The following is a 56,593-nucleotide window of genomic DNA, read 5'->3' as shown; positions in this document are numbered from 1 at the left end:
CCGATCCATCCGGTGAGCTATGAAGCCGCCCCGTCTTTGTATAAAGAAGTGTCCAAGGGCCATTTCGTGCTGATCACGGATAGCGGTTACTGACACAAGACCGAAGGACGAACATGACAATCAGACTTTCTCCTCTCCAGTTGATGGAAAAGCTGGTCAGCTTTCCCACGGTCAGCCGTGACAGCAACCTGCCCTTGGTGGATTGGGTCGAGGATTACTTGAACGGCCACGGCATCGCCGCGCATCGCCATTACAACGATGACAACGACAAGGCATCTCTGTTTGCCCATGTCGGGCCAGAGGTTGCGGGCGGGCTGGTTCTGTCGGGCCATACCGATGTGGTGCCCGTCGATGGGCAGCCCTGGGCCGCCGACCCCTACACCGTGGTCGAACGGGACGGCAAATATTTCGGGCGCGGCACCTGTGACATGAAGGGCTTTGATGCGCTGGCGATCTGGGCCTTGGTCGAGGCACATCATCGCGGCGTCAAACGCCCGCTGCAACTTGCCCTCAGTTATGACGAGGAAGTGGGCTGCGTCGGTGCGCCACCGATGATTGAGCGGATGCTTGACGTGCTGCCGAAAGCATCAGCCGTGATCGTGGGCGAGCCGTCGATGATGAAGGCCGTCACGGGGCACAAAGGCGGGCAGGGGTTCTGGACCCATGTGATCGGCTTCGAGGTGCATAGTTCGATCATGCATACGGGCGTCAACGCGATCATGTATGGCGCCAAGCTGATCGAATGGGCCAATGCAGTGAATGCCGAAAACAAGGCCCGCACGCCCGGACCGCTGGCCGCCATGTTCGACCCGCCCTGGACAACGGCGCATGTCGGCACCATTCAGGGCGGCACGGCGCATAACATCACCGCCAAGGATTGCCGCTTCGGGATGGATTTCCGCGCTGTTCCCGGCGAAACTCTGACGGATTGGCGCGACCGGTATCTGGAACGTGTCCGCGCGGTCGAGGCCGAGATGCAGGCAGTTCACCCCTCGGCCCGTATCGAAATTACCGAAAAGTTCGAGGTGCCTGCCCTCAAACCCGAAGCAGAAGGCGAGGCCGAGACTCTGGTGCGTGCTATCACGGGCGACAATGGCGGCCATGTCGTCAGCTATGCCACCGAGGCCGGACAGTTTCAGGAGCGCGGCTATTCGGCTGTGGTCTGCGGCCCCGGCGATATTGCGCAGGCGCACCAGCCGGATGAATATATTACCAAGGCACAATTCGAGGCGGGCCATGATTTCATGCGCCGGTTGCTTGAACGGCTTTGACAATGCCCCCGCTTTTGGCGGGCTGACATGCAGAAATGAAAAGGAAGCCCGATGCCAATCAAGAATCGCTTTGCAGAAATGCAGGATGAAGTCACCGCGTGGCGGCGTGACTTGCACGAAAACCCCGAGATCCTGTTCGACACGCATCGCACCTCGGCTCTGGTGGCCGACAAGCTCAAGGTCTTTGGCTGCGACGAGATCGTGACCGGCATCGGACGCACCGGCGTTGTGGCTGTGATCAAGGGCAAGACAGATACATCCGGCAAGGTCATCGGGTTGCGCGCCGACATGGACGCGCTGCCGATCCTTGAGGCGACAGGGCTGTCCTATGCCTCGAAAACCCCCGGCGCGATGCATGCCTGTGGGCATGACGGGCATACTGCGATGCTGTTGGGGGCTGCCAAATATCTGGCCGAAACCCGCAATTTCGACGGCACTGTGGTGGTGATTTTCCAGCCCGCCGAAGAAGGCGGCGGCGGTGGCCGCGAGATGTGCGAGGACGGCATGATGGACCGCTGGAACATTCAGGAAGTCTACGGCATGCACAATATGCCCAACCTGCCGATCGGCCATTTCGCCATCCGTTCCGGCCCGTTCTTTGCGGCGACCGACCAGTTCGACATCTATCTGGAAGGCAAGGGCGGCCATGCTGCGCGCCCGCATGAAACCGTGGACACGACCGTGATGGCGGCGCAACTGGTGCTGTCCATGCAGACCATCGCCAGCCGCAATGCCGATCCGGTCAGCCAGATTGTAGTATCAGTGACATCTTTCCAGACGTCATCGACCGCGTTCAACGTGATCCCGCAGAAGGTGCATATCAAAGGAACGGTGCGGACCCAAAGCGCTGAGAACCGCGATATGGCCGAGCGCCGGATCAAGGAGATTGGGGCCGCGACCGCGGCCATGTTCGGCGGCGCGATCGAGGTGGATTACCATCGCGGCTATCCAGTGATGGTGAACTCGGAAGAACAGACCGAATTTGCCCGCGCCGTGGCGCATGGCGTCGGCGGCCATGTAAGCGAGGCCCCGCTGGTGATGGGCGGCGAGGATTTTGCCTTCATGCTGGAGGAACGACCCGGTGCCTATATCCTTGTAGGCAATGGCCCCAGCGCGCAGGTGCATCACCCCGAATACAACTTCAACGACGAAGCAATTCCCGTCGGTTGCAGCTGGTGGGCGGGGATTGTCGAACAGCGCATGCCCGCTGCCTGAGAACCGCTAACGCAGCATAGGCACAAGGCGCGCGAGCAAGGTGTGGCGCGCCTCATCTGTCGCGTTTGACAGGTTGCATGCGGCCTTGCCCATCTCTTCCAGTTGCGCGCTGCCGATCAGCGATGCCACGCGCGCTCCGAGATCATCAGCATCCCGCACTTGTTGCGCGGCACCCGCTTGCGTCAGCTTGGCATAGGCCAGCTTGAAGTTTGCAATCCGCGGTCCGTGCAGGACAGCCGCCCCCAGCGTTGCAGGCTCGTAAGGGTTATGCCCGCCCTCATCCCCGAAAGAACCCGCCAGAAAAACCAGCGGACCAAGGCTGTAGAAGAGGCCTGTCTCGCCCAAGGTGTCGGCGAGATAGACCTGATCCTGCGTGGCAGGTAGCCCGCCCTGGCTGCGGCGGGCGCTTTGCAGGCCGGCACTGTGGATCATATCCGCGATTTCAGCTCCTCGCGCCGGATGGCGGGGGATCAGGATCAGCAGCAGATCGGGATGGGCCCGCAAGGTGGCCTGATGCGCTGCCAGAACCGCGGTTTCGTCGCCAGGATGGGTCGATGCGGCCACCCAGACAGGCCGTTTGCGTGTGGCATTCTGCATGGCGTGCAGCGCATCCTGATCAACAGGCAGGGGGCTGGCGGCGGCTTTCAGATCACCGGTGTCGATGATGCGGGCTGGATCAAGGCCAAGATTCAGGATCTGGCGCGCGGTCACCGCATCCTGTGTGCTGATCAGCGCAGCACGCGACAACAGCGCCCGCATTGCGCGGGGCGCGCGGGTGCGGGTCTTGGACGCGCGGGCATTGATCACTGCCATGGGGATCTGGCGCTTGCCGGTTTCCACCATCAGGCGCGGCCAGAGATCGTTTTCCATGAAACAAGCGAGATCGGGTTTCCAGTGATCCAGAAAGGCGCGCACCGCTGTGGGCGTATCGACCGGCTGGAACTGGTGGATCGCTTGGCGCAGACGGCGGGCCAGAGTCTCGGCCCCCGTGGCGGTTGTGGTGGTAAACAGCAGCCGCGCGCCTGTAGCCGCCTCGAGATCGCGCGCCAGATCGAGCGAGGATGCCACCTCGCCGACCGAGGCGGCGTTGATCCAGATCAGCCGCCCTGCAGGGCGCGGCACTGTGGCATGGCCAAAGCGCTCGGCCAGCCGCGTCGCATCGGCTCCCTGTGCCAAATGTCCCTTGCGGGCCATGTTTCCCAAAAGCGACGGGGCCAAAGCGGTTGCCCACATATACAGGCGCAACACCGCTGTCAGCCCCTGTGGTGGGGCAGGGGTCGTACCGCCCGTCATACCGGATCAGCCGCCGGTATGGCTCATGTGGCGGGACATCTTGCCATCCACCACCTGCCGCGAATAGTCGAAATCATGCCCCTTGGGTTTGAGCCGGATCGCAGCGCGGATCGCCTCTTCCAGCGCCGCCGTATCACCGGGGTTGGCGCGCAGTGGGGCGCGCAGATCCGCCATATCCTCTTGCCCAAGGCACATATACAGCTCTCCGGTGCAGGTCAGGCGCACGCGGTTACAGCTTTCGCAGAAATTATGTGTCAGCGGCGTGATGAAGCCGATTTTCTGACCTGTCTCCTCAAGGCGGACATAGCGTGCAGGCCCGCCGCTCCGTTCGGCCAGATCGGTCAGGGTGAACCGCTCGGCCAGCCGCGCGCGCAGATCGCGCAGGGGCCAATACTGGTCCAGCCGGTCTTCGTTACCGATATCGCCCATCGGCATGACCTCGATAAAGGTCAGGTCCATGTCGCGGGTGGCGCACCATTGGGTCAAAGAAAACAACTCGTCCTCGTTGAAACCCTTGAGGGCGACAACGTTGATCTTGACCCGCAGCCCCGCCTTCTGCGCGGCGTCTATCCCGCGTATGACTTGGGGCAGACGCCCCCAGCGCGTGATCTGCGCGAATTTCGTATCATCCAGCGTATCCAGCGAGACATTGATCCGCCGCACGCCCGCTGCGGCCAGATCGGGGGCGAATTTCTCAAGCTGGCTGCCATTGGTGGTCAGCGTCAATTCGCGCAGCGCCCCGCTGTCCAAGTGACGGGTCATCGCATCGAAAAAGGTCATGATCCCCTTGCGGACCAAAGGCTCGCCCCCCGTGATCCGCAGTTTTTCGACACCCATGCCGATAAAGGTCGAACACATCGTATCCAGCTCTTCCAGCGTCAGAAGCTGCGCCTTAGGCAGGAAGGTCATATTTTCCGACATGCAATAGACACAGCGGAAATCGCATCGGTCCGTGACCGAGACACGCAGATAGGAAATCGCCCGCTGGAACGGGTCGATGAGCGGGGCTGAACCCGCGCGCGGGGCTGAAACTTTTTGATCCATGATCTAAAGGTAGGGATCGGCGGAAGTCTGAGCAAGAGGGATTGTGTGATTGCACGCCCCGCCTTGGCGGCATAGATTGGCAGGATGAAAAAGATTGTCCTGACCCTGTCTGCAAGCGCCCTGTTTCTGGCAGGCTGCGCCGAATTGTCGCAGACCCCGCAAAGCGCATCCCAGGCGGCTGGGCCGCAAACCAGCACGCGCCCGCCTTTGACCGGCGTGCCACGCACGGCGACCGATTTCGACAGGGTTACCGAAGAAGAACGGCAGGCTGCGGTGGCACCACCTGTCGCGGCGGCAGGGTCGATCGGCACCACTGTCGCCTCGCTGGGTGATCCGGCGCGCCCCGGCTTCTGGATGGAGACACCTCTGGTCAGTACGCCCACACGCGGCTCCGTGCTCTACCGCGCCACGGGGCGGCGGCTGAACCTTGACCTGATCCCGATAGACGGCCCGCCCTCCGGCGGCAGCAGGCTGTCGCTTTCGGCGATGCGGATGCTGGATGCGCCGCTGACTGGTCTGCCATCGGTGGACGTGTTCACAAACTAGGGCGGTTACGCCTGCTCCGCGCCGCTGTCAGGCTCTGTCCGTTTGACGGGCACGGCTGTTGCGTCTTTGGGTAGCAGCTTGGATGCTTCGCGGCGCGCAAAGGGCTTCATATGCCGGGCATGGTTGGTCAGGAAATAGCTGACGCGGTCGGGGTCATGCTTGGACAGCTCGCGCAGCCACCATGCCACGGATTTCTGGATAAACCATTCGGGATCATGCACGTAGGCTGCGGCCCATTCCAGCACGCGCTGGCGCACGGCCAAGTCTTCGGGCTTGGGGTGGTTCTGCTTGGTCCATGGCAGGGTAAAGACCATCGCCGCGCGGCGCGTCCAGTGATGGGGGGACTTGGTCCATTCCGCTACCGTGTCGATCCGCGACGGATCGGCCACTAGCCGCTTTTGCCCCGCAATGGCGGCGGCATCGGCAATCGCCCAACTGTCGAATGTGGGCACCCAGGACGCAATCAGCGCCCAGACCGCGGCATCCTGTTTGATCCGCGCCTGTGTCAGCAGCTTGGCCGCCGCGATCTTGGCCTCGAAGATATCGGACTGCCACAGCGCATCGGCCAATGCGACGCGGGCAGGCACATCCATCCCCTCGCGCCAGCTTTGCGCCAGATCGGTGATCTGCGGTGTGGTCAGGCCCAGATATTCGCGGGGCGCTTTGTGATAATCGGCCATGCCTGCCGCGCGGTCCGGATCAGAGAGGGCGCGCAGTTGCGCCAGTGCATCATCAGGGGTCATTCCACGGTCACCGATTTGGCAAGGTTGCGGGGTTGGTCCACATCGGTGCCCTTGGCGACGGCGGTATGATAGGCCAACAATTGCGCGGGGATAGCATAGAGGATCGGCGTCAGAACCGCATCAATGCGCGGCATGACGATCACCTCCCATGTCTGGTCCGAGGCTTCAGCCGCCCCTTCGGCATCGGTGATCAGCATGACTTTACCGCCGCGCGCCATGACTTCCTGCATATTGGATACTGTCTTGTCGAACAGCGCGTCACGCGGGGCCATGACGACCACCGGCATCGTTTTGTCGATCAAGGCGATGGGCCCGTGCTTCAGCTCTCCTGAAGCATAAGCTTCGGCATGTATATAGCTGATTTCTTTCAGTTTAAGTGCGCCTTCAAGTGCCATCGGATACATCAGCCCGCGCCCGAGGAACAGCACGTCAGACGCTTCCGCCAGTTTGCGTGCGGCTTTGCGGATGCTGCCGCTCAGATCCAGCGCCGCGTTCAGCGCGACCGGCAGCGCGCGTAGCGCGCTCAGGTGATCGGACAGGTCTTCGTCGGTGATCCGGCCCCGCTGATGGGCGGCCTGTAGCGCCAGCAGAAGCAAGACGGTCAACTGGCAGGTGAAAGCCTTGGTCGAGGCGACACCGATTTCGGCCCCGGCCATGATCGGCAGCGCCAGATCGCTTTCGCGCGCGATCGAGCTTTCGGCGACATTGACCACCGACACGATCCGCGCGGCCTTGCCCTCGCAATAGCGCAGGGCGGCCAGCGTATCGGCAGTCTCGCCCGACTGGCTGACGAACAGCGCGACAGTGCGCGCGGGAATCGGCGGTTCGCGGTAGCGGAATTCCGAGGCGATATCGACATCGACAGGCAGGCCGGCGATCTGCTCGAACCAGTATTTCGCAGTCAGACAGGCGTAGAATGCGGTGCCGCAGGCGACCATCGACAAGCGGTCCACCTGCGTGAAATCCAAACCGTTCTCCGGCAGATTGATCGTATTGCCCTCGCCCGAGAGGTAAAAACGCAGCGCCTCGCCGATCACGCGGGGCTGTTCGGCGATTTCCTTGGCCATGAAATGCTTGTGTCCGGCCTTGTCGACCTGAGCGGCCTCGATCTGGATCGTCTTGACCGCGCGGTTGGCCAATTCGCCGTGGGCGTCGCGGATTTCCAAAGAGGTGCGGGTCAGCACGGCGATGTCGCCTTCCTCCAGATAGGTGATCCTGTCGGTCATGGGGGCCAGCGCAATCGCGTCGGAACCCACGAACATCTCGCCATCGCCATGGCCGATAGCCAAGGGGCTACCCTTGCGGGCGGCGATCAGCAGATCCTCCTCACCCTCGAACAGGAAGACCAGTGCGAAGGCGCCGTGCAGTTTCGCGATGGTCTGGCGCGCCGCCTCGACCGGACTGGCTCCCTGCGCCATGTGATGCTGCGTCAACAGGGCCACAGTTTCGGTATCGGTTTGCGTCACGAATTCCAGACCATAGCCGCGCAATTCAGCGCGCAATTCGCGGAAATTTTCGATAATCCCGTTATGCACGACGGCCACCGGGCCGGCCTGATGTGGATGGGCATTGGTGACCGAAGGCGCGCCATGTGTCGCCCATCGGGTGTGCCCGATGCCAGCCTTGCCCGCCAGCGGGTCATGGACCAGCAGGTCGGACAGGTTGACCAGCTTGCCCACGGCACGGCGGCGATCCAGCCTGCCGTTCTGGACAGTGGCAATGCCCGCGCTGTCATAGCCGCGATACTCAAGACGCTTGAGCGCCTCGACCAGAAGTGGGGCCGCCTCGTGATTGCCCAAGACACCGACAATGCCGCACATCAGTTGTTTTCCTTGTTCTTTTTGGCTTTGCGGGCGCGCAACAGGTCCATCAGTTTCACCGCCATGCCCGGTTTGACCACTTGTGGCGCGCGGCCCAGTGCCAGCGCACCATCGGGCACATCTGTGGTGATGACAGAACCGCTGCCTGTCATCGCATCATTGCCCACGCGGACGGGTGCGACCAACATTGTATTCGACCCGATGAAAGCACCGCGCCCGATTTCGGTGTGATGTTTCATCACCCCGTCATAATTGCAGGTGATCGTGCCAGCGCCGATATTGCTGCCTGCACCGATCGTCGCATCTCCGATATAGCTCAGGTGGTTCGCTTTTGCGCCTTCATGCAGCAAGGCATTCTTGATCTCGACGAAATTGCCGACATGCACATCCTCGGACAATTCGGCGCCGGGGCGCAGGCGGGCATAGGGGCCCACGGTGGCGCGCTGGCTGACATGGCAGCCTTCGAGATGCGAGAAAGCCCGGATGCGCGCACCGGATTCAACCGTCACGCCGGGGCCGAAAACCACGTTCTGTTCGATCACCGCGTCACGCCCGATCACCGTGTCATGGGCGAAATAGACAGTGTCAGGGGCCAGCAGCGTGACACCGTCCTCCAGCGCTTGCGCGCGGGCGCGGGTTTGAAAGGCAGCCTCGGCCTGCGCCAGTTCAGTGCGGGTGTTGATGCCCAGCGTTTCGGCCTCGTCGCAGGTGACAGCGGTGGCGGACAAGCCGCGTGCGCGGGCAATCGCGATGATGTCGGTCAGGTAATATTCGCTGGCCGCATTGTCATTGCCGACAGCGGCGACCAGATCGAACAGGGTTTTGGCATCGGCTGCAATAACGCCGCTGTTGCAGAGGGTTATAGTGCGTTCCTGATCTGTTGCATCTTTGAATTCCACGATCCGTTCCAGCGTGTCGCCGGCCATCACGAGCCGTCCGTAGCGGCCTGGGTCGGCGGCATGAAAGCCCAGAACCACGATGTCATCGGCCTTGCGCGCCTCTTGCATCGCTTCCAGAGTCTCGGCGCGGATCAGGGGCGTGTCGCCGTAGAGCACGATTACGTCACCGTCGAACCCCGCCAGTGCTGGTGCGGCCTGCGCCACGGCATGCGCCGTGCCAAGCTGCGGCTCCTGCACGACACAGGTCGCATCCTCGTTCCAGTCGCGCGCGGCGGCGGCGACTGCCTCTGCCCCGTGGCCCGTGACGATCACGCAGGCCCGCGCATCCAGTGCGAAGCCTGCCTTCATCGCATGGATCAGCAGAGGCGCGCCTGCCAGCGGATGCAGCACCTTGGGCAATTCGGAATTCATCCGTGTGCCCATACCGGCCGCCAGAATGACAAGTGCTGTATTCATGCTGTTTCTCTTTGCCCTTTTGTTGCGCCCGTTTTATCCGGTTGTCCCAAGGGCGCAAGGCCGCATCGGATCACGTCTGATTGCGGGATATGACAGGCATCGGCGGCAGACCGCCGGAAAGGGCAGCGTGATGAGAACCGTTATTTTCGATCTGGACGGCACATTGGCCGATACAAGCGGTGATCTGATCGCGGCGGCCAATGCCTGTTTCGCGCTGATGGGCGCAGGTATGGTGCTGGACCCTGCGCGCGATGCAGGCACGGCGTTGCGCGGCGGCAAGGCCATGCTACGGTTGGGGTTGGGACGGATCGGGGATCAGGATACCGAGGCGCAGATCGAAAAGTTCTATCCGGTGCTGTTGGAGGCCTATGGTGCCGCCATCGACGTGCATACGGTGATTTATCCCGGCGCGATGGAGGCGGTGGCGCAACTGTCGCGCGATGGCTATGCGGTGGGGATCTGCACCAACAAGCCTGCAGGGCTTGCTGAAACGCTGATGACACGGTTGGGGGTGCGGGACGCCTTCGCCTCGCTAGTGGGCGCTGACACGCTGGCTGTTCGCAAGCCCGATGCCGCGCCGCTGATCGAAGCGGTGCGACGCGCGGGCGGTGATCCGCGCCGTGCCTTGCTGGTGGGGGATACGCTGACAGACCGTGAAACCGCCCGCGCTGCCGCCGTGCCTTCGGTGCTGGTCACCTTCGGTCCGGGGGGCGAGGATGTGGCGGCGCTCGCGCCCGAAGCCCTGATCGGACATTTCGACGAATTGCCCGCCGTGGTGCAGCGGTTGATCGGCTGATCATGTAAACTTGTGCCACTGTCGCATTGACGAAGGTCCCTCATCGCCCCACAACAATCCCATGAGCACTCAGACACCCGAGATATTCACCGGCAGCTTCACCCAGCAGGAGCCGATCCCCGAAGAAGGGATCGCCGCCGCCGTCGCCGTCATGCAAAGCGGGCGCTTGCACCGCTACAACGTCAAGGATGGTGAGGTGGGTGAGGTCGCCTTGCTGGAGCAAGAATTCGCGGCTGCCATGGGCGTGAAATACTGCCTTGCCGTGGCCTCGGGCGGCTATGCCATGACAACGGCCCTGCGCGCGCTGGGTGTCAGGCCGGGCGACCGTGTCCTGAGCAATGCGTTCACGCTGGCCCCTGTGCCGGGGGCTATTGCGGCTGTGGGGGCAGTGCCGGTTTTCGTGGGCGTGACCGAGGCGCTGACCATTGATCTGGATGATCTGGAGGCCAAGGCCGATCAGGCGTCGGTTCTGTTGCTGAGCCACATGAGGGGGCATATCTGCGATATGAACCGCCTGCTGGCGATCTGTGCGCGGCATGATCTGCGGGTGGTCGAGGATTGCGCCCATACGATGGGGGCCCGCTGGAAGGGGCGCTTGTCAGGGACGGACGGGATCATCGGCTGCTATTCGACGCAGACCTATAAACACATGAATTCGGGCGAGGGCGGTTTTCTGGTCACCGATGATGACGAGGTGATGGCCCGCGCGGTGATGCTGTCGGGCTCGTACATGCTTTATCCGCGCCATCTGGCTGCACCCGCGCCGGATGTGTTCGAGGCGGTCAAATATGACACGCCCAATATATCGGGCCGGATGGACCATCTGCGCGCTGCGATCCTGCGCCCGCAACTGCGCAGGCTGGATGCCCAATGCGCGGCATGGACCGCGCGGTATCGCGTGGTCGAGGACGGATTGCAGGGCTGCCCTGGCCTGCACGTGATCCCGCGCCCGCCCGAGGAGGAATTTGTCGGCTCGTCTTTCCAGTTCCTGCTGCTGGATTGGGCCGCGCCCAAGGTTCGGGACGTGCTGGGCCGCTGTGCCGCGCGGGGGGTCGAGTTGAAATGGTTCGGGGCCGCAGAGCCGCAGGGATTTACCAGCCGCTATGACAGCTGGCGCTATGCACCAAGCCAGCCGATGCCCTCCAGCGACCGTATCCTTGCCGGCATTCTGGATATGCGCCTGCCGCTGACCTTCAGTCTTGAGGATTGCGCGCTGCTGGCCCGTATCATCCGCGCCGAGGTGAGTGCCGTCTATCAGGCGGCGTGACGCGGCGCGGGCAGTTTCTTCAAGTATTTAGGCCAAGATAAAGTGCTGTGTCAGCCTATGCGCTGTGCGACGCGTTCGAACACCGCCAGAAATGCGGCTTGATCCGCATTTTCCAATGCGCCTGCATCGACCTCGGCCTTGGTCCAGAGCCAGCTTTGCGCCGGATCGTCGCGCATTGCCCATTGCCCGAACAAGCGGCTGTCTGTTTCACGTTCCATGCGGTGGGTCACTTCAAGGTGGCGGTCATCCTCCTCGATCGACGCATATAGCCGGTTGATCGCCTCGGCAGGGCCTTCCAGCAATTGCAGGTAAAGGTCCGCGCGACAGATCAGGCATCCGGTGACATGGGCATTGGCGTTGTTGCGCCGCGCGGTCAACAGGATCTGGCTGAGGATCGTGTCGTCGAAACCAAAGGGTTTCGAGGAATAGATCAGTTGCGTCAGCGGCATGGAACATTCCTTTTTGCACAGGTCTTGGTGCTATCTGCTTGTCCTTGTGATGTCCATGAATGTTGACAGGGGCAGGGCAGGCGGCCAGCCTTGTCCATGATAACGCGGGGGATGCGACGGCTTGGCAGTTGACGCGACTCGGATGTCATGTCTATTAATGAACAAGTGTTCAATAAATGCCGGTGTAAGCGATCTTTGGGAGGAGCCAAAATGTTCACAGCAACGATGAAATTCGATCTCGGCGAGGATGTGAACGCCCTGCGCGAGATGGTGCATCGCTGGGCGCAGGAACGGGTCCGCCCGATGGCGGGCACGATCGACAGCAGCAATGAATTTCCCGCCGATCTGTGGCGCGAGATGGGCGAGCTGGGTCTTTTGGGCATCACGGTGGACGAAGAATTCGGCGGCGCGGGCATGGGCTATCTGGCGCATGTGATCGCGGTCGAGGAGATTGCGCGCGCCAGTGCCTCGGTCTCGTTGTCCTATGGCGCGCATTCAAACCTTTGCGTCAACCAGATCAGCCTGAACGGAACTGTGGAGCAAAAGCGCAAATACCTGCCCGGTCTGGTCAGCGGCGAACATGTGGGCGCACTGGCCATGTCCGAACCCGGCGCGGGCAGCGACGTGGTGTCGATGAAGCTGCGCGCGGAAAGGCGCAATGACCATTACCGCCTGAGCGGGAATAAATACTGGATTACCAATGGTCCTGACGCCGATACATTGGTGGTCTATGCCAAGACCGATCCCGATGCGGGATCGAAGGGTATCACAGCCTTTCTGATCGAGAAGAGCATGAAGGGTTTTTCCACCAGCAAGCATTTCGACAAGCTGGGGATGCGCGGGTCGAACACGGCAGAGTTGATCTTCGATGATGTTGAGGTGCCCTTCGAAAATGTGCTGGGCGAGGAAGGGCGCGGCGTGCGCGTTCTCATGTCCGGTCTGGATTACGAGCGCGTGGTGCTGTCGGGCATCGGTACCGGCATCATGGCCGCCTGTCTGGACGAGATCATGCCTTATATGGCCGAGCGCAAACAGTTCGGCCAGTCGATCGGGAATTTCCAGCTGATGCAGGGCAAAATCGCCGATATGTATACGGCGATGAATTCGGCCCGCGCCTATGTCTATGAGGTTGCGAAATCCTGTGATCGGGGCGAAGTGACGCGCGCCGATGCTGCCGCCTGCGTGCTCTATGCCAGCGAGGAGGCAATGAAGGTTTCGCATCAGGCGGTGCAGGCCATGGGCGGGGCGGGCTTTCTGTCGGATGCGCCGGTCGCGCGCATCTTCCGCGATGCCAAGCTGATGGAGATCGGCGCGGGCACCTCGGAAATCCGTCGCATGCTGGTGGGCCGCGAGATGATGGCGGCCATGGCATGAGGCGGATGGGATGAGGATACCACCTGCCGTCCTGCTGGTGATTGTCGTGCTGACAGCAACTGCGGGCACGCTGGGCTATCTTGCGGGATCGCGACAGGTGGCGTTGACCGAAACCGATGTGATCATGGCCTATGCCAACCGCTATGTTGCGGCGCAGGGGCTGGAGACCGAAGCGATCCGGCGCTGCCATGCCGTGCCGGGACGGGCTGATCCGGTCTGGCTGGTTGTCGTCTGCGCCGAGGGCAGTCTGGCGGAACGCGCGTATTTCGTGGGGCGAAACGGTGCTTTGCTGCATGAGGGGCGGGCGGAGGACTGGCCGTTCTTCAGCCCTCCCGCACCGGAGGCGTGATGCTGGAACTGGGGCGCAGCTATGGTGAACTGGTCGCGGGATTCCGGTGGAACTTGCCGGCGCAGTTGAACATGGCGCAGCAGGTTTGCGATGCCTGGGCTGCGCGGGAACCGGCGCGGCTGGCCATTCTGGACCTGTCGGGCGGTGATGCAACGCGCGTCAGCTATGGCGATTTGCGGTGCATGGCCGATGCTCTCGCGCATGGTCTGGCCGCGCGCGGTGTGCAGCGGGGCGACCGTGTGGGCGTGTTGCGCTCGCAATCGGCATGGACGGCGGCAGCGCATATCGCGGTGTGGAAGCTTGGCGCGGTGTCGATCCCGCTATTCAAGCTGTTCGGACCGGATGCCCTGCGTGCGCGGTTGGACGATGCGGGCGCAAGGCTGGTGATCAGCGATGCCGAAGGCGTCGGATTGCTGGACGGGTTCGGACCTGATGTTCTGGTGCCCGAGGAAACCGACCTGCCGGATGCGCCCTTTGATGCCGCGCTGACAGGGCCCGAAGATCCGGCGGTGCTGATCTATACGTCGGGCACAACAGGGGCGGCCAAGGGCGCGCTGCACGGGCACCGCATCCTGACCGGCCATCTGCCCGGGGTTGTGATCAGCCATGATATGCTGGGGCAGGCGGGCGATTGTCTCTGGACGCCCGCGGATTGGGCGTGGATCGGCGGGTTGTTCGATGTGGCTATGCCGGGTTTGGCGCTGGGCGTGCCGGTTGTGGCGGCGCGGATGGCGAAATTCTCGGTCCGCGATTGTCTGGACGTGATCGCGCAGGGCGGGGTGCGTAATGTGTTCTTCCCGCCCACCGCGCTGCGGATGCTGAAGGCCGGAGATGCGCGCGTGCAAGGGTTGCGCTCGGTTGCCAGCGGTGGCGAGCCTCTGGGTGCCGAGATGCTGGACTGGGGACGGCGAGCCTTTGGTCTGGCGATCAACGAGTTTTACGGGCAGACCGAATGCAACATGGTGGCCTCAAGCTGTAGTGCCCTTTTCAGCCCGGAACCGGGCTTCATCGGGCGCGCCGTGCCCGGTTTCGACGTGGCCGTGATCGACGATGCAGGTCAACCTTCCACAGGCGAGGGCGATATCGCCATCCGGCGGGGGGCGGCGTCGATGATGCTGGGCTACTGGAACAAACCAGATGCGACGACCGCAAAATTCCGCGGTGACTGGATGTTGACGGGCGACCGAGGCGTGATCGAGGATGGATTTATTCGCTTTTTGGGCCGCGAGGATGACGTGATCACCTCATCCGGCTACCGGATCGGACCCGCCGAGATCGAGGATTGCCTGCTGACTCATCCGGCTGTGGCGACGGTGGGGGTGGTCGGCAAGCCCGACCCTCTCAGGACCGAGATCGTCAAGGCCTATGTTGTGCTGAAAGCGGGGCTCGGTCCTTCGGAAACGCTGGCCGATGAACTGGCCTGCCACGTCAAGGCGCGGGTGGCGCAGCATGCCTATCCGCGCGAGATCGGATTTCTGGACGCCTTGCCGATGACGGTGACAGGCAAGGTGATCCGCAAGGAATTGAAGGCCCGCGCCACGCGGGAAAGGGAGATTACTACATGAAACTGACATCCCAAGCCATCCCCTCGTCCGAGGCGTTCCAGACCAACCGTGCAGGTCATCTGGCCGCACTTGAGGTCGTGCAGGCCGCAGCCGAGGCCGCAGCCGCAGGCGGCGGCGACAAGGCCCGCGCGCGGCATCTGGAACGGGGCAAGATGTTGCCGCGCGACCGTGTGGCGAACCTGCTTGACCCCGGTGCGCCCTTTCTGGAAATCGGGGCGACCGCGGCGCATGGTCTCTATGACGGAGCGGCCCCCGGCGCAGGCGTGATCGCGGGTGTGGGCCGCGTGCACGGGCTGGAAGTGATGGTCGTGTGCAACGACGCCACCGTGAAGGGCGGCACCTATTACCCAATGACGGTCAAAAAACACCTGCGCGCGCAGGAGATCGCCGAGGAAAACCATCTGCCCTGCATTTACCTCGTGGATTCAGGCGGCGCGAACCTGCCCAATCAGGACGAAGTGTTCCCCGACCGCGACCATTTCGGGCGCATCTTCTACAATCAGGCGCGGATGAGTTCGAAAGGCATCCCTCAGATTGCGGTCGTCATGGGCTCCTGCACGGCGGGCGGCGCCTATGTGCCCGCCATGTCGGATGTGACGATCATCGTGCGCGATCAGGGCACGATCTTTCTGGCCGGTCCGCCCTTGGTCAAGGCCGCGACGGGCGAGGTGGTAACCGCCGAGGATCTGGGCGGCGGCGATGTGCATACGCGCCTGTCCGGTGTGGCCGATTATCTGGCCGAGGATGATGCCCATGCGCTGGCACTGGCGCGGCGTGCGGTCAGCCATTTGAACCGCGCCAAACCCGCCACCGTGCAATGGCAGTCGGCAGAAGAACCCGCCTATGATCCCGACGAAATCTTCGGTGTCGTACCCGCCGATTTGCGAACACCTTATGATATCCGCGAGGTGATCGCGCGGATCGTGGACGGATCACGTTTCGACGAGTTCAAGCCGCGCTTCGGCGAGACCTTGGTGACAGGTTTCGCCCATGTGCAGGGCTGTCCTGTGGGGATCGTCGCCAATAATGGCGTGCTTTTCTCCGAGGCAGCCCAGAAAGGCGCGCATTTCGTGGAACTGTGCAGCCAGCGCAAGATCCCGCTGGTCTTCTTGCAAAATATCACCGGCTTCATGGTGGGCCGCAAATATGAAAACGAGGGCATCGCGCGCCACGGGGCCAAGATGGTGACGGCTGTAGCCAGCACCAATGTGCCCAAGATCACGATGGTTGTGGGTGGCTCTTTCGGGGCGGGCAATTACGGCATGGCGGGGCGCGCCTACCAGCCGCGCTTCATGTGGTCTTGGCCCAATTCCCGCATCTCGGTCATGGGTGGCGAGCAGGCGGCAGGCGTTCTTGCCACCGTGCGCCGCGACGGGATCGAGCGGTCGGGCGGAAGCTGGAGCGCCGAGGAAGAGGCCGAATTCAAGCGCCCCACGATTGACATGTTCGAGCGTCAGTCTCACCCGCTCTATGCCTCGGCGCGACTCTGGGATGACGGGATCATCGACCCGCGCCGCGCCCGCGACGTATTGGCGCTGTCGCTCTCGGCCTCGCTCTGCGCGCCCATCGAGGAGACACGCTTCGGCGTGTTCCGGATGTAACCGTGGCCCCCATTTTCATCTTGCCGCAAATACTCCGGGGAGCGCGAGGGGCTGGCCCCTCGCTTGCGCCACGTCCACCCGCATCCCGCCTGAAAAGGAGTTTCCATGTTTGACAAGATCCTGATAGCCAATCGCGGCGAGATTGCCATTCGCGTGGCCAAGACAGCCCGCGCCATGGGGGTGCGGACGGTTGCTGTCTATTCCGACGCCGATGCAGGGGCCGCCCATGTCGCCGCCTGTGACGAGGCCGTGCATATCGGCGGATCGGCCCCTGCCGAAAGCTATTTGCGCGGCGAGCGGATCATTCAGGCGGCTTTGGACACAGGCGCACAAGCCATCCATCCGGGCTACGGCTTTTTGTCCGAGAACCCCGGTTTCGTGGATGCGGTTGTGGCGGCGGGTCTGGTCTTTATTGGGCCGTCCGCCGATGCCATCCGCGCCATGGGCCTCAAGGATGCGGCGAAGGTGCTGATGGAAAAGGCAGGCGTGCCGGTGGTGCCGGGCTATCACGGCTCCAATCAGGACGCCGAACATCTGGCGGGCGCTGCCGATGCCATCGGATACCCTGTGCTGATCAAGGCTGTGGCAGGTGGCGGCGGCAAGGGGATGCGTCTGGTCGAGGCACCTGCGCGCTTTGCCGAGGCACTGGAAAGCGCGCGCTCCGAGGCGCAGAACGCCTTTGGCAATGCCGATGTGCTGGTCGAGAAATACATCGAGAAACCCCGCCATATCGAGGTGCAGGTTTTCGGCGATGGCACCCACGCCGTGCATCTGTTCGAGCGTGACTGCTCGCTCCAGCGCCGCCACCAGAAGGTGATCGAGGAAGCGCCAGCGCCCGGCATGACCGCCGAGGTCCGCGAAGCCATGGGCCGCGCCGCCGTGCGCGCCGCCGAGGCGATCGGCTATCGCGGGGCAGGGACGATCGAGTTCATCGTCGATGGTAGTCGCGGCCTGCGCACGGACGGCTTCTGGTTCATGGAGATGAACACGCGGCTTCAGGTGGAACACCCTGTGACCGAGGCAATCACCGGCGTCGATCTGGTGGAATGGCAGTTGCGGGTGGCGGCAGGCGAGTCCCTTCCGCTGCGCCAGCAGGATCTGACAATCACAGGCCATGCCTTTGAGTCGCGGCTTTATGCCGAGGATGTTCCTGCGGGCTTTCTGCCTGCCACAGGCACGCTGGCCTATCTGGCCTTTCCAATTGAATGCCGCGCCGATAGCGGTGTGCGCACGGGCGATGCGATCAGCCCCTTCTACGACCCGATGATCGCCAAGATCATCACTCATGGTCCCACCCGCGATGTGGCGTTGACACGGATGCGGGCAGCGCTTGCAGGCACGCAAGTCGCGGGAACGGTCACAAACCTGGGCTTTCTGTCGGCGCTTTGCGCGCATCAGGGGTTCACGGCGGGCGATGTCGATACCGGCCTGATCGGGCGCGATCTGGAACAGTTGACGGCAACACTTGCTGCGGGGGCCGCCGATGTGGCGCTGGCCGCTCTGGCGGTGCTGGGTCTGCTGGACAGACGCGACTGGGCGACAGGCTTTGCGTTGTGGTCGCCGCTGGAGCGGTCGGTTCTGCTTGAGCATGCGGGCGAGGAGAGCGTGGTGCGTGTGATCTGCGATGGCCCCGACCGGCGGTGTGTGCTGGTGGCGGATGGCTCCGTAGAGGCGCTCTATCAGGGCGGGCGCTGGCTGCTGGACGGGCAGGTGGCACCTGCGGTGCGGGTGACAGGCGATCTGGTGACGGTGTTTGCCGGCGCGGGTCTCGCCTTTCACGTGATCGACCCGTTGGCGCGCGCGGCGGGGGCGACCGGCGACGGCAACCTGATCGAGGCGCCGATGCCCGGCATGGTCAAGGCGGTCTTTGCCGTGGCGGGGCAGACCGTGCAGGCGGGCGACCGTTTGGCCGTGCTTGAAGCCATGAAGATGGAACATGCGCTGCTGGCGGCCCGCGATGGTGTGGTGGCGGAAGTGCTGGTCACCGCGGGGACGCAGGTCGAGGCGGGCGCAGCGTTGGTGCGCCTGGAGGCAACAGAGGAGGCGGCAGGATGATCACGCTGCATCACTGCCCGCAAAGCCGCTCGATGCGAGTTTTGTGGCTGCTGGAAGAGTTGGGCGTGCCCTATCGCACGCGGGTTCACGCCTTTGACAAAAGCCTGCGCGATCCGGAATTTCTGAGCCTGTCCCCCGCTGGCCGTGTGCCCGCACTGGAAATCGACGGCGAGCGGATGTTCGAGAGCGCCGCAATCATGGAATATCTGTGCGAGCGGTTTCCCGATGCCGGAATGGGCCGTTTGCCGGGCGACATGGACCGGATGGCCTGGCTGGTCTGGCTGCATTTCGCCGAGACCGTCAGCCAGCATGTCGCGGCCCTGACGCAGCAGCATATCCTGTTTTATAATGATACGATGCGAAGCCCCGTCGTGATGAAGCTAGAGGCGGCGCGCCTGCAGAAATGCTTTGCCGCAATCGAGGCGAGGCTGAGCACTCCGGTCGAGAACCGCGACCATCTGCTGACCAGCGGTTTTTCGGCCTGTGACGTGGCTGTCGGTCATGCGGTCTATCTGGCGCGGTATTTTGTGCGCACAGAGGGTTTTCCCGAATTGGAAAAATGGATGGCCCGCAATGCCGAACGCCCTGCTTTTCAGGCCTCGTTGCCCAAGGATGGCGAGGCGCTGATCTACCGGCAGGACTTCTATCCTGTGTGGGACCAAAATGCAGGGGCGGCACCATGAGTATTTCTGGCAAGATGAAACGGGGGGTGGCATGAGCGCAGAACGGGTCGAGATTTTCGAGGTTGGGCCGCGCGACGGCTTGCAGAACGAAAAGCGCGCCATTCCCGTGGCGGACAAGATCGCTCTTGTAGACTGCCTGAGCGGTGCAGGTTTCCGGCGCATCGAGGTGGCGAGTTTCGTCAGTCCCAAATGGGTGCCGCAAATGGCCGATAGCGGCGCTGTGCTGGCTGGGATCACCCGCGCATCCGGCGTGCGCTATGCGGCGCTGACACCCAATATGAAGGGGCTGGAAGGCGCGCTGGCGGCCAAGGCCGACGAGGTGGCGATTTTCGGTTCGGCCTCGGAGGGGTTCAGCCGCGCCAATATCAATGCGACGATTGCGGAAAGTCTGGAGCGTTTCGCGCCGGTCGCCGCGGCCGCGCGCGCGGCGGGTCTGCCGGTGCGGGGGTATGTGTCCTGCGTCACTGATTGCCCCTATGACGGGGTGGTTGCGCCCCATCAGGTCGCACGGGTGGCGGCGGCCCTGTTCGAGATGGGCTGCTACGAGATCAGCCTTGGCGACACGATCGGGCAGGGGCGACCCGAAACGATTGACGCGATGCTGCGCGCGGTGGTGCAGGAAGTGCCTGCAGCGCAGTTGGCAGGCCATTACCACGACACGGCTGGCCGCGCCCTCGCGAATATCGAGACCTCGCTGGCTTTGGGTTTGCGAGTCTTTGATGCTGCGGTCGGCGGCTTGGGCGGTTGCCCCTATGCGCCGGGGGCGGCGGGCAATGTGGCGACCGAAGCGGTGCATGCGCGTCTTCTGGCGCTGGGCTATGACACCGGACTGGACGCGGATGTGCTGGCGCGTGCGGCGGATATGGCGCGGGCCATGCGGGGTCAGGAATGAGCTATCAGACGATCGAGATCGAACGGGATGCGCGCGGGGTGGCCACACTCTGGCTGGCGCGGGCAGACAAGCATAACGCGCTGAATGCCGCGATGATGGCTGACCTCACAGACGCGGCGCGGATTCCGCGCTGATGGGGCTGACGGAAACGCGGCTGGGGCTGATCCCGGCCACAATCGGCCCCTGTGTCTGTGCCCGCATGGGCGAAGCGCGGGCACGGCGGGTCTTCATGTCGGGGCGACGCTTTGGTGCGGCCGAGGCGGTCGATCTTGGCCTGCTGGCGCGCGCCGTGCCTGCCGCCGATCTGGATGCAGCGGTCGAGGCCGAGATTGTGCCCTATCTGGATTGCGCGCCGCAAGCCGTGGCGCAGGCCAAGGCGCTGTTGCGCCATCTGGGGCCGGTGATCGACGAGGCGACCATCGCCCATACGATCCGCGAGTTGACCACCTGCTGGGAAGGGGATGAAGCGGTCGAGGGGATCGGCGCGTTCTTTGCCAAGCGCAAACCCGCGTGGCAGGGGTAGCGCAGCCCACCCCGCGGGCCAGAATCGTGCAAGGCGATGCCGCAACGCGGCGTGACCGCGTCAAACTGTTGAAAATCCTGCCTATCTTATGGTCACTCGGGTTGACCATTTGACGCATCATATCGGGTATTGGACTGTATCCTGTTGTATGCATTGATTTTTTGTAACACTTTCCAAAGACTGAATGTGATAGAGCCTCGGTTGACCCTGCGCGGGGGCAGGAGTAAACCTGCGCGCAAACCTGTAGCCAGCAGATTGCGCCGCTGGGCGCGAAAGGAGCCACTCTTGGAAGGGATGCTGAGGGAATACCTGCCGATCCTCGTGTTTCTGGCCATCGCCATCGGACTTGGCCTTGTCCTGATCCTGTCTGCCGTGATCATTGCCGTGCGTAACCCCGACCCCGAAAAGGTCAGCGCCTATGAATGCGGTTTCAACGCATTTGACGACGCGCGGATGAAATTCGATGTCCGGTTCTATCTGGTGTCGATCCTGTTCATCATCTTCGATCTTGAGATCGCGTTCCTGTTCCCTTGGGCTGTGGCCTTCAAGGATATCAGCATGGTCGGCTTCTGGTCGATGATGGTCTTTCTGGGCGTGCTGACCGTGGGCTTTGCCTATGAGTGGAAGAAAGGAGCGCTGGAATGGCAGTAATGACAGGCCTGAACACCGCGGGTGGCGACCGCGAGCATGCGACGCAGGCGCTGAATGCCGAACTGGCCGACAAGGGTTTCCTGCTGACCTCGACCGAGGATATCATCAACTGGGCGCGCACTGGCAGCTTGCACTGGATGACCTTCGGTTTGGCCTGCTGTGCTGTCGAGATGATGCATACCTCGATGCCGCGCTATGACGCCGAGCGTTTCGGGATTGCCCCGCGCGCCAGTCCGCGCCAGTCGGATCTGATGATCGTGGCCGGCACGCTGACCAACAAGATGGCGCCTGCGCTGCGTAAAGTCTATGACCAGATGCCGGAACCGCGCTACGTGATCTCGATGGGGTCCTGTGCCAATGGTGGCGGTTATTACCACTACAGCTATTCGGTGGTGCGCGGTTGTGACCGCATCGTGCCGGTGGATGTCTATGTGCCGGGCTGCCCGCCCACGGCCGAGGCGCTGCTTTATGGCTTGATGCAGTTGCAGCGCAAGATCCGCCGCACCGGAACAATCGTACGGTGACGCGCGCCGCAACTATCCTGCGCTGACCCGCGTGGTCCCGCTTGGGGCCGCCGATCCGCACCTAGAAGGAATGACGAGATGAGTGATGCGCTGAACGAACTGGGACAGCATATCGCAGAGCGCAGGCCGGAATGCGTGCTGGCCTGGGATGTGAGCCATGGCGAGTTGAACATGGATATCACCCCTGCAAATATCGAGGATTTCGTCGAATTCCTCAAGTCGGACCGCAATTGCCGGTTCTCGACCCTCGTGGATATAACCGCCGTGGACTATCCGGGGCGGTCCAAGCGCTTTGATGTGGTCTATCACTTCCTCAGCATGTACCGGAACCAGCGTATCCGCCTGCGGGTCGGCATCCGAGAGGACGAGATGGTGCATTCAATCACATCGGTGCACCCGTCTGCCAACTGGTTCGAGCGCGAAGTGTTCGACATGTTCGGCATCCTGTTTACCGGCCATCCCGACCTGCGCCGTATCCTGACCGATTACGGGTTTCGCGGGCATCCGCTGCGCAAAGATTTCCCGACCACAGGCTATACCGAGGTGCGGTATGACGAAGCGCAAAAGCGCGTCGTCTATGAGCCTGTGCAACTGGTACAGGAATACCGCCAGTTTGATTTCATGAGTCCCTGGGAAGGGGCCGAGTACATTCTTCCGGGTGACGAGAAGAAAGAGGGGGCGAAGTGATGGACGGCTCCAAGGGATTCAACGACGCTCAGACGGGCGAACAGAAGATCCGCAACTTCAATATCAACTTCGGCCCGCAACACCCTGCAGCGCATGGTGTGCTGCGTCTGGTGCTGGAACTGGACGGCGAGATCGTGGAGCGCTGCGATCCGCATATCGGCCTGCTGCATCGTGGCACCGAAAAACTGATGGAAAGCCGGACTTATCTTCAGAATCTGCCCTATTTTGACCGGCTGGACTATGTGGCCCCGATGAATCAGGAGCATGCTTGGTGTCTGGCGATCGAGAAATTGACCGGGGTCGAGGTGCCGCGCCGCGCCAGCCTGATCCGTGTGCTTTACTCGGAAATTGGGCGTATCCTCAGCCATCTGCTGAACGTGACCACGCAGGCGATGGATGTCGGCGCGCTGACGCCGCCACTCTGGGGTTTCGAAGAGCGCGAGAAGTTGATGATCTTCTACGAGCGCGCCTGCGGTGCGCGTCTGCACGCGGCCTATTTCCGACCCGGCGGTGTGCATCAGGATCTGCCTGATGACCTGATCGAGGATATCGACGCATGGACGGGTGATTTCCTCAAGGTTTTGGACGATATCGACGGTCTGCTGACCGAGAACCGTGTGTTCAAGCAGCGCAACTGCGACATCGGTGTCGTGACCGAGGAAGACATTCAGAATTACGGCTTTTCCGGCGTGATGGTACGCGGCTCTGGTCTGGCATGGGATCTGCGGCGCTCGCAGCCCTATGAATGCTATGACGAGTTCGAGTTCCAGATCCCCGTTGGCAAAAACGGCGACTGCTATGACCGCTACCTTGTGCGCATGGAAGAGATGCGCCAGTCGGTCAGCATCATGCGGCAGGCGCTTGCCAAGCTGCGGGTGGAAAAGGGCGATGTGATGTCGCGCGGAAAGATCACACCGCCCAAGCGCGGCGAGATGAAGACCTCGATGGAAGCGCTGATCCATCACTTCAAGCTTTATACCGAAGGGTTTCACGTGCCCGAGGGTGAAGTTTATGCTTGCGTCGAGGCCCCCAAAGGCGAATTCGGCGTCTATCTCGTGGCCGATGGCACGAACCGGCCCTACCGCGCCAAGCTGCGCGCGCCTGGTTTCCTGCATCTGCAGGCGATGGATTACGTGGCCCGTGGTCACCAACTGGCCGATGTGGCCGCGATCATTGGCACGATGGATGTCGTCTTTGGGGAGATTGACCGTTGAGCAGGCGTTTTGATGCAGTGACCCGCATGTCGGGTCTTCCCTTTGCCGCGCTGTTGCTGGTCACAGCCTGTGCCGTGCCACCCTCTGGCACGACCCCGCAGGATATCGCCAATTACGAGGCCGCAGTCGCCAGTATTGGCTGCTCTTTGGTGACGGAACCCGATTATCTGGCCGTTGGGCTGCAAACGGGGCTGACCCGCGAACAACTGGTGGAAATGACCCAGTACCAGCTTGCCGCCAAACGTGCCGAGACCCTGCCTGCGGGCGGGATCAAACTTACCACCGGAGTCTGTGCCTGATGCTTCGCCGTCTTTACCACGACCAGCCTGCCAGCTTTGCTTTCACGCCCGCTAACCGCGAATGGGCCGAGTTGCAGATGACCAAATATCCCGAAGGCCGGCAAGCCTCGGCGATCATTCCGCTGCTGTGGCGCGCACAGGAGCAGGAAGGCTGGCTGACCCGTCCGGCGATCGAGCATGTCGCGGATATGCTGGGGATGGCCTATATGCGAGCGCTGGAAGTGGCCTCGTTCTATTTCATGTTCCAGTTGCAACCTGTTGGTTCCGTGGCGCATTTCCAGATTTGCGGGACAACGACCTGCATGATCTGCGGGGCCGAGGACTTGGTCGCCGTGTGCCGCGAGAAGATCGCGGACAAAGCCCATACCCTGAGCGCCGATGGCAAGTTTAGCTGGGAAGAGGTCGAATGCCTTGGCGCTTGCGCCAATGCACCGATGGCCCAGATCGGCAAGGATTACTACGAGGATCTGACTGCCGCACGGCTGGCAGAGATCATCGACGAACTGGCCGCTGGCACGGTGCCGGTCGCCGGTCCGCAGAACGGGCGCTATGCGTCCGAGCCTTTGAGCGGCCTGTCCAGCCTCAAGGAAATGGATAGCGGCAGCACGCAGTACAATGCCAGCGTGCAGGCCGCCGTTGATATCGGCGACACTGTCAAACGGATCGACGGTACCGAAGTGCCGTTGACGGCCCCTTGGGTCGGCAAGTACGCCGCAGGTAAACCTTCGAAACCGGTGCCGCGTGGGGCTGCAAAGAAATCGCCGCGGCCCGACGAGGACGAAATGATCGGCAGACCGCCGGTCAAAGCTGCGGCAACGCCAGAGCCAACCTCTAACGCGGGCAAGAAGCCCAAAACAATGAAGGCCCCGCGCAAGGCCGGCGCCGACGATCTGACACTTATCAAGGGCGTCGGGCCGAAGCTGGAAGCCCTGCTGCATAGCATGGGATTTTTCCATTTCGACCAGATCGCCGCATGGACCTCGCAGGAGGTGGCGTGGGTCGATCAGAACCTTGAGGGTTTCAAGGGTCGCGTGACCCGTGATGACTGGGTCGCACAGGCCACAATCCTTGCCGAAGGGGGCGAGACTGAATTCTCCAGCCGTGCTAAGAAAGGCGAGGTCTGAGCAAGGACCGGCCAATAAGCATAAAAGGAGTTTGAACGATGGGTGAGCCGATGAAGAAGACCAGTTGCCAGATTGCCTGTTGGGCAATGGGCGCTGGCGCGGGTGTCGTGGCCTTTGTCATGCTGATGGCACTGGGCGGATGGAGCTTTATTCAGGCCGTATTTGGCGCGGCTGTTGTCTTTGCGGTTCTGGGTGCCCTGCTGTCATGGATCCTTTGCAAGCCCCTGCCTGCCCTGGGCGAGGTGAAGGCCGGTATGGACGAGATGGATGACCTCGCAGTTTCCGCGGCGACCAAGCCATCTGCTTCTGCGGCCCCTGTGGTGACGGCAAGCGCCGCAACGGCAACGCCTTCCGAGGCACCCAAGTCTGCGGCGGCATCGGCACCCGCGGCAGAGATCAAATCGGACACCCTGCTTGCAGGCGAAAAGGAACTGGCCACCCGCAAGGGTGAATGGGCCTACAAAGCGCCAGAAGAGGTTGCAACTGCGGCCAAAACAAAGGCAAAATCCAAGGCTGCCGCGAAATCCAAGGCCGGGGTGAAACCGAAGGCTACCGCAAAGCCTAAAGCCAAAGCGAAAACCGCTGAATCCGTCCAGTCCGCCGTGGCCGGCGACGGGCAGGGCGAAAAGCCCGCGACATTAAGCGCCGCACGCGGTGGAAAAGCCGATGATCTGAAGCAGATCAAGGGGATCGGACCAAAGCTGGAAACCATGTTGCATGGCATGGGCTTTTTCCATTTCGATCAGGTCGCCGCATGGAGTGCGGCAGAACTGGCATGGGTCGATGACAACCTGACCGGCTTCAAAGGCCGCGCCAGCCGTGACAATTGGGTCGATCAGGCCCGTATCCTTGCCAGTGGAGGAGAGACCGAATTCTCCAAGCGGGTCGAGGGTGGCGACGTCTACTAAGACGTCTGCCGATACAATGGAACAGGATTTACGGAACAGGACATGACGGTAGAGAAGGACAAGGAACTGGCACGCAGGGGACGGATGGCCGCAATTGTCATCGCGGGCACCGGCGTGTTCTGGATTCTTGCCACGATCATCGGCGGGCAACTGGGTCTGACCCAGCGCACACGTGCCCTGTTCGACCTGATGGCCCTGGCGGGTTTCGCCTGGGCTGTCTGGATGATTTACCAAGTCTGGCAACTGCGCCAGAGTGACAAGGGATAACCCGTGATGCTGAAAGATCAGGACCGCATTTTTACCAACCTCTACGGCATGCATGATCGTACGCTCAAAGGTGCGATGGCGCGTGGTCATTGGGATGGCACGGCGGGTATCCTCAAGAACGGGCGCGACTGGATCATCGACAAGATGAAGGCCAGCGGTCTGCGCGGACGTGGTGGCGCGGGTTTCCCGACCGGCCTGAAATGGTCGTTCATGCCCAAGGAAAGCGATGGGCGGCCCGCCTATCTGGTGGTCAATGCGGATGAATCCGAGCCCGGTACCTGCAAGGACCGCGAGATCATGCGCCATGATCCGCATACCTTGATCGAGGGTTGCCTGATCGCGTCTTTCGCGATGAACGCGCATGCCTGTTACATCTACATTCGCGGGGAATACATCCGCGAGAAGGAGGCTTTGCAGGCCGCCATCGACGAGGCTTACGAGGCCGGTCTGGTCGGCAAGAACGCCTGCAAATCAGGCTGGGATTTCGATATCTACCTGCATCACGGTGCGGGCGCCTATATCTGCGGCGAGGAAACGGCGTTGCTGGAAAGCCTTGAGGGTAAGAAGGGGATGCCGCGCATGAAGCCGCCATTCCCTGCCGGTGCAGGGCTTTACGGCTGCCCCACCACGGTGAACAATGTGGAATCCATCGCGGTGGTGCCTACCATCCTGCGGCGTGGACCGGAATGGTTTGCAAGCTTTGGCCGCCCCAACAATGCGGGCACCAAGCTGTTCGCGATTTCGGGCCATGTGAACAACCCCTGCGTGGTCGAGGAGGCCATGTCGATCGGTTTCGAGGAGTTGATCGAAAAACATTGCGGCGGCATTCGCGGCGGCTGGGACAACCTCAAGGCAGTGATCCCGGGCGGATCGTCGGTGCCGATGATCCCCGGTGCCGCGATGCGCGATGCGATCATGGACTTCGATTATCTGCGGGAACAACGCTCGGGCCTTGGCACGGCGGCTGTGATCGTGATGGACAATTCAACCGATGTGATCAAGGCGATCTGGCGTCTGTCGAAGTTCTACAAGCACGAAAGCTGCGGCCAGTGCACGCCCTGCCGCGAGGGCACAGGCTGGATGATGCGCGTCATGGACCGTCTGGTGAAGGGCGAGGCCGAGGTGGAAGAGATCGACATGCTGCTTGACGTGACCAAGCAGGTCGAAGGCCACACGATCTGCGCGCTTGGCGACGCGGCGGCATGGCCCATTCAGGGTCTGATCCGGCATTTCCGCGACGAGATCGAGGACCGCATCAAGCACAAACGGACAGGACGCGTCAGCGCTGTGGCTGCGGAATGACGGGGATGCATCGCATAGCTCTGGCCCTTGGGGTTTTGGTTGCCGTGACGGGTTGCGGGGTGGTGTCGAATGTGACCGACCGTCTGACCGGCAGCGGGCGGCAGGCCTTTGACGGGCAAGTCTTCCGCGCCTCGGTGGAATTCGACCGCGCTGCACCTGCTGATTTCGTGGTGCGCGTGCAGCAGGCGGGACGTTCGCTTGAAGGCGCGCGCGAGGCGGGCCGTTACGAGGCGACCAAGCATTGCATCGCCTATTTCGGCAATTCTGCCGCGGAATGGGCCGTTGGGCCGGATAGTCCGGAGTCCGCGCTGGTCCTTGACGCTGATACGCTGGTTCTGACAGGGCGTTGCGCGGCATGATGGCAAATCGGGTCACATCCAGAAGGACGGGGGCGCTGTTATTGCATAGCAATCGCCGCAATCCCCATCTGTGCCAAAGGGATCGGGGGCATTCTGATGCGCCGCGATCCGTTGGCATGGAGGGAGAGATGGCATGCAACTGACCCGTTTTGGAAACAGGACCCTGTTCGCAGGCCTTGCGGCACTGATGCTGGCTATGCCCGCTGCGGCGGCGGGAAAACCCCCGCTGCGCGATGTGGCGCAGATCGATGACCGCATGCTCTGGGTGGCCATCGCCATCGAGATCAGCGACCGCTGCGACAGTATCGACCCGCGCACGCTGCGCGGTCTGAACTACCTTTGGGGGATCCGCTCGGATGCCCAGAAGCTTGGATATTCGACTGCCGAAATCAAGGCCTATGTGGACAGCGACGCCGAGAAGTCCCGCATGCGCGGTCGCGGCGAGGCCTATGTCCGCGCCAAGGGTCTGAACCCTGAAAATGATGCCGACCTTTGCAAACTGGGTCAGGCGGAAATCGCGAATGGCAGCCAGATCGGCGCCTTTCTGAGAATGAAGTGAGAACCCATGGCTGACCTACGCAAGATCATCATCGACGGGAATGAAGTCGAAGTTGAGGGGGCGTTGACCCTGATCCAGGCCTGCGAGATCGCGGGGGTCGAAATCCCGCGTTTCTGCTATCATGAGCGTCTGACTATTGCCGGCAACTGCCGGATGTGTCTGGTCGAGGTCGTGGGCGGCCCGCCCAAACCGGCTGCATCCTGCGCGATGCAGGTGCGCGACCTGCGCCCCGGTCCCGAAGGCCAGCCGCCTGTGGTCAAGACCAATAGCCCGATGGTCAAGAAGGCGCGCGAAGGCGTGATGGAATTCCTGCTGATCAATCATCCGCTGGATTGCCCGATATGCGATCAGGGCGGCGAATGCGACTTGCAGGATCAGGCGATGGCTTACGGTGTCGATTTCAGCCGCTACCGTGAACCCAAACGCGCCGCCGAAGATCTGGATCTGGGTCCGCTGGTGGAGACCCACATGACGCGCTGCATCTCCTGCACGCGCTGCGTGCGTTTCACCACCGAGGTGGCGGGGATCAGCCAGATGGGCCAGACAGGCCGCGGCGAGGATAGCGAGATCACCTCGTATCTGGGCGAGACCCTGAACAGCAATCTGCAAGGCAACATCATCGACCTATGCCCCGTAGGTGCGCTTGTGTCGAAGCCTTACGCTTTCACCGCGCGGCCTTGGGAACTGACCAAGACCGAATCCATCGACGTGATGGACGCGCTGGGGTCCAATATCCGTGTGGACACCAAAGGCCGCGAAGTCATGCGCTTTTTGCCGCGCAACCATGACGGCGTGAACGAGGAATGGATTTCCGACAAGACCCGCTTTGTCTGGGACGGGTTGCGCCGCCAGCGTCTGGACACGCCCTATATCCGCGAGAACGGCAAGCTGCGTCGTGCTGGCTGGGACGAGGCGCTGAAAGCGGCGGCGGCGGCGATGAAGGGCAAGAAGCTGGCCGGTCTGGTCGGTGATCTGGCTCCTGTCGAGGCGGCTTTCGCTCTCAAGGCGCTGGTCGAAGGTCAGGGCGGAGTTGTGGAATGCCGCACGGATGGTGCTAAATTGCCAAGCGGCAATCGCAGCGGTTATGTCGGCAACGCCTCTATCGAGGATATTGACGATGCCAAGATGATCCAGATCATCGGCAGCAATCCCGCGATCGAGGCGCCTGTTCTGAATGCCCGTATCCGCAAGGCGTGGCTGCGGGGCGCGACTGTCGGGCTGATCGGCGAAGCGGTTGACCTGACTTATGAATACGACCATGTGGGCACTGACCGCGCCGCGCTCGAAAAGCTTTCTGCGCAGAAAATTTCGCAGGACACACAGGATGCACCCTCACTGGTGATCGTGGGGCAGGGTGCCCTGCGCGAGGCGGATGGGGCTGCTGTGCTGGCCCATGCCATGGCGCTGGCCGAGAATAGCAAATCCAAGCTGCTGATCCTGCACACCGCTGCGGCCCGCGTTGGCGCGATGGATGTGGATGCGACCAATGCCGATGGCATGAAAGCGCTCGAGGGTGCAGAGGTGATCTATAACCTTGGCGCGGACGAGGTCGAGATCGCGTCGGGCGCGTTCGTGATCTATCAGGGCAGCCACGGGGATCGCGGCGCGCACCGCGCCGATATCATCCTGCCAGCCGCCGCTTACACCGAAGAAAACGGTCTGTTCGTGAATACCGAAGGCCGTCCGCAACTGGCGCTGCGCGCCGGTTTCGCGCCGGGCGAGGCCAAGGAGAACTGGGCGATCCTGCGGGCGCTTTCGTCGGAACTTGGAGCGACACTTCCCTATGACAGTCTGGCGCAACTGCGCCGTGCACTGGTTGAGGCGCATCCGCATCTGGGCGATATCGACATCGTGGCTGATAATGGCTGGACGGCGCTGCCCAAAGCGGCACTGGGCAAGGCCGATTTCCGCAACGCGATTGCGGATTTCTACCTGACCAACCCGATTGCGCGCGCGAGCGAGTTGATGGCCGAACTCAGTGCAGGGGCCAAGGCACGCGGCCAGAAGGCTCTGGCAGCCGAGTGATGCGGGGACCGGCGATCATATCCGGTCTTGCGCTGATCACGGCGGGGCTTCTGTCCGGTTGCAGCGATTCCTATGACACTGTGTCGCGGGCCGCTCCTGCCTATGAGGGGGTCGATACGCGGCTTCTGGAAGGCGGACTGGTGCGGTTTCAGGTCGTCATGCGCGGTGCGCGCAACCAGGAAGATGTCACCGCCTATGCGGAATGCGCTGCAGCGCAGTATGCGTTGATCAGGGATTACGGTTTTGCCCGTCATTTGCGGACAAATGTGACAGAACAGGGTGGTCTTTGGCGCGGGGATGCAGTTTACACCATCTCGGCCCAGCTGCCCCGCGGATTGCGGACACTCGACGCGGAAGTCGTTGTGGCGCAATGCGCGGAAAACGGAATACCGACGGTGTGAGGACCAATGGCTGACTTCTTTACAACCCCTCTGGGGATCGCAGTTCTTCTGGTGGCGCAATCGCTGGCGGTTGTGGCTTTCGTGATGATCAGCCTGTTGTTTCTGGTGTATGGCGATCGCAAGATTTGGGCTGCCGTCCAGATGCGGCGTGGGCCGAACGTGGTGGGCCTGTTTGGTCTGCTGCAAACCGTGGCTGACGCACTGAAATATGTCGTCAAGGAAGTTGTGGTGCCTGCGGGCGCCGACAAGACGGTCTTTTTGTTGGCACCGCTGACCAGTTTCGTGCTTGCGATGATCGCATGGGCGGTGATCCCCTTCAACGAGGGGTGGGTGCTGTCCGATATCAACGTGGCAATCCTTTATGTCTTCGCGGTCTCCTCGCTTGAGGTTTACGGCGTGATCATGGGGGGCTGGGCCTCGAACTCGAAATACCCGTTCCTTGGCTCGCTGCGCTCGGCCGCGCAGATGATTTCCTACGAGGTCAGCATCGGTCTGATCATCATCGGGGTGATCATCTCGACCGGATCGTTGAATTTCAGCGATATCGTGCGCGCGCAGGACGGGTCATACGGGTTCTTCAGCTGGTACTGGCTGCCGCATTTCCCGATGGTTTTCCTGTTCTTCATCTCGGCGCTGGCGGAAACCAACCGTCCGCCCTTCGACCTTCCGGAAGCGGAATCCGAACTGGTGGCGGGCTATCAGGTCGAATACAGTTCAACCCCGTTCCTGTTGTTCATGGCCGGCGAATATATCGCGATCTTCCTGATGTGCGCGTTGATGAGCCTTCTGTTCTTCGGCGGCTGGCTGTCCCCGATCCCCGGTCTGCCCGACGGACCGCTGTGGATGGTCGGCAAGATGGCGTTCTTCTTTTTCCTCTTCGCGATGGTGAAGGCGATCACGCCGCGCTACCGCTATGACCAACTCATGCGGATCGGCTGGAAAGTCTTCCTTCCGATGTCGTTGGCCTGGGTTGTGATCGTGGCTTTCCTTGCGAAATTCGAACTGTTCGGCGGCGCTTATGCCCGCTGGGCGATTGGAGGCTGATATGGCACAGATTGATTACGGACGCGCGGTTGGCTATTTCCTGCTGTCGGACTTCATCAAGGGCTTCCGGCTGGGTTTCAAATACTTCTTCGCCCCCAAGGCGACGCTGAACTATCCGCATGAGAAAGGCCCGCTTTCCCCGCGTTTTCGTGGTGAACATGCGCTGCGTCGCTACCCCAACGGCGAGGAACGCTGCATCGCCTGCAAACTCTGCGAGGCGATCTGCCCCGCGCAGGCCATCACCATCGACGCGGAACCGCGCGAGGATGGCAGCCGGCGCACCACGCGTTACGACATCGACATGACCAAGTGTATCTATTGCGGTTTCTGTCAGGAAGCGTGCCCAGTGGACGCGATTGTTGAGGGACCAAATTTCGAGTTTTCGACCGAGACCCGCGAAGAGTTGTTTTATGACAAGGCAAAACTGCTTGAGAACGGCGACCGCTGGGAGGCCGAGATTGCCCGCAACCTCGAATTGGATGCACCCTACAGATGACTGATGGAAAAACCCCTTTTGAACTGATGATTGCCCAAGCGCAGGAGATGGTAAAAGCCTTCAACCCGGCGATGTCCTCATTCGATCCCAAGGGGTTCGAGAAGATGTGGCCGACCATGTCGCGCGACGCCATGGAAATGTGGTTCGGCAAGGGGATCAGTAAAGAAGGTCTGGACGCCAAGACCCGGCTTTTGCTGATGCTGGCGGGGCTGACCATGCAGGGCGCACAAAGCGATGTGGCCATGCGCCAGACCGTGCGCCATGCGATGGAAGCAGGGGCCAGCAAGGACGAAATAGCCGAGACCATCGCCCAGATGTCGATGTTCGCCGGTATTCCTGCCATGACCCGCGCAATGGAACTGGCGCGGCAGGTGATGGACGATACGGAGGATAACCAGTCATGACGATTTTAGCCTTTTCCTTCTATCTCTTCGCGCTTTCTGCGCTGGCGGGGGGGCTGTTCACCGTCATCAGCCGCAACCCCGTGCATTCCGTGCTCTGGCTGATCCTGACCTTCCTGTCCGCAGCCGGTCTTTTCGTGCTGTTGGGGGCGGAATTTGTCGCGATGTTGCTGGTGATCGTCTATGTCGGCGCGGTCGCGGTGCTGTTCCTTTTCGTTGTGATGATGCTGGATGTCGATTTTGCCCAGCTCAAGGCGGAAATGGCCCGCTACATGCCGCTGGCCCTGCTGATCGGCGTTGTGCTGCTGATGCAGTTGTCGCTGGCTTTTGGCGTTTGGCAAACCTCGGAAGGTGCGATGGCGGCGCGCGCTGCGGTGACCCCGACAGATGTGACCAATACCGCGGCTTTGGGTCTGCTGGTCTATGACAAGTATTTCCTGCTGTTCCAGCTGTCCGGCCTGATCCTGCTGGTCGCCATGATCGGCGCGATCGTGCTGACGCTTCGGCACCGCAAGGACGTCAAGCGGCAGGATGTGCTGGCGCAGATGTGGCGCGATCCGGCCAAGGCGATGGAACTGAAGGACGTCAAACCGGGGCAGGGCCTCTAGGGGTCCGTCCGCGACCGCCCGCCAGGGGCAAACCAAAACACGCCGGGTGCCAGGCCCGGCCAAACGAAGAACCGAGGGACGACATGATTGGCTTGGAACATTATCTGACGGTGGCGGCGGCGCTGTTCGTCATAGGGATTTTCGGTCTCTTCCTGAACCGGAAGAACGTGATTATCCTGCTGATGTCGATCGAGCTGATGTTGCTGGCGGTGAATATCAATCTGGTCGCATTTTCCAGTTTTCTGGGCGATCTGGTCGGGCAAGTGTTCACGCTGTTCGTGCTGACCGTAGCCGCTGCCGAAGCGGCGATCGGCCTTGCGATCCTTGTCTGCTTCTTCCGGAACCGCGGCACGATTGCCGTCGAAGACGCCAACGTGATGAAGGGCTGAGGGTATCATGGCAACGATTATTCTGTTTGCGCCCCTGATCGGGGCCCTGATCGCGGGTTTCGGCTGGCGGATCATCGGCGAAGCGGCGGCGATGTGGGTGACAACGGGGCTGTTGTTTCTGTCGGCCATCCTGTCATGGATCATCTTCCTGACATTCGACGGGGTCACCCAACAGATCGAATTGCTGCGCTGGGTCGAAAGCGGCTCTCTCAGCATCGACTGGGCGATCCGTCTGGACCGTCTGACCGCGATCATGCTGGTCGTGATCACATCGGTTTCGGCTTTGGTGCACCTCTATTCTTTCGGCTATATGGATCACGATCCGCAGTGGAAAGAGCACGAAAGCTACAAGCCGCGTTTCTTTGCCTATCTGTCCTTCTTTACCTTCACCATGCTGATGCTGGTGACGGCGGATAACCTGCTGCAAATGTTCTTTGGCTGGGAAGGTGTGGGTGTCGCATCCTATCTGCTGATCGGGTTCTACTACCGCAAGCCATCGGCCAATGCCGCGGCGATCAAGGCTTTCGTGGTTAACCGTGTCGGCGATTTCGGCTTTCTGCTGGGGATTTTCGCGATCTTCTACCTGACGGATTCGATCCGCTTCGATGATATCTTTACCACCGGCCCGCAACTGTCCGAAACGCAGATCGCATTTTTGTGGACCGAGTGGAATGCGGCCAACCTGATTGCGATGCTGCTGTTCATCGGTGCGATGGGCAAATCTGCGCAACTGTTCCTGCACACATGGCTGCCCGACGCGATGGAAGGCCCGACACCTGTGTCGGCGCTGATCCATGCCGCAACCATGGTGACCGCAGGCGTGTTCCTTGTCTGCCGCATGTCGCCGATTCTGGAATACGCACCGGAAGCCATGATGTTTGTCACTTTCCTTGGTGCCAGCACCGCGTTCGTGGCGGCGACCATCGGCCTGGTGCAGAACGACATCAAGCGCGTGATCGCCTATTCGACCATGTCGCAGCTTGGCTACATGTTCGTGGCCGCCGGTGTGGGTGTCTATTCGGTGGCGATGTTCCATTTGTTCACGCATGCCTTCTTCAAGGCGATGCTGTTTCTTGGCGCGGGTTCCGTGATCCATGCGATGCATCACGAGCAGGATATGCGGAACTATGGCGGCTTGCGTAAAAAGATCCCCTATACGTTCTGGGCGATGATGATCGGTACGCTGGCGATCACCGGCGTCGGTATCCCGCTGACATATATCGGTTTTGCAGGCTTCCTGTCCAAGGACGCCGTGATTGAAAGTGCCTTTGCCGGGACAGCGGGCGGCTATGCCTTCTGGATGCTGGTGATCGCGGCGCTGTTGACCAGTTTCTACAGCTGGCGCCTGATGTTCCTGACCTTTTTCGGTGCGCCCCGCGGTGACAAGCACACGCATGACCACGCCGATGAAAGCCCCAAGGTCATGCTGATCCCGCTGGGCGTTCTGGCGCTGGGATCGGTCTTTGCTGGGATGATCTGGTATAACAGCTTCTTCGGTCACACCGATACGGTCGCCAAATGGTTCGGCGTCTCCTATGCCGAGGCCGAAGCCCATGCCGAGGAAGGCGCCGAGGCCGCCGATGCCGACCATAGCGAAACCACTGGCGATGGCACGCATCACTATGTCTTCACCGGTGCACCGGGCGAGGGGGCCATTCACCATGCCCCCGGCAATACCGTTCTGAACGACGCGCATGAAGTGCCGAAATGGGTCAAGGTCAGCCCCTTCGTGGCGATGATCATCGGTCTGGCTACGGCCTTTTGGTTCTATATCCTGAACCCCGCCTTGCCGCGCAAACTGGCCGAGGTGCAGCGTCCGCTTTACCTGTTCCTGCTGAACAAATGGTATTTCGACGAGATTTATGACGCGATCTTCGTGCGCCCCGCGCGGGCTATAGGCGGCATTTTCTGGAAACGCGGCGATGGCAATATCATTGACGGCTCGATCAACGGTCTGGCGATGGGGCTGATTCCGATGCTGACCCGTTTCGCGGGCCGCGCGCAGTCGGGATATATCTTCACCTATGCCTTTGCGATGGTGATTGGGATCGTGGTCCTGATCACGTGGATGACGCTCACCGGAGGGGCGGAATAATGGATAACCTTCTTTCCATCGTCACCTTCGTTCCGGCGCTGGCGGCCCTGATCCTGATCATCTTCCTGCGCGGGGACGAAGCTGCCGCGCATCGCAATGCCAAATGGCTGGCGTTGATTGCGACAAGCGTGACCTTCCTTGTCTCGCTGTTCATCCTGCTGCAATTCGACCGCAGCGATACCGGCTTCCAGTTCGTCGAGGAACGGACATGGATTATGGGGCTGACCTACAAGATGGGTGTCGACGGGATCAGTATCCTGTTCGTGATGCTGACCACCTTCATGATGCCGCTGGTGATTGCCGCATCGTGGGATGTGAACACCCGCGTCAAGGAATACATGGTTGCGTTTCTGCTTCTGGAAACCCTGATGCTGGGCGTCTTCATGGCGCTGGATCTGGTGCTGTTCTACCTTTTCTTCGAGGCAGGTCTGATCCCGATGTTCCTGATCATCGGCATCTGGGGCGGCAAGGCGCGGATCTATGCCAGCTTCAAGTTCTTCCTCTATACCTTCCTTGGCTCGGTCCTGATGCTGGTGGCGATGGTGGCGATGTATTCGGATGCCGGCAGCACGGATATTCCGACGCTGATGCGCCATGAGTTCGGTTCCGAGACCTTCAGCCTTATGGGTGTGCAGATCGTGGGCGGCTTGCAAACGCTGCTGTTTCTGGCCTTCTTTGCCAGTTTCGCGGTCAAGATGCCGATGTGGCCGGTCCATACTTGGCTGCCCGATGCCCATGTGCAGGCCCCGACTGCGGGTTCTGTCGTGCTGGCGGCGATCCTGCTGAAAATGGGGGGCTATGGCTTCCTGCGCTTCAGCCTGCCGATGTTCCCTGTCGGCGCGGATGTGATGACGCCGCTTGTGCTGTGGATGTCGGCTATCGCCATTGTCTATACCTCGCTGGTGGCGCTGGTGCAGGAAGATATGAAAAAGCTGATCGCCTATTCATCCGTGGCCCATATGGGTTACGTGACCATGGGGATTTTCGCGGCCAACCAGCAAGGCATCGACGGTGCGATCTTCCAGATGATCAGCCACGGCTTCATCTCGGGAGCGTTGTTCCTTTGCGTGGGCGTGATCTATGATCGGATGCACACGCGCGAGATCGACGCCTATGGCGGTCTGGTCAACCGGATGCCCGCCTATGCGCTGATCTTCATGTTTTTCACCATGGCGAATGTGGGCCTGCCGGGAACATCGGGTTTCGTGGGCGAATTCCTGACACTGGTCGGTATCTTCCAAGTCAATACATGGGTGGCGCTGGTGGCGACATCGGGCGTGATCCTTTCAGCGGCTTATGCGCTGTGGCTCTACCGGCGCGTGGTGCTGGGCGATCTGATCAAAGAGAGCCTGCGCTCGATTACCGATATGACCCGCCGCGAAAAGGCGATCTTTGCGCCGCTGGTGGTGATGACCCTGCTGCTGGGCGTCTACCCCGCGCTGGTGACCGATATCATCGGTCCCTCGGTCGAGGCGCTGATTGCCGAATATGACATTGCCCGTGCCGAGGGGTCGACCCTCCGCATGTTGGCCCAGAACTGAACGGAGCGCTGAGAGATGATCCAGGCTGATCTAACCATAATCCTGCCGGAAATCCTGCTGGCCCTCTACGCGATGCTGGCGCTGCTGTTCGGTGTCTATACCGGCAAGGACAGAATGGCGCCGCTGCTCACATGGACGACGGCGGGTGCCTTTGCGCTATTGGCGGCATGGATCGGGCTGAACGGTGGCGGCAATAACGTGGCCTTTGGCGGCATGTTCCATGACGACGCTTTCGCGCGCTTTGCCAAGGTGATGATCCTGTTGTCGGCGGCGGCAGTACTGCTGATGAGCCAGGAGTATATGGAGCGGCGCGGCCTGCTGCGCTTTGAATATCCGGTTCTGGTCGCGCTGAGCGTGGTCGGCATGATGATGATGGTCAGTGCAGGCGACCTGATGGCGCTTTACATGGGGTTGGAACTGCAATCGCTGGCGCTGTATGTGATCGCGGCCCTGCGCCGTGACAGCCTGAAATCGACCGAGGCGGGGCTGAAATACTTTATCCTCGGCGCGCTGTCTTCGGGTCTGCTGCTCTATGGTGCGTCACTGGTTTACGGCTATGCGGGCACCACCCTTTTCTCGGGCATCATCGCGGCGGCGGGTGAGGGGCAGATGTCGTTGGGCATGCTGTTCGGTCTGGTCTTCGTGATGTCGGGTCTGGCCTTCAAAATCTCGGCTGTGCCCTTCCATATGTGGACGCCGGACGTCTATGAAGGCTCGCCCACGCCGGTGACCGCCTTCTTTGCGACCGCGCCCAAGGTGGCGGCGATGGCGCTTTTTGCCCGCGTGCTGCATGACGCTTTTGGCGGGGCGACGGCGGATTGGCAGCAGATTCTGGCGCTTCTGTCGGTGCTGTCGATGTTCCTTGGCGCGATTGCCGCGATCGGGCAGCGTAATATCAAGCGTCTGATGGCCTTCTCGTCCATCGCCCATATGGGGTATGCGCTGATGGGTCTGGCGGCGGGCACAGTGTTCGGTGTGCAAGCGATGCTGGTCTATATGGCGATCTATGTGACGATGAATGTCGGCACCTTCGCCTTCATCCTGTCGCTGGAGAAAGATGGCCAGCCCGTGACCGATATCGCGGCGCTGAACATGTATGCCAAACGTGAGCCTGGCCGTGCGCTGGCTATGCTGATCTTGCTGTTCAGCCTTGCAGGTGTGCCGCCGCTGGTAGGCTTCTTCGGCAAGTTCTACGTGCTGCGGGCTGCCTATGATGCCGGTCTGGCATGGCTGGCGGTCGCAGGCGTGATCGCGTCGGTGATCGGCGCCTATTACTATCTCAGGATCGTCTTTTACATGTATTTTGGCGACGAGGGCGAGGAACTGGACGGGGGTAAATCGCCGGTTCTCTGGGCCTTCCTGATGGCGTCGGCGGCGGCGATGCTTCTGGGCGTCGTCAACCTGTTCGGGATCGAGGGCGCGGCTGCGGCGGCGGCGGCGACGCTTGTCAACTGAACCGCTTCCGGCGGGCTGGCCCCAAGGGACAGCCCGTATCATTCTGCCAGAGGTAGACAGCACCCTGAACGAGGCGGCACGCCGCTTGGACGGCCTGAAAGGGCCAAGCTGGATACTCGCGCTGAACCAGACAGCCGCACGTGGCCGGCGGGGCAGGGCATGGACCCATCCCGCAGGAAATTTCGCGGCGACATTGGTTTTGCATGGCCCCTTTGCCCCTGCATCGGCGGCTTTGCGGTCTTTCGTGGCCTCGCTGGCGCTGCACGAGGCGTTTGCGGCCGCAACAGGGCGCGCGGGCAGTTTTGCGTTGAAATGGCCCAATGATGTGCTGCTGAATGGCGGCAAGGTGGCTGGCATGCTGCTGGAGACCATCGGCCCGCGCGGTGCGGCCCTGTCCATCGGGATCGGGGTCAATCTGGCGCAGGCGCCGGGTGCCGATCAGGTCGAAGCGGGGGCCGTGCGTCCTGTATCGCTTTTGTCTGAAACGGGGGCACTTGTCAGTCCTGCGGACTTCCTCGACCTGCTGGCTCCCGCTTATGCCCGTTTCGAGGCGCAATTCACCACCTATGGTTTCGCCCCGATCCGTGCCGCATGGCTGGCGCGGGCGGCGCGTCTGGGCGAACAGATTACCGCGCGCCTGCCTGCCGAAGAGGTTGCGGGCCGTTTCGACACGGTGGACGAACAGGGACAACTTGTCCTATCAACGCCGCAAGGGTTGCGTCATATCGCGGCCGCTGACGTATTTTTCTAAGGAACGTTGTCATGCTTCTGGCCATCGACTGCGGCAATACCAACACGGTATTCTCGATCTGGGACGGGACGCATATCCTGTGCACCCTGCGGACATCGACGGAACATCAACGCACGGCAGACCAGTATTATGTCTGGTTGAGCGCGCTATTGAACCATCACAAGATCCCGATGGATATCAACGCGGTCATCATCAGCAGCACGGTGCCGCGCGTTGTCTTTAACCTGCGCGTTCTGGCCGACCGCTATTTCAATAGCCGCCCGCTGGTCGTGGGCAAACCGGAATGCCTGTTGCCGACCATGCCGCGGGTGGACGCGGGCACGGCGGTCGGACCTGACCGTCTGGTCAATACGGCGGGGGCCTATGACCGTTACGGCGGGGACCTGATCGTAGTGGATTTCGGTACGGCGACGACCTTTGACGTTGTCGCCCATGACGGGGCCTATGTCGGCGGTGTGATCGCGCCCGGCGTGAACCTGTCGCTGCAAGCCCTGCACGAGGCCGCAGCAGCACTGCCGCATGTGGATGTTACGAAACCCGCCCGCGTGATCGGCACCAATACGGTGGCCTGCATGCAGTCGGGGGTTTTCTGGGGCTATGTCGGGCTCGTGCGCGGCATCTGCGACCAGATCAAAGCGGAATACGAGCGCCCTATGCGCGTGATATCGACGGGCGGACTGGCCCCGCTGTTCGGACAGGGCGATACACTGTTGGACCAATTCGATGAAACCCTGACGATTCACGGTCTGACGGTCATTCATCAGTATAACAAGGATCAAGACAACTTATGAGCAGTGACAGATTGATCTACCTTCCCCTCGGCGGTGCCGGGGAGATTGGTATGAATTGCTATGTCTACGGATATGGCCCCAAGGACAAGGAACGCCTGATCATCGTCGATATCGGCGTGGCCTTTCCCGATATGGACGGAACGCCCGGCGTGGATCTGATCCTTGCCGATATCGCATGGCTGGAAGAGCGCAAAACGCTGATCGAGGCAGTTTTCATTACCCACGCACATGAGGACCATGTCGGTGCGATCGGGCATCTGTTCGAGCGTCTGGGCGAGCCCAAAGTCTATGCCCGCGCCTTCACTTCGAATATCGCGCGCGGCAAACTGGCGGAATATGGCTATTCCGACAAGGTGGTCACCACCGTGTCGAAATGGCCCCAGACCGTCACCGCGGGACCTTTCACCGTGGGGTTCCTGCCGATCTCGCATTCGATCCCAGAAAGCTCGGCTCTTGTGATCGACATGCCCGAAGGCCGCGTGATCCATACGGGCGATTTCAAGATCGACCATAGCCCGCAGGTCGGTGAACCCTTTGATCCCGATCTCTGGGCCGACGTGTCGGCAGGCGGCGTCAAGGCGCTGATCTGCGACAGCACCAATGTGTTCAACCAGCATGAAGGCCGTTCTGAAGCCAGTGTCGGCCCCGCGATCGAGGAACTGGTGCGCGGACAAAAGGGCATGGTGGTCGCCACGACCTTTGCCAGCAACGTCGCCCGCGTCAAGACGCTGGCCGAGGCGGGTGAGCGGGCAGGGCGGTCGATCTGCCTGATGGGGCGCGCGATGCGCCGGATGATCGAGGCTTCGGTCGAGACAGGTGTGCTGAGCGACTTCCCGAAGGTGATCAGCCCTGAGGATGTCAAATCCATGCCGCGCGAGAATGTCATGCTTCTGGTGACCGGATCGCAGGGCGAACGCCGCGCGGCCAGCGCGCAGCTTGCCAATGGCAAGTATCAGGGCCTCACCCTGAAAGAGGGCGATTTGTTCCTGTTCTCGTCCAAGACCATCCCCGGCAATGAAAAAGGGGTGATCCGCATCATCAACCAGTTCAGCGAGATGGGCGTGGATGTGGTGGATGACAGCACCGGCAAATATCATGTGTCCGGCCATGCCAACCGCCCTGATATCGAATACGTGCAAAAGCTGGTGAAACCGCAGATCGTCATCCCGATGCATGGCGAACACCGCCACTTGCGCGAGATGGTCAAGATCGCCAAGGGCAACCGGTTCCAGTCCATCCTCGCGGTGAACGGGATGATGGTGAACCTCAGCGGCAATGAACCCACTGTGGCGGGCTATGTCGAAACAGGGCGCACCTATCTGGATGGCACCGCACAGGTCGGCGCGCTGGACGGTGTTGTGCGCGACCGCATCCGTATGGCGCTGAACGGGCATGTTACCGTGACACTGATCCTGGACGACGAGAACGAACCTTTGGGCGAGCCGTGGTGCGAGATCATGGGGCTGGCGACAACGGGTCGTTCCCGTGCGCCGCTGGTCGATCTGCTTGAGGCCGATCTTGAGCAGTTCATCAACCGCGCATCCGAGGTTACTTTGGCCGATGATGACAAGCTGGAACAGGCGCTGAAGAAGATCGTGCGCCAGACAGCTTTGGACGAGATCGGCAAGAAGCCTGAAGTGACCATCGTGATCAGTCGCCTCAGCGCCTGATCCGGTTCAGGCTTTGCAGAACAAAACCCGCCGCAGAGATCTGTGGCGGGTTCTATTATTCTGGAAATGTGCAGCGCTTAGCTGGTGCGCCTCTCTTCAAAGCTGAGCGCGATGAAGCTGGGCAGATGGTCGCCCATGCCCACAACCTTTGGGCCGTTGTCGCGGTTTTGATCGCGACCCTGACCACCGCGCGTGCGGTCACGCCGATCATCGGAACGGTTGTCAGTGCGGTTGTCTGCGCGCGGCTCGTTGCGGCGATCTTCGCGCGGCCTGTCTTCACGCGGCCTGTCTTCGCGCGATCGATCATCACGAGAACGGTCGTGACGCGGTGCTGCTTCGCTGCGCGGCGCTTCAGCTACTGCCGCTTCGGGGGGTGCGCTGGGGGGGCTGTCCGCTGCCACGGTCTCGGACATGGTTGTTTCCTTGGGCGCAGATTTGTCACCCGAACGGCTGCGTGATCCACGCGAGCGGCTGCTGGAGGACCGGCTACGCGAGGATGTGCTGCGCTCGCCGCTTTCGGCCGCGTCATCGCTGGCGGGGGTAATCACGCCTTCCAGAGGGTTGGCAAGGCGCGGGATTTCGGTCTGCAGTAGACGTTCCACATCAGCGAAATTCTTGTCGTCGCGCGGGGTGCACAGCATGATCGTGGTGCCCAGCTTGCCTGCGCGACCGGTGCGGCCGATGCGGTGGACGTAATCCTCGGCATGGCTGGGAACGTCAAAGTTGAACACATGGCTCACATTCGGGATATCCAGACCACGTGCCGCCACATCCGAAGCAACAAGGAAGCGCAGCGTGCCGTCGCGGAACCCGTCCAGCGTGCGAGTGCGCTGCGACTGTTCCAGATCGCCGTGGATCGGGGCCGCGTCATAACCGTATTTCGTCAGCGACTTCGCCACGATATCCACATCCGTCTTGCGGTTACAGAAGATGATCGCATTCCGGCACTTGTCGCCCTCATTGTCGATCAGCGCCCGCAGAAGGCGACGCTTCTCGCTGGCCTCCTGATCTTTGCGGCTGCCTTTGAACATGACCACACCCTGCGTGATCGTGGCCGAGGCGCTGGACTGGCGCGCAACCTCGACCCGTTCGGGGGCCGACAGAAAGGTGTTGGTGATCCGCTCGATTTCGGGTGCCATGGTTGCGCTGAAGAACAGCGTCTGGCGGGTGAAGGGCGTCAGACTGAAAATCCGCTCGATATCGGGGATGAACCCCATATCCAGCATACGGTCGGCCTCATCCACCACCATGATCTGCACGCCGGTCAGCAGCAGCTTGCCACGCTCGAAATGATCCAGCAGGCGTCCGGGCGTCGCGATCAGCACGTCCACGCCGCGGTCAATCAACTGGTCCTGTTCCTTGAAGGATACGCCACCGATCAGCAGCGCCTTGGTCAGCTTGTGATACTTGGTGTAGGTGTCGAAGTTTTCCGCCACCTGTGCGGCCAGTTCGCGGGTCGGGCACAGGACCAGAGAACGCGGCATCCTTGCGCGCGCGCGGCCCTTGGCCAACAGGGTGATCATCGGCAGTGTAAAGCTGGCGGTTTTGCCTGTGCCGGTCTGGGCGATCCCCAGAACGTCGCGTCCCTCAAGGGCGGGCGGAATGGCACCGGCCTGAATAGGGGTGGGGTTTTCGTACCCTGCATCCTCAATCGCCTTGAGAACTTTGGGGTCGAGTTTCAGATCAGAAAATTTTATCATGTGTATCCGTTGTTAACGGACACGTCACGGCCCGTTGCGTCTGATGGAGATCGGACCCCTCTGGCCCCGTGGTTGTCCACATGTGTGACCCCCGCGCAGCCCTTAGCGCAAAGTGCACATAACGTCAATGAGAGCGCGGGTTTCGAAGGTTTTGACAGGCTCTCAGGCCATCTTTCCGGCATCGGGGAAGTGTCGCGCCACAGCCGCGTCCAGATCCAGCGGCGGCTGGCGCAGCAGACCCATCGCCTGCAGTTGCTCCAGATGGGCAGGGGTGGCGGTGCAGACCTGATCGTAGAAATGCCGCAAACCCGCCTCGCCGTCCTGTGCATGGATGGTGTTGAACAGCGCGTGCAGGGTCAATCCGCCATGCTCTGCAGGACGGTTGGGTTTCAACTCGGCGCGGTAGCTGCCCTTGTTCAGGCGGAAATGGAAGGCCGCCAGAAACGCTTCCCAGCTTTTGGCGTGGCAATGCAACAATTCGGTTTCAAACAATTCGGTCTGGCCGGGATTCTGCACATCTCCGACGAAGATATTGTGGATATGCATCCGCAGATCGGGAATGCTGGTGCGATAGAACAGCTTGCCTGCGACATGGCTCAGGAAGCCGCCGTTCAGATAGGCGCCATAGTCGGGATAAAGCGCTTCGGTCTGGCGGGTGCGGGTGGGCCGGTCCTGCGCGCAAGCTTTGGCGTAGAGCGGCTGCCCGGGGGAAGTCGCAGCCAGGGCCTCGATCGGGCGGACGCGGGCGCAAAGGCAATCGGATGGCAGATCGGCAAGTTGCCCCGCCACGGGACGCGCGGGGCACAGAAACTCGTCCACGTCGATATGGGTCAGCCAGTCCACATCACCGGCGCGGCCATAGGCATGGCGGGCGTTCTCGAACTGGCGCGACTGGTGCTTGACGCGCCGTTTCACCCCAAGCCCTTGCCAATAGGAGGCGTCACCGGTCAGGACAGGACGCAGTTTCGGATGCGGCTTGAGGATGCGAAACGCGTCCTGATTGTCGTCATCAAGATAGATGAAAATGCGGTGTGCACCCAATTCCAGATGATGCGCGGCAAAGGCCAGTATCGCGTCAACCGGAGCTTTGACAGTCGATGTTACCCCCCATTTTGGCGCTTGATTTGCATGAGGCATGGATTTCAATCCCTTGGAACCGCGCCGAAAAATCGCATGACCTTTGCGTCAAGATCCAAGGGTGCACGGACCAGCATACCATGCGCCTCAAGGGAGGCCGTCAGGGTATCCGTGCCCTCGCAGACTTCGGTGAAAAAGGCGCGCAGGCCGCTTTCGCCGTCTTCTTCGCGCAGCAGGGCGAAAATATCGCTCAGGTGAAAGGCGCTATCCTCGACCTTGCGGTAAGAGCCTTTTTGCAGGCGGAATTCCAGATGTTTGCGGAACGTATCCCAATCCGGCGCATGGGCATGACCCAGAAACACGGCAGGGCGCGACAGGCGGTTGCTGGCTGGCTGTCCGTTTTGCAACAGCGCATGCAGGCCAAAGCGCACGCCCGGAATCCCGCAGCGCACGATCAGCTTGCCCTCAAGATGGCTGATAAAGCCGCCACGCAGATGGCCGCCGAAATTGGGGTAGATATCCTCGAGTACCGCCTTTTCCTGCCCGACGCTGCGCGGGGTCAGTTTGAAACAATCCGTTGTGCCCGCCAGCAATTCGGCAGGCGGAAGATGCAACGCTGCGATATCGGCAGGCATGGCGGCCAGCAGGTTGGGCAGGGGCTGCGGAGTCAGGATAAATTCATCCACGTCGATATGGGCCAGCCAGTCCAGATCACAGCGATGGTAGGTCTGGGTCGCAACCCAGACCTGCCGCAACTGGTGGCTTTTCATGCGCGGCTTTTTCTGACCTGCCCACCAGTTGGCATCGCAAGTCGTCACCTCGATGGCAGGGTGGCGCGCGAGGTAAGCCACGGCTTCGGGATGCGGTTCGTCCATATGGATATGCAGGCGATGCGCGCCCAGATCCAGATGGTGGGCCGCGAATTGCGCGATCCGCGCCAGCGGTGCCTTGACCAGCGAAACCGTGCCCCAACGCAGCGTTGCGGCATCGGTCTTGACCAACTGCGCGGGGACCTGGATCACCTCGGACGCGGTGGCACGGCCGCGTTTGGGCTTGATCCCTTCGGCTTTCTGCGCCTTCTCGCGCTGACGCCGCATCACGCGCAGACGACGGAACACCGTGCGATCATCGTCAATCAGCAATTGCAACACATGCTTGGCCAGCGGCGCCATGACTGGATCTTCTTTTGCGTCCTGCCACAAACGGCCCAGCATGTTCACATCCAGACCGCCGCCCCCCAGCGCGAAGGCATCCATCCGCATGGGTAGCCGTGACTGGTTGGCCTGCCGTGACTGGCTGCGCTTGGACCATTCAAAAGCTTCATCGGGTTGCGCGCCGGAATAAAGCCGTTCCGTCTCGTAAAGCTTCATCATGCCGAACAACAGGCTGAGGGACTGGCCAACACGCCGCTGCGGTTCGGTTGCGCCGTGATCGCCAAATGTCGTGATGGCCGACACGAGCCAGCGCACATCCAGCCGCGCCAGCAACCAGTCGGCTTCCTCGGCCCAGAGGCGCAGAAAAAGGGCCGAAGTATGATCTGGCGCAGACCGGCGGCGCAGATGGGCGATCAGCAACCCGTGCAGCAGCATCAATTCGGGCAACCCGTCGAATTCTTCGGACAGATCGCGCAGTTTGCGGGCATAGCTGGAGCGTGACCCCGCAACCGTCAGGGCACGACCGTCGACACGCGCAGATTTGAGGGGCGTGAAATCCACATCCAGCGGTGGCAGCGCCTCGTCGCCCTCATAGGTAAAGGGATCGCGCCGCCCCTCCATCTGGGTCAGGATCGCGTCAAATCCACCGGGATAGGTTGGGGCACTCGCATCACTCATGCGGGGAAGAATGGTCATGCGTCAGCACCTGTGCAAGCCTGTCAGCAGCGCGCCTGGAAGAATGTCGGGCGCTGCGGCAAGACTGCCATGCCAAGCGGCAGCGGGGACTGTCTAGACCATCATTTCCTTGGTCGCGGTCAGTTTGACCTCGGGATAATCGCGTTCGATCCGGTCGATATCCCATTGCAGCCGCGTCAGGTAGACAATGTCGCCATCATTGTCATGCGCAATATGCTGCTTGTTCAGACTGACAAATTTTTCAACAGCTTGGCGGTCGCCCTTCACCCAGCGGGCAGAGGTGAATTGCGATTGCTCGAAACGCACAGGCAGGCCGTATTCCAACTCGATCCTGCTGGCCAGCACCTCGAATTGCAGCGCGCCCACAACACCGACGATAAAGCCCGACCCGAAAGCGGGCTTGAAGACCTTGGCGGCGCCTTCCTCGGCGAATTGCATCAGGGCTTTCTCAAGATGCTTGGCCTTCATCGGATCGCCCGCGCGGCAGGTCTGCAAAAGCTCGGGCGCGAAAGACGGAATGCCCGTGACGCGCAGCGCCTCTCCCTCGGTCAGCGTGTCGCCGATCCGCAACTGGCCGTGGTTCGGGATGCCGATGATATCGCCGGCCCATGCCTCTTCGGCCAGTTCGCGGTCCGAGGCGAGAAACATCACCGGACTGCTGATTGTCATGGGTTTCTTGCTGCGCACATGGGTCATTTTCATGCCCCGCGTGAAATGGCCCGAGGCCAGACGCACAAAAGCCACGCGATCGCGATGCTTGGGGTCCATGTTCGCCTGAACTTTGAAGACAAAGCCGGAAACGCTTGATTCCTCTGGTAAAATGGCGCGCGGCTCGGCGCGCTGCGGTTGCGGCTCCGGCCCCAGAGAGCCAATGCCTTCCATCAATTCCTTGACCCCGAAAGAGTTGATCGCCGAGCCGAACCAGATCGGTGTCATCGTGCCATCCTGCACCGCCTTGATATCCAGTGCGGGCAGCAATTCGCGGGCCATTTCGACCTCTTCGCGCAACTGGGCCAGCAGGTCTGCGGGCACGTGCTCGGCCAGACGCGGGTCGTCCAGCCCGTTGATTTCGATTGATTCCGAGACAACATTGCGGTCGGCGCGGTCCATCAGTTCCAGCCTGTCGCGCAGCATGTCATAGCAGCCGATGAAATCGCGGCCCACCCCGATGGGCCAGCTGGCAGGTGTTACGTCGATCGCCAGATTCTCTTGAATCTCGTCGATGATATCAAAGGTGTCGCGGCTTTCACGGTCCATCTTGTTACAGAAGGTCAGGATCGGCAGATCGCGCAGTCGGCACACTTCGAACAGCTTGCGCGTCTGGCTTTCCACCCCTTTGGCCCCGTCAATCACCATCACCGCAGCATCCACAGCTGTCAGCGTGCGGTAGGTATCCTCGGAGAAGTCCGAGTGGCCCGGCGTATCGACAAGATTGAAGCGGAACTGTTTAAAATCAAAGGACATCGCCGATGCGGAGACCGAAATGCCACGATCCTTTTCCATCTGCATGAAATCCGACCGCGTGCGCCGCGCCTCGCCCTTGGCGCGCACTTGCCCCGCCATCTGAATCGCGCCACCGAACAGCAGGAACTTTTCGGTCAGCGTGGTCTTGCCAGCGTCGGGATGCGAGATGATCGCAAAGGTCCGGCGGCGGGCAATTTCGGGTGGAAGTGCGGGGCGGTTCGAGGGGATATCCAACATGCGCGCAGCTTTAGGCGGGCATCGCATGAAAGGCAAGAATTTCGATATGTTCTGCAGTCCTGCCGCCCATGATCCCCGCTGTCGTCAACCCAGCGAGGCGCGGCGCAGGATGTCGGCGGCGTTGGGCAGGTCAAGCAGGCGTTCTGATACCTCGAACTCCTCGATTCCGGCGGCGTGCAGTTTGCCCAAGGTATCGCCCAGCTTTTCAGACAGGTCCGTTGGCAGCACCGGACGGGTACGCGGGTCAAGCAGCAGGGTTTCTGCGGCAATCCCCTCGGCATAGATGATCTGGTGGCGGTCGAAGAGGATCTGGAAATAATCCACATAGCCGCCGGGCTGGTGGTAGACCGTGGTGCCGTTCACCAGGTGGCGCGCGCGCACAAGAACCTCGGCACGACCAGCACCCAGCACATCGGCGCGCTGGTAGATGAACAGGCGGTGGTCGGGGCTGACGATCAGGTCATTGGCGTTATGCAGGGTACCTGCCGTGATCACGATGGGGGCATGTTCGCCGTAGGCGCGTAGCGTGGTCTGGCCGATCCAGCGAATGTCCTGCGGACCATCATCGCGGGTCAGCACGCGGTCACCGGGACGCAGGTCCTCGATCAGGCGCTGTTCGCCAGAGGCCAGCGTGATATGGGTGCCGCGTGTAAAGGATACACAGGCGATTTCGGCCAGACGCGCACTGGCCCCCTCTGTGTCGATGGTGACAAGGGTGTATCTTGTCTTCGGTGTCAGGGGCACCAGTGGCAGGGCGTGTACTTCGACTACATCACCGGAGGCATCCACCTCGACCAGAACCAGCACTTCGGTTGTGCCGCCATCAGTGGACATGAAGGTCAGGCAGCAGTCCAGATGCACCAGCGCGCCGGGCTGTCCGACATCTGTAGTCTGGGCCACGCGAAACCGCGCCGGACCATCGGGATGCAGCAACAGGCGGCGCGTGCGGGCACCACGCAGGAGAGAATAGACATCGTCGGGGATCAGATCGGCGGCAAAAGACAGGGCATCGCCAAAATTAGCACCTGCCACAACCTCGATCACGGCACTTGGCAAGACTGGCAGCGCAAAGGCTGTCCCTGGAAGGGCGGGTGACTGGACGGATTCTGACATGGCGTGCTGCTTTGGTCTTGGGTACTCGTCAAAAAGGGACATGTATTTCTCTGGCGAAACGCGGCCCCGTCTTGTTACGGCGTTTCCAAGCAATAAGATAGGAATGTGTCATAACATGGTCAACGCTCTGGTCTTTTGCTGGCCTTCCCTTGCGTCGTGGTGCTAGTCAAGGCGCACAGGACAATGGGAATTATCCCGATAGGAGGACGGCATGGATCTGGGGATCAAGGGAAAAAAGGCGCTGGTTTGCGCGTCAAGCAAGGGGCTGGGGCTGGGTTGCGCCCGTGCACTTGCGGCGGCAGGCGTCGATTTGGTGATGAATGCACGCGGTGTTGACGCGCTTGAGGCCGCGGCCGCGGCTATCCGTGCCGAATTCGGTGTTGCGGTGGAAACGGTTGCCGCCGATGTGACCACGGATAATGGCCGTACCGCGGTGCTGAACGCCGCCTCGGGCGTCGATATTCTGGTGACCAATGCCGGCGGCCCGCCCCCCGGCCTGTGGTCGGACTGGGACCGCGACGATTTCATCCGCGCGCTGGATGCCAATATGCTGACGCCGATTGCACTGATGAAAGCCCTGATGCCCGCCATGATGGAGCGTGGCTGGGGGCGTGTGGTCAATATCACCTCGCAATCCGTGAAAGCCCCAATCCCGCAACTGGGCCTTAGCAATGCGGCCCGCACGGGTCTGACCGGCTATGTCGCAGGCACGGCGCGGCAGGTGGCGGCCAAGGGCGTGACCATCAACAACCTGTTGCCCGGTATCCATGCGACAGACCGCGCCGATGCGCTGGATGGTGGCGTGGCAAAGGCGCAGGGCATTTCTGTGGAAGAGGCAAGGATTCGCCGCGCGGCCAGCATTCCGGCAGGGCGATATGGCACGTCCGAGGAATTCGGCACCGCCTGCGCGTTCCTGTGCTCGACCCATGCCGGTTTCATCGTCGGCCAGAATATTCTGCTGGATGGCGGTGCGACCAACGCGACGATCTGATCACCGCGCGGGGGGCGGCAAGCTCCCCGCATGCGGCTCGCGCAAAACCTCTGGCTTTTGTAGCGCGCGACAGGCTTGCAGCACCTTGCAGCCCCTGATAATGCCTGTTCCCGACCGTATTGATCGGAATTAACCGCTTGTCACAACCCTCTCCAAAACCGGCTCCGCGACCTGTTCCGCGGCTTGAGGTGCGCAATCTGCTGCGCCGCTTCGATGGTGTGGCTGTCGTGGATGATGTCTCGCTCAGCGTCATGCCGGGGCAGGTGACCTGCCTGCTGGGGCCGTCGGGTTGCGGCAAATCGACGACGTTGCGGATGATCGCGGGCGTCGAGATGCAGGATTCGGGTGAAATCTGGGTCGATGGCAAGCTGATCTGCGACACCGTGTTCCGCGTGCCCCCGGAACGGCGTGCGATTGGTCTGATGTTTCAGGATTTTGCGCTGTTTCCGCATCTCAGCGTAGCCGAAAACGTGGCCTTCGGCCTGTCCGGTTCCCGCGAGGTGCAGCGCGTGCGGGTCGAGGAACTGCTTGGCCGCGTCGGTCTGCGTCGCTTTATCGACGCCTATCCGCATTCGCTGTCGGGCGGCGAGCAACAGCGCGTGGCGCTTGCGCGCGCGCTTGCGCCGCGTCCGCGCATCATGCTGATGGACGAGCCCTTCTCGGGTCTGGACAACCGCTTGCGCGACGATATCCGCGACCAGACGCTGGAGATCCTCAAGCAAGAGGATGCCGCCGTCCTGCTGGTCACCCATGAGCCGGACGAGGCGATGCGGATGGCCGATGAGATCGCGCTGATGCGCGGGGGGCGGATCGTGCAGCGCGGTGCGCCCTACAATATCTACAACGCGCCCAAGGATCGAGATGCGGTTGGATTTTTCAGCGATATCAACGTGATCCGTGGCACTGTGCGTGGCGCTCTGACAGATACCCCCTTTGGGCAGTTTCTGGCCCCCGGCGTGCCGGACGGAGCCGAGGTCGAGATCGTGATCCGTCCGCAGCATATCAAGATAGATCTGGACCGTGGCGGGCGCGGGCCCAATCCCACCCCGCAGGACGGTGTTGCCGCACGCGGCGAAGTGGTGCGCGCGCGGTTCATGGGCAGCGAAAGCCTTGTCGAATTCCGTATGGATCACGACGGCTCGATCCTCAAAGCGACAGTGCCGAATGTCTTTCTGCCCGGTCCCGGCAAACCCCTTTGGTTGATGATCCGGCGGGACCGCTGTTTTGTCTTTCCGGTCAAACCCGCGTAGGATCGTGGTTTCGGGCTGCAGGCCTTGATGCCTCCGGCGGGGATATTTGCGGCAAGAAGAAACGGCAGCGGGAATTCTGCGCCATCTTGCCGCGTTTCACGGGGTCAGGTGCAAAAAACCCCCGACAGGTGCCGCTTTGGTTCTTCCAACCGGCGCTGATCGTCATTAGATGTTGAGGGCAATGGCGCAGGGCGTGCGCGGGCAGATCCGCAAACGCGCCGAGCAAGGGAGAAATGACATGCTGAACAATATCGGACTTCCGGGTCTTCTGCTGATCGCGGTGGTCGTGCTGGTGCTTTTCGGGCGCGGCAAGATCAGTTCGCTGATGGGCGAGGTGGGCAAAGGCATCACCGCGTTCAAAAAGGGTGTGACCGACGGCACCAAAGAACTGGAAGATGGCACTGGTGACACCGCCAAGGACATCTCGACGGATAAAGAAAAAGACAAGGTCTGATCCATGTTCGATCTGGGCTGGACCGAGCTTTTGCTCATTGGCATCGTCGCGTTGATCGTGGTGGGGCCAAAAGACTTGCCCATGCTCTTTCGCAACGTGGGCCGATTTGTCGGCAAGGCGCGCGGCATGGCGCGCGAATTCAGCCGTGCGATGGAAGATGCTGCGGATGATACCGGCGTGCGCGACATCGCTAAAAGCTTGAAATCCGTGGGCGATCCCAAAAAGATGGGCCTCGACAAGATCCGTGAAGCGACAGACGACCTGAAAGCGTGGAAACCCGGTTCCGAGACAGCCAAGCTGGCCGAGGATCGCGCGGAAGCGGCGCGCAAATTGCGCGAGAACAGCACGCCTGCGGCCGTGGCGGAAAAAGCCGAAACCGCAAAGGCAACAGCCGAGGCGCAGCGCGCGGCACCGGCAAAACCGGCTGCAACCGCGCGCAAGGCGGCCAAGGCCGCGAAACCGGCGACGACGGCGACCAAGGCCAAGGCCGCGCCCAAGACAGCCGCTGCGCCCAAGGCTAAACCGGCAGTAAAACCCCGGGCCAAGGCAAAACCTGCCGATCCCACGGCGTAAGAGTAGATCATGACCAAGCAAGACGAGATCGACGATAGCAGCGCCCCGCTGATCGAGCATCTGGCAGAACTGCGCAACCGTCTGATCCATTCGGTGGTGGCCTTCATCATCGGGATGATCATCTGTTTCACCGTCTGGAACCCGATTTTTAATTTTCTGACGCATCCTTTGTGTTCGGCTATGGCCGAGCGCGGACATGAAGACTGCGGGCTGATCCTGATCCGGCTGCAGGAAGGTTTCTTTGTCGCCGTGTCGATCTCGCTGATGGGCGGCCTGATGCTGTCTTTTCCCTATATCGCCTACCAGATGTGGCGTTTCGTGGCCCCCGGTCTTTACAAGAACGAGAAGGGCGCGTTCCTGCCTTTCCTGATCGCATCGCCCTTCATGTTCTTTCTGGGTGCGGCGTTTGCCTTCTACGTGGTCACACCGCTGGCCTTTGATTTCTTCCTTGGATTTCAGCAACCCGGCACCATCCTGGGGGATGGCCAGCCAGTGGATAATGCCGTGGCAGGGATCGCCTTTCAGGGGTCCGCACAGGAATATCTGAGCCTGACCATCAAGTTCATCGTGGCCTTTGGGCTCTGTTTCCAACTGCCTGTCCTGTTGACCCTTCTGGGCAAGGCGGGGTTGGTCAGTTCCGAAGGCTTGGGCAATGTGCGTAAATACGCTGTTGTGGGTATCCTGATCCTGGCCGCATTGGTCACACCGCCCGACGTTATCACGCAGGTGATCCTGTTTGTTGTGGTCTACGGTCTTTATGAAGTGTCGATTTTTCTGGTCCGCCGCGTCGAGACCAAGCGCGAGGAAAAACTGCGCGCCGAGGGCTATTATGATGACGAGGAGGAGTTCGACGATCCGCTGATCAAAGAGTTCGACGCCGATCTTGCCGCCGAGGCCGAGGACAAGAAGACGTGAGTGGCAAGGTTCTGAAACGTATCGCCGAGGCGCTGGAGCGTCTGGCCCCACCGCCGCAACCCGCCCCCCTGTTCGACGCGGCAGAGGCCTTTGTCTGGCATGTCGACCCGGACCGTCTGGAGCCTGTGCCGCAGGTTGCGCGCGTGCCCTTGGGCCTGCTTGTCGGCGTCGACCGGTCACGCGATACGTTGCTGGAAAACACCTTGCAGTTCGCGCAGGGGCTGCCTGCGAATAATGCCCTTCTCTGGGGCGCGCGCGGGATGGGAAAATCCAGCCTTGTCAAAGCGGTGCATGCCGATATTCAGGCACGAGGCCTGCCCTTGAAACTGGTCGAGTTGCAGCGCGAGGACTTGCCGTCGGTCGCGCGGCTGCTGAACCTCTTGCGCGTAAGGCCCGAGCGTTTTGTGCTGTTCTGCGATGATCTGTCCTTCAGCCATGATGACCAGCATTATAAATCGCTCAAGGCGGTTCTGGATGGCGGGATCGAAGGGCGACCCGAGAATGTGCTGTTTTATGCGACATCGAACCGCCGCCACCTGATGCCGCGCGACATGATCGAGAACGAGCGCTCCAGCGCCATCAGCCCCTCCGAGGCGGTCGAGGAGAAAGTTTCTCTATCGGACCGCTTCGGGCTGTGGCTGGGCTTTCATGCCTGCGATCAGGACCAGTATCTGGCGATGATCCACGGCTATTGCGCGGCCTTCGGGATCACCATGCCGGACGACCAGTTGCGCGCGCAGGCCATTGAATGGCAGGCGACACGCGGGTCGCGTTCGGGGCGCGTGGCATGGCAATTTGTCACTGATCTGGCCGGACGACAGGGGATCGGTCTGCCGCAGGCGTGACCGGCGCCGCCTTAGCGCCGCGCCAGATAGGGTGTCGGATCGACGCTGTCAAAACCCTTGCGGACCTCGAAATGCAGGTAGTTGGACGTTCCAGCGCGGATCTGTGCGATCTTCTGCCCACGTGTCACCTTGTCGTCTTTCTTGACCACCGCGCCTTCGACATTGGCGTATACCGTCAACAGATTGTCAGGATGGCGGATCACGATGATGGGGATCTGGTCGGCGCTGGCGGTGATCGCCGCCACGGTTCCAGCCTCGGCGGCCATGATGGCTGTGCCCGATGTGGCCTGAATATCCAGACCGTCATTCTTGCCCTTCTGGTAGTCGCGGATAATCGTGCCCTGTACTGGCATGGCCAGTTGCGAAGTCGAGGTCGGAGCCGACTGGGTAGCCCCCAGATTGGGCGCGTTTGTCGGTGGCGGTGCTGCGGCGGCAGGCTGCGTTGTCTCGGCAGGCAATGGTCGCGCTGCGGACGGGGGCACCGGGGTGGGTGATCCTGTGCCGGGGCTGGTCACGGCTGCTGTTTGGACAGGGCGGGCAGGGGCGGCGGTGTCTGCGACGGGGATCAGCAGATACTGGCCCTCGCGGATTGTGTATTCCGCGCCCAGACCGTTCCATTCTGCCAGCGAACGGACCGTCACGTTATAAAGCCGCGAGATGGTAAAGGCGGTCTCGCCGCGCTTGACCTGATGTCGGATCGGCTCGGCCGCTCTTGGTTGCGTGGCCGCCGCTGTCGTGGTGGCTGCCGGTGTCGCGGCGGGCTGGATCATGCTACCCGCGGGAGGCAGGGTTGTCGTGCTGACCGCCGCGGCATCCGAGCGGTCGATCGCGCTGCTGGCGAGTGATGTGATATCAGTGCCAGATTGCATCATGCCGCCGGTTGTGGGCGATGGTTCGGCCACGCGGCGCGGCAGGGCCAGCACCTCGTCGGGGCGCAGCGGATCGGCGGGGCGCACCCCGTTGAAACGGGCCAGTTCATTGGCGTCGACACCGATCCGGCTTGCCACATCGGTGACTGTATCGCCACGCCGCGCCACGGCCACCTGATAATTGGGATAGGAGATCACGCCGCGCGCATCGGGCGCAGGCCGGTTGGCGACGGGTTGGCGCGCCGCCTCGGCGGTATCGAGGGTATTGCCGAAATTGCCGCGCATGTCGAAATCCAGCGGCCTGTCACAAGCGGCAAGAAGACCGATTGCCGTGCCTGTCAGCATCAGGGCGCGAAATGTCCGACTGAGATTGGACGGGCTGAGTGTAGACGGGCGTAGCTGCATTGCGCGCGGGGTCGGGCGGCTCTGTAGGATCATCTCGATTTCCTCTGTCCTGCCCCTTGCGCCGGGGCTTCGTTGTTATGCTTCAACCCGATGGCCCGTCGCAGACAGGATGGCGGGATAGTAACGGCCTGTCAGTCGCGCCCCAAACCTTCAATCAGGGGCACAAACCGGACCGGACGCAGTTCGTCATAGTCGAAACCGTCCTCGTGGCGGGTCACGCGGATCAGGCTTTGCACTGTATCAGACTGGCCAACCGGTAACACCATGATACCCCCGATTTTCAATTGGGCCAAGAGGGGGCCGGGCGGGTCCTCGGCGGCAGCGGTCACGAGAATGCGATCGAACGGGGCCTGATCCGGTAGTCCATGGCTGCCATCGGCGGTGAAGGCGGTGATATTGGTCAGTTGCAGCGCGTCGAAAATCTCGCGGGCCTCACGCACCAGACGGC

Annotated in this window: 56 protein-coding genes and 1 pseudogene (2 of these 57 cut by a window edge); 44 read left to right on the top strand and 13 right to left on the bottom strand. The window is 61.5% G+C overall.

Annotated elements, in window-relative coordinates; genetic code table 11:
- The 3 genes in view from K7H22_RS10450 to K7H22_RS10440 are tightly spaced (at most 51 nt apart) and all read left to right on the top strand, a layout consistent with a single transcriptional unit that may run on beyond the window.
- On the top strand, positions 1–93 hold the end of the coding sequence (locus tag K7H22_RS10450; RefSeq protein WP_230800759.1) for an ABC transporter ATP-binding protein. The gene continues 1,728 nt to the left of window position 1, outside the view; 93 of the gene's 1,821 nt are visible here — the last part of the coding sequence; the start codon falls outside the window, past its left edge; it ends in the stop codon at positions 91–93.
- 20 nt (positions 94–113) lie between these two features.
- The gene (argE, locus tag K7H22_RS10445; protein ID WP_230800758.1) at positions 114–1,271 is read left to right on the top strand and encodes an acetylornithine deacetylase; all 1,158 of its coding nucleotides are present in this window, start codon (positions 114–116) and stop codon (positions 1,269–1,271) included.
- Positions 1,272–1,322: 51 nt separating this feature from the next.
- Entirely contained in the window at positions 1,323–2,486 is a 1,164-nt protein-coding gene (locus tag K7H22_RS10440) for a M20 aminoacylase family protein (RefSeq protein ID WP_230800757.1), read from the top strand.
- Between the two features lie 6 nt (positions 2,487–2,492).
- Here K7H22_RS10440 and K7H22_RS10435 read toward each other — a convergent pair whose 3' ends face one another.
- Together K7H22_RS10435 and moaA are read right to left on the bottom strand one after the other, a co-directional pair.
- Entirely contained in the window at positions 2,493–3,779 is a 1,287-nt protein-coding gene (locus K7H22_RS10435) for a 3-deoxy-D-manno-octulosonic acid transferase (RefSeq protein WP_230800756.1), read from the bottom strand.
- A gap of 6 nt (positions 3,780–3,785) precedes the next feature.
- Entirely contained in the window at positions 3,786–4,823 is a 1,038-nt protein-coding gene (moaA, locus tag K7H22_RS10430; RefSeq protein WP_230800755.1) for a GTP 3',8-cyclase MoaA, read from the bottom strand.
- A gap of 84 nt (positions 4,824–4,907) precedes the next feature.
- Between moaA and K7H22_RS10425 the strand changes: the two genes are divergently transcribed.
- Positions 4,908–5,369: a hypothetical protein gene (locus K7H22_RS10425; protein ID WP_230800754.1), complete on the top strand. Its 462-nt coding sequence runs from the start codon at positions 4,908–4,910 to the stop codon at positions 5,367–5,369.
- 5 nt (positions 5,370–5,374) lie between these two features.
- Here K7H22_RS10425 and K7H22_RS10420 read toward each other — a convergent pair whose 3' ends face one another.
- From K7H22_RS10420 to glmU, 3 genes are read right to left on the bottom strand one after another with little or no spacing between them, the layout of a single operon-like run.
- A complete protein-coding gene (locus K7H22_RS10420) occupies positions 5,375–6,112 on the bottom strand; it encodes a DNA alkylation repair protein (protein ID WP_230800753.1) in 738 nt (245 codons plus the stop codon).
- Complete coding sequence (gene glmS, locus K7H22_RS10415; RefSeq protein ID WP_230800752.1) at positions 6,109–7,932, bottom strand: glutamine--fructose-6-phosphate transaminase (isomerizing); 1,824 nt, start codon at positions 7,930–7,932, stop codon at positions 6,109–6,111. The genes K7H22_RS10420 and glmS overlap by 4 nt, the downstream gene beginning before the upstream one ends.
- On the bottom strand, positions 7,932–9,287 hold the full coding sequence (gene glmU / locus K7H22_RS10410; protein ID WP_230800751.1) for a bifunctional UDP-N-acetylglucosamine diphosphorylase/glucosamine-1-phosphate N-acetyltransferase GlmU: 1,356 nt from the start codon (positions 9,285–9,287) through the stop codon (positions 7,932–7,934). Before glmU ends, glmS begins: the two co-directional genes overlap by 1 nt.
- 130 nt (positions 9,288–9,417) lie before the next feature.
- On the opposite strand from glmU, the gene K7H22_RS10405 reads away from it, so the two are divergent.
- Together K7H22_RS10405 and K7H22_RS10400 are read left to right on the top strand one after the other, a co-directional pair.
- Positions 9,418–10,083 carry an HAD-IA family hydrolase gene (locus K7H22_RS10405; RefSeq protein WP_230800750.1) on the top strand — a complete coding sequence of 222 codons (666 nt, stop codon included), beginning with the start codon at positions 9,418–9,420 and terminating at the stop codon, positions 10,081–10,083.
- Positions 10,084–10,144: 61 nt separating this feature from the next.
- Positions 10,145–11,350 carry a DegT/DnrJ/EryC1/StrS family aminotransferase gene (locus K7H22_RS10400; RefSeq protein ID WP_230800749.1) on the top strand — a complete coding sequence of 402 codons (1,206 nt, stop codon included), beginning with the start codon at positions 10,145–10,147 and terminating at the stop codon, positions 11,348–11,350.
- A gap of 50 nt (positions 11,351–11,400) precedes the next feature.
- On the opposite strand, the gene K7H22_RS10395 is transcribed toward K7H22_RS10400, so the two are convergent.
- On the bottom strand, positions 11,401–11,799 hold the full coding sequence (locus K7H22_RS10395) for a BLUF domain-containing protein (protein ID WP_230800748.1): 399 nt from the start codon (positions 11,797–11,799) through the stop codon (positions 11,401–11,403).
- A gap of 210 nt (positions 11,800–12,009) precedes the next feature.
- On the opposite strand from K7H22_RS10395, the gene K7H22_RS10390 reads away from it, so the two are divergent.
- The 32 genes and pseudogenes from K7H22_RS10390 (at position 12,010) to K7H22_RS10235 (ending at position 42,402) form a co-directional block, all read left to right on the top strand.
- A complete protein-coding gene (locus K7H22_RS10390) occupies positions 12,010–13,173 on the top strand; it encodes an isovaleryl-CoA dehydrogenase (RefSeq protein WP_230800747.1) in 1,164 nt (387 codons plus the stop codon).
- 10 nt (positions 13,174–13,183) lie between these two features.
- Complete coding sequence (locus tag K7H22_RS10385) at positions 13,184–13,522, top strand: hypothetical protein (RefSeq protein WP_230800746.1); 339 nt, start codon at positions 13,184–13,186, stop codon at positions 13,520–13,522.
- Entirely contained in the window at positions 13,522–15,087 is a 1,566-nt protein-coding gene (locus K7H22_RS10380; RefSeq protein ID WP_230800745.1) for an AMP-binding protein, read from the top strand. Before K7H22_RS10385 ends, K7H22_RS10380 begins: the two co-directional genes overlap by 1 nt.
- The gene (locus K7H22_RS10375) at positions 15,084–16,688 is read left to right on the top strand and encodes a carboxyl transferase domain-containing protein (protein ID WP_230800744.1); all 1,605 of its coding nucleotides are present in this window, start codon (positions 15,084–15,086) and stop codon (positions 16,686–16,688) included. The genes K7H22_RS10380 and K7H22_RS10375 overlap by 4 nt, the downstream gene beginning before the upstream one ends.
- 105 nt (positions 16,689–16,793) lie before the next feature.
- Positions 16,794–18,743, top strand: coding sequence for an acetyl/propionyl/methylcrotonyl-CoA carboxylase subunit alpha (locus K7H22_RS10370; RefSeq protein ID WP_230800743.1), 1,950 nt, complete (start codon positions 16,794–16,796; stop codon positions 18,741–18,743).
- Positions 18,740–19,426 carry a glutathione S-transferase family protein gene (locus K7H22_RS10365; RefSeq protein ID WP_230800742.1) on the top strand — a complete coding sequence of 229 codons (687 nt, stop codon included), beginning with the start codon at positions 18,740–18,742 and terminating at the stop codon, positions 19,424–19,426. The genes K7H22_RS10370 and K7H22_RS10365 overlap by 4 nt, the downstream gene beginning before the upstream one ends.
- Positions 19,427–19,457: 31 nt before the next feature.
- A complete protein-coding gene (locus tag K7H22_RS10360) occupies positions 19,458–20,318 on the top strand; it encodes a hydroxymethylglutaryl-CoA lyase (protein WP_230800741.1) in 861 nt (286 codons plus the stop codon).
- Positions 20,315–20,841 (top strand): annotated as a pseudogene (locus tag K7H22_RS10355) (enoyl-CoA hydratase-related protein). Before K7H22_RS10360 ends, K7H22_RS10355 begins: the two are co-directional and overlap by 4 nt.
- 285 nt (positions 20,842–21,126) lie before the next feature.
- The gene (locus tag K7H22_RS10350; protein WP_230800740.1) at positions 21,127–21,492 is read left to right on the top strand and encodes an NADH-quinone oxidoreductase subunit A; all 366 of its coding nucleotides are present in this window, start codon (positions 21,127–21,129) and stop codon (positions 21,490–21,492) included.
- A complete protein-coding gene (locus K7H22_RS10345) occupies positions 21,492–22,016 on the top strand; it encodes a NuoB/complex I 20 kDa subunit family protein (RefSeq protein ID WP_230800905.1) in 525 nt (174 codons plus the stop codon). The genes K7H22_RS10350 and K7H22_RS10345 overlap by 1 nt, the downstream gene beginning before the upstream one ends.
- Positions 22,017–22,094: 78 nt before the next feature.
- Positions 22,095–22,703, top strand: coding sequence for an NADH-quinone oxidoreductase subunit C (locus tag K7H22_RS10340; protein WP_230800739.1), 609 nt, complete (start codon positions 22,095–22,097; stop codon positions 22,701–22,703).
- Complete coding sequence (locus tag K7H22_RS10335; RefSeq protein WP_230800738.1) at positions 22,703–23,917, top strand: NADH-quinone oxidoreductase subunit D; 1,215 nt, start codon at positions 22,703–22,705, stop codon at positions 23,915–23,917. The genes K7H22_RS10340 and K7H22_RS10335 overlap by 1 nt, the downstream gene beginning before the upstream one ends.
- On the top strand, positions 23,914–24,216 hold the full coding sequence (locus tag K7H22_RS10330) for a hypothetical protein (protein ID WP_230800737.1): 303 nt from the start codon (positions 23,914–23,916) through the stop codon (positions 24,214–24,216). Before K7H22_RS10335 ends, K7H22_RS10330 begins: the two co-directional genes overlap by 4 nt.
- Positions 24,216–25,340, top strand: a complete 1,125-nt coding sequence (nuoE, locus tag K7H22_RS10325; protein WP_230800736.1) for an NADH-quinone oxidoreductase subunit NuoE — start codon at positions 24,216–24,218, stop codon at positions 25,338–25,340. The genes K7H22_RS10330 and nuoE overlap by 1 nt, the downstream gene beginning before the upstream one ends.
- 38 nt (positions 25,341–25,378) lie before the next feature.
- Positions 25,379–26,248 carry an endonuclease gene (locus K7H22_RS10320; RefSeq protein ID WP_230800735.1) on the top strand — a complete coding sequence of 290 codons (870 nt, stop codon included), beginning with the start codon at positions 25,379–25,381 and terminating at the stop codon, positions 26,246–26,248.
- Between the two features lie 42 nt (positions 26,249–26,290).
- Positions 26,291–26,515 carry a DUF5337 domain-containing protein gene (locus tag K7H22_RS10315; protein ID WP_230800734.1) on the top strand — a complete coding sequence of 75 codons (225 nt, stop codon included), beginning with the start codon at positions 26,291–26,293 and terminating at the stop codon, positions 26,513–26,515.
- Between the two features lie 6 nt (positions 26,516–26,521).
- Complete coding sequence (gene nuoF, locus K7H22_RS10310) at positions 26,522–27,817, top strand: NADH-quinone oxidoreductase subunit NuoF (RefSeq protein WP_230800733.1); 1,296 nt, start codon at positions 26,522–26,524, stop codon at positions 27,815–27,817.
- Positions 27,818–27,822: 5 nt separating this feature from the next.
- Positions 27,823–28,176 (top strand): hypothetical protein, encoded by a 354-nt coding sequence (locus K7H22_RS10305; protein ID WP_230800732.1) that lies wholly within the window; start codon positions 27,823–27,825, stop codon positions 28,174–28,176.
- A gap of 133 nt (positions 28,177–28,309) precedes the next feature.
- Entirely contained in the window at positions 28,310–28,735 is a 426-nt protein-coding gene (locus K7H22_RS10300; protein WP_230800731.1) for a DUF5333 domain-containing protein, read from the top strand.
- Between the two features lie 6 nt (positions 28,736–28,741).
- The gene (gene nuoG / locus K7H22_RS10295) at positions 28,742–30,760 is read left to right on the top strand and encodes an NADH-quinone oxidoreductase subunit NuoG (RefSeq protein WP_230800730.1); all 2,019 of its coding nucleotides are present in this window, start codon (positions 28,742–28,744) and stop codon (positions 30,758–30,760) included.
- On the top strand, positions 30,760–31,161 hold the full coding sequence (locus K7H22_RS10290) for a hypothetical protein (protein ID WP_230800729.1): 402 nt from the start codon (positions 30,760–30,762) through the stop codon (positions 31,159–31,161). Before nuoG ends, K7H22_RS10290 begins: the two co-directional genes overlap by 1 nt.
- Before the next feature lie 6 nt (positions 31,162–31,167).
- On the top strand, positions 31,168–32,205 hold the full coding sequence (gene nuoH, locus K7H22_RS10285) for an NADH-quinone oxidoreductase subunit NuoH (protein WP_230800728.1): 1,038 nt from the start codon (positions 31,168–31,170) through the stop codon (positions 32,203–32,205).
- Position 32,206: 1 nt separating this feature from the next.
- Entirely contained in the window at positions 32,207–32,701 is a 495-nt protein-coding gene (gene nuoI, locus K7H22_RS10280) for an NADH-quinone oxidoreductase subunit NuoI (protein ID WP_230800727.1), read from the top strand.
- Positions 32,698–33,105, top strand: a complete 408-nt coding sequence (locus K7H22_RS10275; protein ID WP_230800726.1) for a carboxymuconolactone decarboxylase family protein — start codon at positions 32,698–32,700, stop codon at positions 33,103–33,105. Before nuoI ends, K7H22_RS10275 begins: the two co-directional genes overlap by 4 nt.
- The gene (locus K7H22_RS10270) at positions 33,102–33,710 is read left to right on the top strand and encodes an NADH-quinone oxidoreductase subunit J (protein WP_230800725.1); all 609 of its coding nucleotides are present in this window, start codon (positions 33,102–33,104) and stop codon (positions 33,708–33,710) included. The genes K7H22_RS10275 and K7H22_RS10270 overlap by 4 nt, the downstream gene beginning before the upstream one ends.
- An 83-nt stretch (positions 33,711–33,793) precedes the next feature.
- Complete coding sequence (nuoK, locus tag K7H22_RS10265) at positions 33,794–34,099, top strand: NADH-quinone oxidoreductase subunit NuoK (protein WP_230800724.1); 306 nt, start codon at positions 33,794–33,796, stop codon at positions 34,097–34,099.
- 7 nt (positions 34,100–34,106) lie between these two features.
- Entirely contained in the window at positions 34,107–36,194 is a 2,088-nt protein-coding gene (nuoL, locus tag K7H22_RS10260) for an NADH-quinone oxidoreductase subunit L (protein WP_230800723.1), read from the top strand.
- Positions 36,194–37,735, top strand: a complete 1,542-nt coding sequence (locus K7H22_RS10255; protein ID WP_230800722.1) for an NADH-quinone oxidoreductase subunit M — start codon at positions 36,194–36,196, stop codon at positions 37,733–37,735. The genes nuoL and K7H22_RS10255 overlap by 1 nt, the downstream gene beginning before the upstream one ends.
- A gap of 15 nt (positions 37,736–37,750) precedes the next feature.
- Positions 37,751–39,190: an NADH-quinone oxidoreductase subunit NuoN gene (gene nuoN, locus K7H22_RS10250; protein WP_230800721.1), complete on the top strand. Its 1,440-nt coding sequence runs from the start codon at positions 37,751–37,753 to the stop codon at positions 39,188–39,190.
- On the top strand, positions 39,180–39,941 hold the full coding sequence (locus K7H22_RS10245) for a biotin--[acetyl-CoA-carboxylase] ligase (RefSeq protein ID WP_230800720.1): 762 nt from the start codon (positions 39,180–39,182) through the stop codon (positions 39,939–39,941). Before nuoN ends, K7H22_RS10245 begins: the two co-directional genes overlap by 11 nt.
- Before the next feature lie 11 nt (positions 39,942–39,952).
- The gene (locus K7H22_RS10240; protein WP_230800719.1) at positions 39,953–40,732 is read left to right on the top strand and encodes a type III pantothenate kinase; all 780 of its coding nucleotides are present in this window, start codon (positions 39,953–39,955) and stop codon (positions 40,730–40,732) included.
- A complete protein-coding gene (locus K7H22_RS10235; RefSeq protein WP_230800718.1) occupies positions 40,729–42,402 on the top strand; it encodes a ribonuclease J in 1,674 nt (557 codons plus the stop codon). Before K7H22_RS10240 ends, K7H22_RS10235 begins: the two co-directional genes overlap by 4 nt.
- A gap of 77 nt (positions 42,403–42,479) precedes the next feature.
- On the opposite strand, the gene K7H22_RS10230 is transcribed toward K7H22_RS10235, so the two are convergent.
- The 5 genes from K7H22_RS10230 to K7H22_RS10210 all read right to left on the bottom strand — a co-directional run bounded on the left by K7H22_RS10230 (position 42,480) and on the right by K7H22_RS10210 (position 49,843).
- A complete protein-coding gene (locus K7H22_RS10230; protein WP_230800717.1) occupies positions 42,480–44,102 on the bottom strand; it encodes a DEAD/DEAH box helicase in 1,623 nt (540 codons plus the stop codon).
- 162 nt (positions 44,103–44,264) lie between these two features.
- A complete protein-coding gene (locus K7H22_RS10225; RefSeq protein ID WP_230800716.1) occupies positions 44,265–45,239 on the bottom strand; it encodes a glycosyltransferase family 2 protein in 975 nt (324 codons plus the stop codon).
- Between the two features lie 5 nt (positions 45,240–45,244).
- Positions 45,245–47,029 (bottom strand): glycosyltransferase family 2 protein, encoded by a 1,785-nt coding sequence (locus K7H22_RS10220; protein WP_230800715.1) that lies wholly within the window; start codon positions 47,027–47,029, stop codon positions 45,245–45,247.
- A gap of 93 nt (positions 47,030–47,122) precedes the next feature.
- Positions 47,123–48,730, bottom strand: a complete 1,608-nt coding sequence (locus tag K7H22_RS10215; RefSeq protein WP_230800714.1) for a peptide chain release factor 3 — start codon at positions 48,728–48,730, stop codon at positions 47,123–47,125.
- Between the two features lie 84 nt (positions 48,731–48,814).
- Entirely contained in the window at positions 48,815–49,843 is a 1,029-nt protein-coding gene (locus K7H22_RS10210) for a Hint domain-containing protein (RefSeq protein ID WP_230800708.1), read from the bottom strand.
- Between the two features lie 211 nt (positions 49,844–50,054).
- Here K7H22_RS10210 and K7H22_RS10205 point away from each other — a divergent pair, with 211 nt between their 5' ends.
- From K7H22_RS10205 to K7H22_RS10180, 6 genes are all read left to right on the top strand, one after another.
- The gene (locus K7H22_RS10205; protein ID WP_230800706.1) at positions 50,055–50,834 is read left to right on the top strand and encodes an SDR family oxidoreductase; all 780 of its coding nucleotides are present in this window, start codon (positions 50,055–50,057) and stop codon (positions 50,832–50,834) included.
- A 188-nt stretch (positions 50,835–51,022) separates the two neighbouring features.
- Entirely contained in the window at positions 51,023–52,084 is a 1,062-nt protein-coding gene (locus tag K7H22_RS10200; RefSeq protein WP_230800705.1) for an ABC transporter ATP-binding protein, read from the top strand.
- A gap of 238 nt (positions 52,085–52,322) precedes the next feature.
- Positions 52,323–52,538 carry a twin-arginine translocase TatA/TatE family subunit gene (locus K7H22_RS10195; protein ID WP_230800703.1) on the top strand — a complete coding sequence of 72 codons (216 nt, stop codon included), beginning with the start codon at positions 52,323–52,325 and terminating at the stop codon, positions 52,536–52,538.
- Positions 52,539–52,541: 3 nt separating this feature from the next.
- On the top strand, positions 52,542–53,111 hold the full coding sequence (tatB, locus tag K7H22_RS10190; RefSeq protein WP_230800702.1) for a Sec-independent protein translocase protein TatB: 570 nt from the start codon (positions 52,542–52,544) through the stop codon (positions 53,109–53,111).
- Between the two features lie 9 nt (positions 53,112–53,120).
- Positions 53,121–54,026, top strand: a complete 906-nt coding sequence (tatC, locus tag K7H22_RS10185; RefSeq protein WP_230800697.1) for a twin-arginine translocase subunit TatC — start codon at positions 53,121–53,123, stop codon at positions 54,024–54,026.
- The gene (locus K7H22_RS10180) at positions 54,023–54,871 is read left to right on the top strand and encodes an ATP-binding protein (protein WP_230800695.1); all 849 of its coding nucleotides are present in this window, start codon (positions 54,023–54,025) and stop codon (positions 54,869–54,871) included. The genes tatC and K7H22_RS10180 overlap by 4 nt, the downstream gene beginning before the upstream one ends.
- A gap of 11 nt (positions 54,872–54,882) precedes the next feature.
- On the opposite strand, the gene K7H22_RS10175 is transcribed toward K7H22_RS10180, so the two are convergent.
- Positions 54,883–56,178: a peptidoglycan DD-metalloendopeptidase family protein gene (locus K7H22_RS10175; RefSeq protein WP_419248169.1), complete on the bottom strand. Its 1,296-nt coding sequence runs from the start codon at positions 56,176–56,178 to the stop codon at positions 54,883–54,885.
- 98 nt (positions 56,179–56,276) lie between these two features.
- A protein-coding gene (locus tag K7H22_RS10170; protein WP_230800693.1) for a protein-L-isoaspartate(D-aspartate) O-methyltransferase crosses the window boundary here: on the bottom strand, positions 56,277–56,593 show its end. The gene runs 325 nt beyond the window's last position; the window shows 317 of its 642 coding nt (coding positions 326–642); its start codon lies beyond the right edge, outside the window; its stop codon occupies positions 56,277–56,279.

This window comes from Seohaeicola saemankumensis (assembly GCF_021021435.1).
Lineage (GTDB): Bacteria > Pseudomonadota > Alphaproteobacteria > Rhodobacterales > Rhodobacteraceae > Seohaeicola.
Note: the sequence above shows the minus strand (reverse complement) of the source record. Positions and strands in the feature narration are given on the sequence as shown.

Excerpts from the sequence above, each read along its gene's own strand:
- argE (WP_230800758.1), top strand. The coding sequence starts at position 114 with ATGACAATCAGACTTTCTCCTCTCCAGTTGATGGAAAAGCTGGTCAGC.
- K7H22_RS10440 (WP_230800757.1), top strand. The coding sequence starts at position 1,323 with ATGCCAATCAAGAATCGCTTTGCAGAAATGCAGGATGAAGTCACCGCG.
- K7H22_RS10435 (WP_230800756.1), bottom strand. The coding sequence starts at position 3,779 with ATGACGGGCGGTACGACCCCTGCCCCACCACAGGGGCTGACAGCGGTG.
- moaA (WP_230800755.1), bottom strand. The coding sequence starts at position 4,823 with ATGGATCAAAAAGTTTCAGCCCCGCGCGCGGGTTCAGCCCCGCTCATC.
- K7H22_RS10425 (WP_230800754.1), top strand. The coding sequence starts at position 4,908 with ATGAAAAAGATTGTCCTGACCCTGTCTGCAAGCGCCCTGTTTCTGGCA.
- K7H22_RS10420 (WP_230800753.1), bottom strand. The coding sequence starts at position 6,112 with ATGACCCCTGATGATGCACTGGCGCAACTGCGCGCCCTCTCTGATCCG.
- glmS (WP_230800752.1), bottom strand. The coding sequence starts at position 7,932 with ATGTGCGGCATTGTCGGTGTCTTGGGCAATCACGAGGCGGCCCCACTT.
- glmU (WP_230800751.1), bottom strand. The coding sequence starts at position 9,287 with ATGAATACAGCACTTGTCATTCTGGCGGCCGGTATGGGCACACGGATG.
- K7H22_RS10405 (WP_230800750.1), top strand. The coding sequence starts at position 9,418 with ATGAGAACCGTTATTTTCGATCTGGACGGCACATTGGCCGATACAAGC.
- K7H22_RS10400 (WP_230800749.1), top strand. The coding sequence starts at position 10,145 with ATGAGCACTCAGACACCCGAGATATTCACCGGCAGCTTCACCCAGCAG.
- K7H22_RS10395 (WP_230800748.1), bottom strand. The coding sequence starts at position 11,799 with ATGCCGCTGACGCAACTGATCTATTCCTCGAAACCCTTTGGTTTCGAC.
- K7H22_RS10390 (WP_230800747.1), top strand. The coding sequence starts at position 12,010 with ATGTTCACAGCAACGATGAAATTCGATCTCGGCGAGGATGTGAACGCC.
- K7H22_RS10385 (WP_230800746.1), top strand. The coding sequence starts at position 13,184 with ATGAGGATACCACCTGCCGTCCTGCTGGTGATTGTCGTGCTGACAGCA.
- K7H22_RS10380 (WP_230800745.1), top strand. The coding sequence starts at position 13,522 with ATGCTGGAACTGGGGCGCAGCTATGGTGAACTGGTCGCGGGATTCCGG.
- K7H22_RS10375 (WP_230800744.1), top strand. The coding sequence starts at position 15,084 with ATGAAACTGACATCCCAAGCCATCCCCTCGTCCGAGGCGTTCCAGACC.
- K7H22_RS10370 (WP_230800743.1), top strand. The coding sequence starts at position 16,794 with ATGTTTGACAAGATCCTGATAGCCAATCGCGGCGAGATTGCCATTCGC.
- K7H22_RS10365 (WP_230800742.1), top strand. The coding sequence starts at position 18,740 with ATGATCACGCTGCATCACTGCCCGCAAAGCCGCTCGATGCGAGTTTTG.
- K7H22_RS10360 (WP_230800741.1), top strand. The coding sequence starts at position 19,458 with ATGAGCGCAGAACGGGTCGAGATTTTCGAGGTTGGGCCGCGCGACGGC.
- K7H22_RS10345 (WP_230800905.1), top strand. The coding sequence starts at position 21,492 with ATGACAGGCCTGAACACCGCGGGTGGCGACCGCGAGCATGCGACGCAG.
- K7H22_RS10340 (WP_230800739.1), top strand. The coding sequence starts at position 22,095 with ATGAGTGATGCGCTGAACGAACTGGGACAGCATATCGCAGAGCGCAGG.
- K7H22_RS10335 (WP_230800738.1), top strand. The coding sequence starts at position 22,703 with ATGGACGGCTCCAAGGGATTCAACGACGCTCAGACGGGCGAACAGAAG.
- nuoE (WP_230800736.1), top strand. The coding sequence starts at position 24,216 with ATGCTTCGCCGTCTTTACCACGACCAGCCTGCCAGCTTTGCTTTCACG.
- K7H22_RS10320 (WP_230800735.1), top strand. The coding sequence starts at position 25,379 with ATGGGTGAGCCGATGAAGAAGACCAGTTGCCAGATTGCCTGTTGGGCA.
- K7H22_RS10315 (WP_230800734.1), top strand. The coding sequence starts at position 26,291 with ATGACGGTAGAGAAGGACAAGGAACTGGCACGCAGGGGACGGATGGCC.
- nuoF (WP_230800733.1), top strand. The coding sequence starts at position 26,522 with ATGCTGAAAGATCAGGACCGCATTTTTACCAACCTCTACGGCATGCAT.
- K7H22_RS10305 (WP_230800732.1), top strand. The coding sequence starts at position 27,823 with ATGCATCGCATAGCTCTGGCCCTTGGGGTTTTGGTTGCCGTGACGGGT.
- K7H22_RS10300 (WP_230800731.1), top strand. The coding sequence starts at position 28,310 with ATGCAACTGACCCGTTTTGGAAACAGGACCCTGTTCGCAGGCCTTGCG.
- nuoG (WP_230800730.1), top strand. The coding sequence starts at position 28,742 with ATGGCTGACCTACGCAAGATCATCATCGACGGGAATGAAGTCGAAGTT.
- K7H22_RS10290 (WP_230800729.1), top strand. The coding sequence starts at position 30,760 with ATGCGGGGACCGGCGATCATATCCGGTCTTGCGCTGATCACGGCGGGG.
- nuoH (WP_230800728.1), top strand. The coding sequence starts at position 31,168 with ATGGCTGACTTCTTTACAACCCCTCTGGGGATCGCAGTTCTTCTGGTG.
- nuoI (WP_230800727.1), top strand. The coding sequence starts at position 32,207 with ATGGCACAGATTGATTACGGACGCGCGGTTGGCTATTTCCTGCTGTCG.
- K7H22_RS10275 (WP_230800726.1), top strand. The coding sequence starts at position 32,698 with ATGACTGATGGAAAAACCCCTTTTGAACTGATGATTGCCCAAGCGCAG.
- K7H22_RS10270 (WP_230800725.1), top strand. The coding sequence starts at position 33,102 with ATGACGATTTTAGCCTTTTCCTTCTATCTCTTCGCGCTTTCTGCGCTG.
- nuoK (WP_230800724.1), top strand. The coding sequence starts at position 33,794 with ATGATTGGCTTGGAACATTATCTGACGGTGGCGGCGGCGCTGTTCGTC.
- nuoL (WP_230800723.1), top strand. The coding sequence starts at position 34,107 with ATGGCAACGATTATTCTGTTTGCGCCCCTGATCGGGGCCCTGATCGCG.
- K7H22_RS10255 (WP_230800722.1), top strand. The coding sequence starts at position 36,194 with ATGGATAACCTTCTTTCCATCGTCACCTTCGTTCCGGCGCTGGCGGCC.
- nuoN (WP_230800721.1), top strand. The coding sequence starts at position 37,751 with ATGATCCAGGCTGATCTAACCATAATCCTGCCGGAAATCCTGCTGGCC.
- K7H22_RS10240 (WP_230800719.1), top strand. The coding sequence starts at position 39,953 with ATGCTTCTGGCCATCGACTGCGGCAATACCAACACGGTATTCTCGATC.
- K7H22_RS10235 (WP_230800718.1), top strand. The coding sequence starts at position 40,729 with ATGAGCAGTGACAGATTGATCTACCTTCCCCTCGGCGGTGCCGGGGAG.
- K7H22_RS10230 (WP_230800717.1), bottom strand. The coding sequence starts at position 44,102 with ATGATAAAATTTTCTGATCTGAAACTCGACCCCAAAGTTCTCAAGGCG.
- K7H22_RS10225 (WP_230800716.1), bottom strand. The coding sequence starts at position 45,239 with ATGCCTCATGCAAATCAAGCGCCAAAATGGGGGGTAACATCGACTGTC.
- K7H22_RS10220 (WP_230800715.1), bottom strand. The coding sequence starts at position 47,029 with ATGACCATTCTTCCCCGCATGAGTGATGCGAGTGCCCCAACCTATCCC.
- K7H22_RS10215 (WP_230800714.1), bottom strand. The coding sequence starts at position 48,730 with ATGTTGGATATCCCCTCGAACCGCCCCGCACTTCCACCCGAAATTGCC.
- K7H22_RS10210 (WP_230800708.1), bottom strand. The coding sequence starts at position 49,843 with ATGTCAGAATCCGTCCAGTCACCCGCCCTTCCAGGGACAGCCTTTGCG.
- K7H22_RS10205 (WP_230800706.1), top strand. The coding sequence starts at position 50,055 with ATGGATCTGGGGATCAAGGGAAAAAAGGCGCTGGTTTGCGCGTCAAGC.
- K7H22_RS10195 (WP_230800703.1), top strand. The coding sequence starts at position 52,323 with ATGCTGAACAATATCGGACTTCCGGGTCTTCTGCTGATCGCGGTGGTC.
- tatB (WP_230800702.1), top strand. The coding sequence starts at position 52,542 with ATGTTCGATCTGGGCTGGACCGAGCTTTTGCTCATTGGCATCGTCGCG.
- tatC (WP_230800697.1), top strand. The coding sequence starts at position 53,121 with ATGACCAAGCAAGACGAGATCGACGATAGCAGCGCCCCGCTGATCGAG.
- K7H22_RS10175 (WP_419248169.1), bottom strand. The coding sequence starts at position 56,178 with ATGATCCTACAGAGCCGCCCGACCCCGCGCGCAATGCAGCTACGCCCG.